Source organism: Marinobacter segnicrescens (assembly GCF_900111555.1).
GTDB classification, from domain to species: Bacteria; Pseudomonadota; Gammaproteobacteria; order Pseudomonadales; family Oleiphilaceae; genus Marinobacter; species Marinobacter segnicrescens.
In genome coordinates this window covers 1-57,671 of sequence record NZ_FOHZ01000009.1, presented here as the reverse complement: position 1 = coordinate 57,671, position 57,671 = coordinate 1, and the positions used below count along the sequence as shown (strand labels likewise).

At 60.4% G+C, this 57,671-nt stretch carries 49 protein-coding genes (1 of these 49 running past the window's edge); 24 read left to right on the top strand and 25 right to left on the bottom strand.

Features of this window, described 5'->3' with window-relative positions:
- Positions 1–197 carry the final stretch of a methyl-accepting chemotaxis protein gene (locus BM036_RS10660; RefSeq protein ID WP_091851595.1) on the top strand. The gene continues 1,375 nt to the left of window position 1, outside the view, so the window shows 197 of its 1,572 coding nt (coding positions 1,376–1,572); the start codon falls outside the window, past its left edge; its stop codon occupies positions 195–197.
- 240 nt (positions 198–437) lie between these two features.
- Complete coding sequence (locus BM036_RS10655) at positions 438–1,811, top strand: sodium-dependent transporter (protein WP_091851592.1); 1,374 nt, start codon at positions 438–440, stop codon at positions 1,809–1,811.
- A 555-nt stretch (positions 1,812–2,366) separates the two neighbouring features.
- Here the strand turns inward: BM036_RS10655 and BM036_RS10650 are convergent.
- The 5 genes from BM036_RS10650 to BM036_RS10630 form a co-directional block, all read right to left on the bottom strand.
- A complete protein-coding gene (locus BM036_RS10650; protein WP_091851589.1) occupies positions 2,367–4,229 on the bottom strand; it encodes a HAMP domain-containing methyl-accepting chemotaxis protein in 1,863 nt (620 codons plus the stop codon).
- A gap of 282 nt (positions 4,230–4,511) precedes the next feature.
- On the bottom strand, positions 4,512–5,822 hold the full coding sequence (locus BM036_RS10645) for a TRAP transporter large permease (protein WP_091851586.1): 1,311 nt from the start codon (positions 5,820–5,822) through the stop codon (positions 4,512–4,514).
- Positions 5,819–6,373, bottom strand: a complete 555-nt coding sequence (locus BM036_RS10640) for a TRAP transporter small permease subunit (protein WP_091851584.1) — start codon at positions 6,371–6,373, stop codon at positions 5,819–5,821. The genes BM036_RS10645 and BM036_RS10640 overlap by 4 nt, the downstream gene beginning before the upstream one ends.
- An 82-nt stretch (positions 6,374–6,455) precedes the next feature.
- Positions 6,456–7,496: a TRAP transporter substrate-binding protein DctP gene (gene dctP / locus BM036_RS10635; protein ID WP_091851581.1), complete on the bottom strand. Its 1,041-nt coding sequence runs from the start codon at positions 7,494–7,496 to the stop codon at positions 6,456–6,458.
- A gap of 248 nt (positions 7,497–7,744) precedes the next feature.
- Positions 7,745–9,211 carry an amidase family protein gene (locus BM036_RS10630; RefSeq protein ID WP_091851578.1) on the bottom strand — a complete coding sequence of 489 codons (1,467 nt, stop codon included), beginning with the start codon at positions 9,209–9,211 and terminating at the stop codon, positions 7,745–7,747.
- A gap of 103 nt (positions 9,212–9,314) precedes the next feature.
- Here BM036_RS10630 and BM036_RS10625 point away from each other — a divergent pair, with 103 nt between their 5' ends.
- A complete protein-coding gene (locus BM036_RS10625) occupies positions 9,315–10,055 on the top strand; it encodes an enoyl-CoA hydratase-related protein (protein WP_091851576.1) in 741 nt (246 codons plus the stop codon).
- Positions 10,056–10,126: 71 nt separating this feature from the next.
- Here the strand turns inward: BM036_RS10625 and BM036_RS10620 are convergent, their stop codons facing one another.
- From BM036_RS10620 to BM036_RS10600, 5 genes are all read right to left on the bottom strand, one after another.
- Entirely contained in the window at positions 10,127–10,894 is a 768-nt protein-coding gene (locus BM036_RS10620; protein WP_245742573.1) for a class II aldolase/adducin family protein, read from the bottom strand.
- Positions 10,895–11,097: 203 nt separating this feature from the next.
- Positions 11,098–12,240 (bottom strand): acyl-CoA dehydrogenase family protein, encoded by a 1,143-nt coding sequence (locus tag BM036_RS10615; protein WP_091851573.1) that lies wholly within the window; start codon positions 12,238–12,240, stop codon positions 11,098–11,100.
- Between the two features lie 10 nt (positions 12,241–12,250).
- The gene (locus tag BM036_RS10610; protein WP_091851570.1) at positions 12,251–13,447 is read right to left on the bottom strand and encodes an acyl-CoA dehydrogenase family protein; all 1,197 of its coding nucleotides are present in this window, start codon (positions 13,445–13,447) and stop codon (positions 12,251–12,253) included.
- A gap of 415 nt (positions 13,448–13,862) precedes the next feature.
- Positions 13,863–15,032 carry an acyl-CoA dehydrogenase gene (locus BM036_RS10605; RefSeq protein ID WP_091851567.1) on the bottom strand — a complete coding sequence of 390 codons (1,170 nt, stop codon included), beginning with the start codon at positions 15,030–15,032 and terminating at the stop codon, positions 13,863–13,865.
- A 108-nt stretch (positions 15,033–15,140) separates the two neighbouring features.
- A complete protein-coding gene (locus BM036_RS10600) occupies positions 15,141–16,346 on the bottom strand; it encodes a 3-oxoadipyl-CoA thiolase (protein ID WP_091851565.1) in 1,206 nt (401 codons plus the stop codon).
- Positions 16,347–16,601: 255 nt separating this feature from the next.
- Between BM036_RS10600 and BM036_RS10595 the strand changes: the two genes are divergently transcribed.
- A complete protein-coding gene (locus BM036_RS10595; protein WP_091851562.1) occupies positions 16,602–17,933 on the top strand; it encodes a hypothetical protein in 1,332 nt (443 codons plus the stop codon).
- A 6-nt stretch (positions 17,934–17,939) separates the two neighbouring features.
- Here the strand turns inward: BM036_RS10595 and BM036_RS10590 are convergent, their stop codons facing one another.
- Positions 17,940–19,262, bottom strand: a complete 1,323-nt coding sequence (locus BM036_RS10590; protein ID WP_091851560.1) for a lipopolysaccharide biosynthesis protein — start codon at positions 19,260–19,262, stop codon at positions 17,940–17,942.
- 351 nt (positions 19,263–19,613) lie between these two features.
- Here BM036_RS10590 and BM036_RS10585 point away from each other — a divergent pair, with 351 nt between their 5' ends.
- Positions 19,614–20,150 (top strand): DUF6795 domain-containing protein, encoded by a 537-nt coding sequence (locus tag BM036_RS10585; RefSeq protein ID WP_245742572.1) that lies wholly within the window; start codon positions 19,614–19,616, stop codon positions 20,148–20,150.
- A gap of 2 nt (positions 20,151–20,152) precedes the next feature.
- Complete coding sequence (locus BM036_RS10580; protein ID WP_091851557.1) at positions 20,153–21,322, top strand: lipase family protein; 1,170 nt, start codon at positions 20,153–20,155, stop codon at positions 21,320–21,322.
- Positions 21,323–21,367: 45 nt separating this feature from the next.
- Here BM036_RS10580 and BM036_RS10575 read toward each other — a convergent pair whose 3' ends face one another.
- On the bottom strand, positions 21,368–22,279 hold the full coding sequence (locus BM036_RS10575) for a LysR family transcriptional regulator (RefSeq protein ID WP_091851554.1): 912 nt from the start codon (positions 22,277–22,279) through the stop codon (positions 21,368–21,370).
- Positions 22,280–22,424: 145 nt separating this feature from the next.
- On the opposite strand from BM036_RS10575, the gene BM036_RS10570 reads away from it, so the two are divergent.
- The 9 genes from BM036_RS10570 (at position 22,425) to BM036_RS10530 (ending at position 31,775) form a co-directional block, all read left to right on the top strand.
- On the top strand, positions 22,425–23,930 hold the full coding sequence (locus BM036_RS10570; RefSeq protein ID WP_091851551.1) for a CoA-acylating methylmalonate-semialdehyde dehydrogenase: 1,506 nt from the start codon (positions 22,425–22,427) through the stop codon (positions 23,928–23,930).
- 16 nt (positions 23,931–23,946) lie between these two features.
- Entirely contained in the window at positions 23,947–24,720 is a 774-nt protein-coding gene (locus tag BM036_RS10565; protein ID WP_091851548.1) for an enoyl-CoA hydratase, read from the top strand.
- 42 nt (positions 24,721–24,762) lie between these two features.
- Positions 24,763–25,656, top strand: a complete 894-nt coding sequence (gene mmsB / locus BM036_RS10560; protein ID WP_091851545.1) for a 3-hydroxyisobutyrate dehydrogenase — start codon at positions 24,763–24,765, stop codon at positions 25,654–25,656.
- On the top strand, positions 25,653–26,705 hold the full coding sequence (locus BM036_RS10555) for an enoyl-CoA hydratase/isomerase family protein (protein WP_091851542.1): 1,053 nt from the start codon (positions 25,653–25,655) through the stop codon (positions 26,703–26,705). The genes mmsB and BM036_RS10555 overlap by 4 nt, the downstream gene beginning before the upstream one ends.
- A gap of 68 nt (positions 26,706–26,773) precedes the next feature.
- Positions 26,774–27,922, top strand: a complete 1,149-nt coding sequence (locus BM036_RS10550; protein ID WP_091851539.1) for an acyl-CoA dehydrogenase — start codon at positions 26,774–26,776, stop codon at positions 27,920–27,922.
- 193 nt (positions 27,923–28,115) lie between these two features.
- On the top strand, positions 28,116–28,931 hold the full coding sequence (locus tag BM036_RS10545; protein ID WP_091851536.1) for an enoyl-CoA hydratase/isomerase family protein: 816 nt from the start codon (positions 28,116–28,118) through the stop codon (positions 28,929–28,931).
- Complete coding sequence (locus BM036_RS10540; protein WP_091851533.1) at positions 28,928–29,815, top strand: SDR family oxidoreductase; 888 nt, start codon at positions 28,928–28,930, stop codon at positions 29,813–29,815. The genes BM036_RS10545 and BM036_RS10540 overlap by 4 nt, the downstream gene beginning before the upstream one ends.
- 29 nt (positions 29,816–29,844) lie before the next feature.
- Positions 29,845–30,669 carry a crotonase/enoyl-CoA hydratase family protein gene (locus BM036_RS10535; RefSeq protein ID WP_091851529.1) on the top strand — a complete coding sequence of 275 codons (825 nt, stop codon included), beginning with the start codon at positions 29,845–29,847 and terminating at the stop codon, positions 30,667–30,669.
- Between the two features lie 290 nt (positions 30,670–30,959).
- The gene (locus BM036_RS10530) at positions 30,960–31,775 is read left to right on the top strand and encodes a hypothetical protein (protein ID WP_091851525.1); all 816 of its coding nucleotides are present in this window, start codon (positions 30,960–30,962) and stop codon (positions 31,773–31,775) included.
- Positions 31,776–32,024: 249 nt separating this feature from the next.
- Here the strand turns inward: BM036_RS10530 and BM036_RS10525 are convergent, their stop codons facing one another.
- From BM036_RS10525 to BM036_RS10505, 5 genes are all read right to left on the bottom strand, one after another.
- Positions 32,025–33,203, bottom strand: coding sequence for an acetyl-CoA C-acyltransferase (locus BM036_RS10525; RefSeq protein WP_245742585.1), 1,179 nt, complete (start codon positions 33,201–33,203; stop codon positions 32,025–32,027).
- Complete coding sequence (locus tag BM036_RS10520; protein WP_091851522.1) at positions 33,194–33,727, bottom strand: TRAP transporter small permease; 534 nt, start codon at positions 33,725–33,727, stop codon at positions 33,194–33,196. Before BM036_RS10520 ends, BM036_RS10525 begins: the two co-directional genes overlap by 10 nt.
- Positions 33,728–33,736: 9 nt before the next feature.
- The gene (locus BM036_RS10515; protein WP_091851519.1) at positions 33,737–35,050 is read right to left on the bottom strand and encodes a TRAP transporter large permease; all 1,314 of its coding nucleotides are present in this window, start codon (positions 35,048–35,050) and stop codon (positions 33,737–33,739) included.
- A gap of 72 nt (positions 35,051–35,122) precedes the next feature.
- Positions 35,123–36,220 (bottom strand): type 2 periplasmic-binding domain-containing protein, encoded by a 1,098-nt coding sequence (locus tag BM036_RS10510; protein WP_091851516.1) that lies wholly within the window; start codon positions 36,218–36,220, stop codon positions 35,123–35,125.
- A 126-nt stretch (positions 36,221–36,346) separates the two neighbouring features.
- A complete protein-coding gene (locus BM036_RS10505; RefSeq protein ID WP_218144803.1) occupies positions 36,347–37,420 on the bottom strand; it encodes a phosphotransferase family protein in 1,074 nt (357 codons plus the stop codon).
- Positions 37,421–37,779: 359 nt separating this feature from the next.
- On the opposite strand from BM036_RS10505, the gene BM036_RS10500 reads away from it, so the two are divergent.
- Genes BM036_RS10500 through BM036_RS10475 form a run of 6 tightly spaced genes read left to right on the top strand, consistent with a single transcriptional unit; the run spans position 37,780 to position 44,400 of the window.
- Positions 37,780–38,592, top strand: a complete 813-nt coding sequence (locus tag BM036_RS10500; RefSeq protein ID WP_091851513.1) for an ABC transporter ATP-binding protein — start codon at positions 37,780–37,782, stop codon at positions 38,590–38,592.
- Positions 38,592–39,470 carry a branched-chain amino acid ABC transporter permease gene (locus BM036_RS10495; RefSeq protein WP_091851510.1) on the top strand — a complete coding sequence of 293 codons (879 nt, stop codon included), beginning with the start codon at positions 38,592–38,594 and terminating at the stop codon, positions 39,468–39,470. The genes BM036_RS10500 and BM036_RS10495 overlap by 1 nt, the downstream gene beginning before the upstream one ends.
- A gap of 1 nt (position 39,471) precedes the next feature.
- Positions 39,472–40,515 carry a branched-chain amino acid ABC transporter permease gene (locus BM036_RS10490; protein ID WP_091851507.1) on the top strand — a complete coding sequence of 348 codons (1,044 nt, stop codon included), beginning with the start codon at positions 39,472–39,474 and terminating at the stop codon, positions 40,513–40,515.
- Between the two features lie 60 nt (positions 40,516–40,575).
- Positions 40,576–41,784: an ABC transporter substrate-binding protein gene (locus BM036_RS10485; protein ID WP_091851504.1), complete on the top strand. Its 1,209-nt coding sequence runs from the start codon at positions 40,576–40,578 to the stop codon at positions 41,782–41,784.
- 7 nt (positions 41,785–41,791) lie between these two features.
- Positions 41,792–42,601 carry an ABC transporter ATP-binding protein gene (locus BM036_RS10480; protein WP_091851502.1) on the top strand — a complete coding sequence of 270 codons (810 nt, stop codon included), beginning with the start codon at positions 41,792–41,794 and terminating at the stop codon, positions 42,599–42,601.
- The gene (locus BM036_RS10475; RefSeq protein ID WP_091851498.1) at positions 42,598–44,400 is read left to right on the top strand and encodes an AMP-dependent synthetase/ligase; all 1,803 of its coding nucleotides are present in this window, start codon (positions 42,598–42,600) and stop codon (positions 44,398–44,400) included. The genes BM036_RS10480 and BM036_RS10475 overlap by 4 nt, the downstream gene beginning before the upstream one ends.
- A 305-nt stretch (positions 44,401–44,705) precedes the next feature.
- Here BM036_RS10475 and BM036_RS10470 read toward each other — a convergent pair whose 3' ends face one another.
- The 4 genes from BM036_RS10470 to BM036_RS10455 all read right to left on the bottom strand — a co-directional run bounded on the left by BM036_RS10470 (position 44,706) and on the right by BM036_RS10455 (position 48,949).
- Complete coding sequence (locus tag BM036_RS10470) at positions 44,706–46,301, bottom strand: class I adenylate-forming enzyme family protein (RefSeq protein ID WP_091851495.1); 1,596 nt, start codon at positions 46,299–46,301, stop codon at positions 44,706–44,708.
- 43 nt (positions 46,302–46,344) lie between these two features.
- The gene (locus tag BM036_RS10465; protein ID WP_091851491.1) at positions 46,345–46,770 is read right to left on the bottom strand and encodes a MaoC family dehydratase; all 426 of its coding nucleotides are present in this window, start codon (positions 46,768–46,770) and stop codon (positions 46,345–46,347) included.
- Between the two features lie 5 nt (positions 46,771–46,775).
- Entirely contained in the window at positions 46,776–47,231 is a 456-nt protein-coding gene (locus tag BM036_RS10460) for a MaoC family dehydratase N-terminal domain-containing protein (RefSeq protein ID WP_091851488.1), read from the bottom strand.
- Positions 47,232–47,311: 80 nt separating this feature from the next.
- A complete protein-coding gene (locus tag BM036_RS10455; RefSeq protein ID WP_091851485.1) occupies positions 47,312–48,949 on the bottom strand; it encodes a long-chain-fatty-acid--CoA ligase in 1,638 nt (545 codons plus the stop codon).
- A 254-nt stretch (positions 48,950–49,203) separates the two neighbouring features.
- Here BM036_RS10455 and BM036_RS10450 point away from each other — a divergent pair, with 254 nt between their 5' ends.
- Together BM036_RS10450 and BM036_RS10445 are read left to right on the top strand one after the other, a co-directional pair.
- Positions 49,204–50,364, top strand: coding sequence for a C4-dicarboxylate TRAP transporter substrate-binding protein (locus BM036_RS10450; RefSeq protein WP_091851482.1), 1,161 nt, complete (start codon positions 49,204–49,206; stop codon positions 50,362–50,364).
- Positions 50,365–50,444: 80 nt separating this feature from the next.
- A complete protein-coding gene (locus BM036_RS10445) occupies positions 50,445–52,064 on the top strand; it encodes a class I adenylate-forming enzyme family protein (protein WP_091851479.1) in 1,620 nt (539 codons plus the stop codon).
- Positions 52,065–52,119: 55 nt separating this feature from the next.
- Here BM036_RS10445 and BM036_RS10440 read toward each other — a convergent pair whose 3' ends face one another.
- From BM036_RS10440 to BM036_RS10425, 4 genes are all read right to left on the bottom strand, one after another.
- Positions 52,120–53,277, bottom strand: coding sequence for a C4-dicarboxylate TRAP transporter substrate-binding protein (locus tag BM036_RS10440; RefSeq protein ID WP_091851476.1), 1,158 nt, complete (start codon positions 53,275–53,277; stop codon positions 52,120–52,122).
- A gap of 39 nt (positions 53,278–53,316) precedes the next feature.
- The gene (locus BM036_RS10435) at positions 53,317–54,873 is read right to left on the bottom strand and encodes a long-chain-fatty-acid--CoA ligase (protein WP_091851474.1); all 1,557 of its coding nucleotides are present in this window, start codon (positions 54,871–54,873) and stop codon (positions 53,317–53,319) included.
- 38 nt (positions 54,874–54,911) lie between these two features.
- Positions 54,912–56,063 carry a C4-dicarboxylate TRAP transporter substrate-binding protein gene (locus BM036_RS10430; protein ID WP_091851471.1) on the bottom strand — a complete coding sequence of 384 codons (1,152 nt, stop codon included), beginning with the start codon at positions 56,061–56,063 and terminating at the stop codon, positions 54,912–54,914.
- A gap of 283 nt (positions 56,064–56,346) precedes the next feature.
- Positions 56,347–57,285: an NAD(P)H-dependent flavin oxidoreductase gene (locus BM036_RS10425; RefSeq protein ID WP_091851831.1), complete on the bottom strand. Its 939-nt coding sequence runs from the start codon at positions 57,283–57,285 to the stop codon at positions 56,347–56,349.
- Between the two features lie 162 nt (positions 57,286–57,447).
- Here BM036_RS10425 and BM036_RS10420 point away from each other — a divergent pair.
- On the top strand, positions 57,448–57,671 hold a 224-nt coding region (locus BM036_RS10420; protein ID WP_143066596.1), incomplete at its 3' end, for an acyl-CoA dehydrogenase family protein.

Genomic DNA, 57,671 nt, shown 5'->3' with positions numbered 1-57,671 from the left:
GCTTCATGACCATGTCGGCGGCCTTCGAGGAACAGAGCCAGGTGTCCGACGAGATCAACCGCCAGGTCGTCAGTATTGCAGAACTGGCCGATTCATCCACCGAAAAGGCAGAGGGCGCCAAGAGTGCCAGCAACGAGGTCAGTCGTCAGGCCAGTGGTCTGAGTGACCTGGTGGCCCGCTTTGTCAGCCGTCAGTAAGTAAACTCCATCCAGAACGGGCCGGTTAGATGCCGGCCCTGTCCTCGCTTTTTACGGTCCTTCCCAATAACTGATCACGATCTCGCCATTCCCGCTGGCATCGGCGGCGCCAGACTGGCAAAATTCGCCGCCAATTGCTGGTAACAGGCAGGGGATGCCCGAAACAGTCAGGGAAAACCATGACCAGTGACCTATTCCGATCTTTCAACAAGTTCCACTGAACGATGACAGGGTTTCACTATGTCTGACACTAACCTGGCCAGCCGCGGTAACTGGTCTTCCCGCATGGCCTTTATCCTGGCTGCTGCGGGCTCTGCCGTAGGTCTGGGCAATATCTGGAAATTCCCCTACATGACCGGGGAAAACGGCGGCGGTGCCTTTGTACTGATCTACCTCGCCTGTATCGCCATCATCGGTATCCCCATCATGATGGCGGAAGTGTTTGTAGGCCGTAATGGCCGCCGCAACCCGGTTGCCAGCATGCGCCTGGTGGCCGAGCGTAACCTCAGCAACCCGGCCTGGCGTATCTCCGCGATCATTGGTGTGCTGGCGGCATTTATCATTCTCTCCTTCTACTCCGTGATTGGCGGCTGGTCGGCCTCCTACGTCATGCACTCGGCCGTTGGCGACTTTGCCGGCCAGGATGCCGAAGCCGTAGGTGCCATCTTCGGCGACCTGCTGGCGAGTCCGGGCATCCTGCTGTTCTGGCATACGGTGTTCATGGGCCTGATCATCTTCGTGGTTTCCCGTGGCCTGAAGTCCGGCCTGGAACGTGCCGCCAAGACCCTGATGCCGGCGCTGTTCATTCTGTTGCTGTTGGTCGTCGCCTATGCAACGACTACCGGTCATTTTGGGCAGGCCCTGGACTTCCTGTTTACCCCGGACTTCAGCAAAGTCACCTGGGACACCGCCCTGCAGGCCCTCGGCCAGGCGTTTTTCACCATGAGTCTGGGTATGGCCATCATGATGGCCTACGGTTCCTATCTGGGTAAGGATATTTCCATCGGCCGTGCTGCAGTAGGCGTGGGGATCATGGATACCCTGGTAGCCCTGCTGGCGGGCCTGGCGATCTTCCCGTTTGTATTCGCCAACGGTCTGGAAGCCGGCCAGGGTCCGGGTCTGATCTTCGTTACCCTGCCGCTGGCCTTTGGTCAAATGCCCCTGGGTGTGGTGTTTGCAACAGCCTTCTTCATTTTGTTGCTGTTCGCCGCCTGGACATCCGGTATCTCCCTGCTTGAACCGGTTACTGAATGGGTCGAAGAAAAGTTCGCCATGTCCCGCACCGGTGCGGCCATTCTGTCCGGCGTTGCCTGCTGGCTGCTGGGCATCGCATCCATCCTGTCCCTGAACATCTGGTCCGATGTCTACCTGCTGGGCATGTTCGATCGCTTTGCGGAAACTGGCATCCTGGATCTGCTGGACTTCGTTACTGCGAACATCATGCTGCCGCTGTCCGGTCTGCTGACGGCACTGTTCGTTGGCTGGTGTGTGGCGAAGGAATCCCTGCAGGATGACATGGCCATGTCCGACGGCCTGTTCAACCTGTGGCGTAACCTGCTGCGTTATGTAACGCCGATAGCAGTACTCGCAGTCTTCATCTACAACCTGATGTAAAAAAGCAGGCAAGCAATAAGCCTGAAAAGCCGGAGGCCCGGCACCCCCTTCCGAAACAGTCAGAGAACAGGGTTCTCGTTTCGGAAGGGGGTGCCGGGCCTCCGGCGTTTTGCACCAGACACAGGAGCCCACCTGCAAGTCGATAACGGGTGCTTCCTGATGGATCGGGTCCGGGTAGTGTCCTTCGAAACGAAAAACTTCGTTTTCCTGACTGTTTCGAAGGACACTACCCGGACCCTCTGGCGGGAATAGTCAGGAGGTGTTCGGCGGTACAGCGGCTTCGCGGCCCTTTCTTCGAAACGAAAACCCTGTTTTCTGACTGTTTCGAAGAAAGGTCCCCGAAGCCTCTGGCGGGAAGACGCGGGTCGGCCTTGGTCAGGCTAGGCAAGAGGATGGGAAGTCTCCGGGTAACCACTTTCGAAACAGTCAGAGAACACGGTTCTCGTTTCGAAAGTGGTTACCCAGAGGCTTCTGCACGGAGTTCGGTCTTGGGTGCTCGGGCACAAAAAAGCCGCGGGTCCATTCTTGGACCCACGGCTCTCCAAGTCTTGGCCGTTAAAGGCGGAAGCGCGCGACCTGACTACTCAGATCCTCGCCCAACCGGGCCAGCTCATTACTGGAACTGGAAATCTGCTCGGCTGCCGTGGCGGACTGATCACTCACATCGCGAATCTGGGTGACGTTCTGGTTGATATCCTCAGCCACCGAGGTCTGCTGTTCAGCCGCCGTTGCTATCTGGCTGTTGTACTGGCTGATATTGCCGACCGCTGCCGCAATCTCGCGAATGGTCTCACCAGTGGTGCGGGCGCTGTCCAGCGTCTGTCCGGCCAGGGTGGTGCCCCTTTCCATGGTGGTTACCGAATCCTCGGTGCTGTTCACCAGGTTGGAAATTAGCGTTTCAATCTCGGATGCAGAGCTCTGGGTACGCTGGGCCAGGGAGCGGACCTCATCAGCGACAACCGCGAATCCACGCCCTTGCTCGCCCGCCCGGGCAGCCTCGATGGCGGCGTTCAGTGCCAGCAGGTTGGTTTGCTCGGCCACCGACTTGATCACATCCAGCACCGTGCCGATATTCTCGCTGTCCTTCTGGAGTCCCCGCAGACGCTCGGCTACCTGTTCAACCTGGGTATTCAGTTCGCTGACGTAGGAAAGGGTTTCCTCTACCGCTGATTCACCAGCGGCGGCCTTTTCGTTCGCGGTATTGGCAGCGCTGAAGGCGTCTTCGGCACTGCGGGCCACGTCATTAACGGTCGCCACCATTTCATTCATTGCCGTGGCTACCTGGTCGGTCTGGTCCCGCTGCTGGGTGACGCCCTGACTGGTCTCAGCGGTCACTGTGGAAAGCTCCTCGGCGGAGGACGCTATATTGGTAGCGCTGGCATTGATGTGTCTTACCAGCTCCCTCAGGCTCGTGACCATGGTGCCGAGGGCAGACAGCAGCTGTCCCAGCTCGTCACCCCGATCACTGGTAACGGTCTCCTGCAGGTCGCCATCGGCCACACGGGTCGCCAGGGCGACGGCCTGGTGGATCGGGCGGGTGATGCTGCGGGTCAGGATCCAGGCGATGAGTGCACCGAGTATAACGATGACCAGCACCACGGCAATAATGACCATGGATGCTGTTTCACGCTCGTCTTCCATCTTCTGTTGTTGTGTTTCCTGGAGTTCCACGGCTGTTGCCAGGGTATCCCGTGCCGTTCCCACCATTTGCTCCTGCAGGGACTGGGTCTGGTTCTCGGCTTCCACGACCTTGTTGAACACCTCGATGTAGCGAACCAGCAGGTCCTTCAGGGCACTTTTGACGTTTTTATCCAGGAACGACGAATCAATGGTACGGACCGCCCGCTCACCGGAGGCACGGAATCTTTCCACGGCTTCCTGCTCGTTCTCCACCAGGAAGTTACCTTCGTTTCGACGCATCTGCTGGATGGCCGCGTTGGTGGCATAAAGGCTGTCTTCGGAGGCAAAGCCGCCGGTTACTCCGCGTACGGCCAGTTCAAGCTCTTCAAGGCGCTCATCCCGTAATGCGCGTACTTGCACCAGGTCCTGTAGCTGTTGCTCGTAGGCGTGTACACCCTGGCGGATTTGATCGATACGGTCATGGTCTTCGGGCACAACCAGCCTGTCTTTCAGGGCTTCAGCCCGATCTGATGCCTGGCGGGTATTGGCGATTGCTTCTTCGACATAGCTCTGCTCACCACGGATCAGGAAGTTTTTCTCATCCTGCCGTGCCTGTAGCAGGTCGGCTTCAATGGCCGAGGCATCCGCAACAATCGCTGCCCGGTCACCAAATTGCGCGAGGGCGACGTAACCGGTAGCGCCAACCAGCATGGTGAGGAGGATCAGTACAGCGAACCCCGAAGCCATTTTCATGCCCAGGGAGAGTTTGAGTTTGGAAGGGTTTTGCAGCAGACGCATGTACGGCTCCAGCCAGTATTCTTGCAGGTGAAACGAATGATGATGGTGTTATCGGCTGTCTGGGTTATTTTTTTAGGTTGGGACAGCCACTTGGCCTGTGAACTTGTGCAAAATCCGGCGTTTTGTTCGCGGCAGAGTCAATCCAGGCGCCAGTTAAAGCCAGAGGGGGCCGGGTCTCAAGACGAGTTTGGTAGGTTTTGGTAACGATTTGCTAACCGCTGGCCGTAAAAAAACGCCGGCCCCTTTGCGGGTGCCGGCGTTATCGTCATCACGGGTTACCCGTCAGAACAGCAGTTCGGGCAGGTAGGTGACAATTTCGGGGAAGATCATCAGTAGCACAAGGCCGATAATCTCGACGATCACGAAGGGGATAACCGATTTGTAGATATCCTTCATGGTGATCTCTGGTGGAACAATGCCCTTCAGGTAGAACAGGTTGAAGCCGAAGGGTGGCGTCATGTAGCCGATTTCCATGTTGATCACGAACAGGATGCCGAACCAGATCGGGTCAAACCCGAGGGATTCCACGATCGGCAGGAATACCGGCAGGGTGATCAGCATGATACCTACGGGGTCCAGCACCATGCCCAGTATGAAGGTGATCAGCATCATGGCAATGATAATGCCCCAGGGGCCGCCCGGAATCTGGGTGATGAAGCCCTCGATCATGCTCTGGGCGCCCATACTCTGATAGGCGGCGCTGAAGGCGTGGGCAGCGAACAGTATCCACATGATCATGCCGGACAGCTTGAAGGTGCGGATCGAGGCTTCCTTGAGCAGCGCGTAATCCAGCTTGCGATAGACGGCCGCCGCGATCAGGGAACCAAGTACACCCATGGCGGCTGCCTCGGTGGGCGTGGTAATGCCGCCCATGATGGAGCCCAGCACCATCACCACGATCAGGATAGGCAGGGCGACGGAGCGAAGCGAAATCAGCTTCTCCCGCAGGGTTCCGCGTTCTTCGGGAGGCAATGCCGGCGCCAGGTGGGGCTGGAGGTTACTGCGAATCAGGATGTACGCGGCCGTCAGCACCATCAGCAGGATGCCCGGAAGAATACCGGCGGCAAACATCTTGCCCACAGAGACACCACTGATCAGGGCGTAGAGGATCATCATGATGCTGGGAGGAATCAAGATGCCCCAGCCACCGCCGGTGTTGATAACACCGAGGCACATGCTCCGGTCATAGCCCCGGGCCAGCATGGCCGGGAGGGCGATGGTGCCCATGGCCACGACGGCGGCGCCGCTGATACCGACCATGGCGGCAAAGATGGCGCAGATGGCCAGGGTGCCGATAGCCAGGCCGCCGCGCAAGCCGCCGAACCACAGGTGCATGGCACGGTACAGGTCCTTGGCGACTCCGGTGCGCTCAAGAATCATCGCCATATAGACGAACAGTGGGATGGCCACCAGGGTGAAGCTGCCCATGGTGCTCCAGATCTGTGAAGCCACCATGTAGAAGGAGTCAAAGCCCCAGGTGAAATACAGGAAGACGACCGACACGCCACCCAGTACAAATGCCAGCGGCAAGCCCAGGAAAACGAATAGCAGGAGCGAGCCGAAAAACAGCAGGGTCAGGATTTCAGTACTCACAGTTGCTCTCCCTTGGGATCATGCTCGGGATGGTCCTCGGGCCGGTAGTAGCTCAGGTTGCACGCGATGGCGATGTCTTCCAGCAGTTTGACGATCCCCTGCAGCACCAGCAGGGCAGTGCCGATGGGGATACAGGCCTTCACCGGCCAGATGGGCGGGTTCCAGGCAGAATAGGAGGTTTCCCAGTTGCTGATGGACTCCTGGGCCATGTCGACGCCGAAGTACAGCAATGCAAGGGTGAAGATAAAGAACAGGATAGACGTGAACACATCAATGGCGGCCTGCATGCGGGGACCGAACAGGCTGTAGATCAGGTCGACATTGACGTGGCCGCGGTGGGCCAGGAGATATCCGCCGGAGAGCACCGCATAGGCACCGAACAGCAGCTGGGTCAGCTCGTTGGTCCAGACGGTGGGGGCGTTGAACGCATATCGCAGGAAGACTTCCAGCAATATGAACAGGAACATGGCGAAAACCAGGAAGGACACGGCCACGCCGATGGCCTTGTTCATTCTGGTGACGCCTTTCATGAATGCGCTGATGGCACGCATGGCATCCTCCGGGAGGAATCTGATGGCTTGCAATAAAAAGCCGGGGGCCCGTTAAGGAAGCCCCCGGCCGGTTCGGTCTGGCTTACAGGTAGCCGAGGTCGCTCAGGAAGCTCTTGAGCATGGACAGGGCTTCGGCAGCCTTGTCACTACGCTTGCCTTCCTCGTCCCACATGGCCTGACCCACCTGGACCAGGTGGTCCTGCACGTCCTGGGGCAGGGTGTTCACTTCAACACCCTCCTCAGCGATAGCCTTGGCCAGGGTGATGCGCTCCTTGTACAGGTACTCATTGGTGCGGTACCAGAACTGCTCCTGGAGCACGTCCTTGACCAGCTGCTGCAGGTCTGCCGGCAACTTGTCCATGGCCTTCTGGCTGACGATGATAACGTCAGTACCAGCAATGTTCAGGGCTGGCTGAACGTGGTACTTGGCGATCTCGTACAGGGCCATGGAGTAAGCACCCTGGGCAGCACCCCAGTGGGCGCCGTCAACAATGCCGGAGTCCAGCGCGGTGTACAGTTCGCCGCCCGGGATATAGGAAGCAGCAGCACCGGCTTCGGTCAGGAACTTCTGCAGGGCACCGGAAGAACGGATCTTCAGGCTCTTGAAGTCCTCCAGGCTTTCAATCGGCTCCTTGACGACCATTTCGGTGGGGTAGACCTTGTCGGTGGCCCAGTAAACGCCGTGCTGGGCAGCTTCTTCGCGCAGCATTTCCTCAAAGCCCAGGGCCTGGTGGAAATAGGCGGCTTCCCAGACGTTCCGGAATGCGAAGGGCAGACCGGAAGCGATGCCCGCCAGGGTCATCTTGTCAGAGGCGTAGGACGGAGAGATGGTACCCATCTCAAGGATGCCACGGCTGACCGCGTTGAAGGTCTCCTGGGCCTTGAACAGGGAGCCGGCTTCGAACAGCTGAAGCTTCAGGCGACCATCAGAGCGCTCTTCCAGCTGCTCTTTCAGACGGCCCAGGCTGTCCTTGTAGGAGCTGGAGGCACCCGGCCAGTGGGATTGAACTTTCCAGGTAAAGGTTTCCTGGGCGGCGGCGGGCGTTACAGCAAGGGCGGCAGAGACGCCCAGGGTAAGTGCCGAGGCAAATACCGTGAGTTTTTTGCGAACGTTGTTAAGCATTACTTCTTAACCTCTTTGTTGTTTTCCTGTGGGGACATCCTGTCGTTGATTTCATCAGGCGAAACTTATGACTGCAGAACGGATCCGCGTTTCCCAAATTTATCGCATTCGAGCGAGCGTTTGCAATACCAGTCGTCGGGCCATTGGTCGCAACCGGGCCATGGACGGCAAGGTCCGGCGTTGCGAAATGTGCGCCGGACCCAGTTGAAAAAGATAGTTTATGCAAGGGATTTTTTCCTGCCGATCAGTCAGATCGGATCCTGGGATTCCTTCAGCTGTGGCCAGGGCAGCCCTTCTGGGAAGAGCCGAGCCTGGGCCTGGCGAGCTACCTCTATAAGGGTCTTCTCGCTCCAGGCGGGGCCGATAATCTGGACCGCCCGGGGCAGGCCGTCGTCGCCGAAGCCTACCGGGAAGCTGATGGCAGGCAGTCCCACTACCATCGCCACGCCGGCCCACACGGTGACATCCAGGTATGGCTCCTCCTTCCCATTAATGGTCAGGGTGCGTGCCATAGCCGAGGTCTCCTGGTCATGGGGGAACGGCAGGGTGTTGGTCACCGGGCAGATCATCAGATCATGGTCCTCGAAGAACCGGGCCCAGGTCCGTTGCAGTTGTGCCCGCTCCTCGTCTTTCTGCAGCCATTCGCCATGGCTTTGCAGGGCTCCCCGGGCAAAGCGGTGGGAGTAGTCATCGCCTTCTTCCCCGGCCAGTTTCGCCAGGCGATCGCGAACCTTCGGAGGCAGGCCCTGGCTCATGACGCCACCGAGCAGGTGGTAGTAGAGGCGATGGCTTTTCTCCAGGGTCAGTCCTTCCGGCTGGGCGTCCTCAAGGCGGGCGCCAAGGGATTTGAGTTGGTCGCAGAAACCGACCAGGCCGCTCAGTACTTCGTTGTCCACCGGCGCCCAGTCGTCATTGAGCCAGGTGGCGAAGCGGTATTCCTCCAGGGGTTTCTTGCTGGCCGGGGGCAGGTTCACCTGCCAGGGGGCCATGTCATCGTCGGGACCGGACAGCAGGTCCAGTTCTGCCTCCAGGTCATCCAGGTGCCGGGCCAGTGGACCGCCCACGCCCATGTCCCGCTTGGCGACACTGCCGGGAGTGCCCGGCACATGGCCGCGCATGGGGACCAGGCCAGACGTGGTTTTCAGGCCATAGATGCCGCAGAACGCGGCCGGTGTGCGGATGGAGCCGCCAATGTCGCTGCCCAGCTCCAGTGGTGTCAGGCCTGCGGCCAGGGCCGCTGCCGCACCACCGGACGAGCCGCCCGGGGTCAGGTCGGTGTTCCAGGGGTTATTCGTGGTGCCGTAGATCTCATTGAAGGACTGCAGGTCACCAGCGAACTCCGGCACATTGGTCTTGCCGAAGATAATGGCACCGGCATCGAGCAGCCGCTGGACTGCAACGGCGGTGCGGGGAGAAACATGATCCTGGTAACCCTTGTGGCCGGCGGTGGTAGGCCAGCCTTCGAGCTCCCAGGTTTCCTTGATGGTCATCGGTACGCCATGGAGCGGTCCCAGGTCACGGCCATCCTCGGCAGCCTTGTCAGCAGTACGCGCCTGCTCCCTGGCCTGCTCTTCCTTCAATACCACAACGGCATTCAGGGCCGGGTTGTATCGACGGGTGCGTTCCAGGAAGTGGTCCAGCACCTGTTCGCTGGTGTATTCGCGGGCCTTGATGCCCCGGGCCAACGCAAAGGCGGATAGTTTATGGAAGTCCATGGTATCTCCATTGTGGTTGTTTTCGTGTGGGAGTCACGAACATAGAATATCCGGTCGTTTTGTGAAACAGTATTTCGAAATTTTGATGCCGCCTGGAGGTTCCATGATCAAGACTGAAAAGAAGAACGGCTTTGTTCACCTGCTGATTTCCCGCCCGGAGAAGAAAAACGCCCTGACCCGGGATATGTATTCTGCCCTGGCTGAAGGCGTGGAGAAGGCGGCGGCGGATGAATCCGTCAACGCCATTGTGATCAGCGGTGATGGTGGTGTGTTTACCGCGGGCAATGACCTGGATGACTTCCGTGCCCGCGCCACGGATACCAACCCCAAGCCGTCCGCCGGCCTGGCTTTTATTGAAACCCTGATGAACTGTGACACACCGGTTCTGATTGCTGCCGAGGGGCTGGCCATCGGCATCGGAACCACCATGCTGCTGCATGTAGACGGGGTCTACGCGGGTGAGTCTACCCGCTTCAAGACCGCGTTTGTGGACCTTGGCCTGGTGCCGGAGGCGGCTTCAACCGTGACCATGCCTCTCCACCTGGGTGCCCGCAAGGCGGCGGACCTGTTGTTGATGGGGGATGTGCTGAGCGCTGCCGAAGCGGCCGAGATCGGCCTTGTCAGTCGCACAGTGGCTGACGGTAAAGCCCTGGATGAAGCCTTCGCCGTGGCCGAAAAGCTTGCCGGCAAGCCCCGTGAGGCCCTCAGGGCGAGCAAGCGACTGATGAAAGCGCCGTGGAAGGCCATGACCAAGGATGCGCTGGAGCGCGAGCGTGAGGTCTTCTCGGAGCGACTGCGCTCAGACGATTGCCATGCAGCACTGGCTCGTATGGGAAAGAAGTAAGCCTGCAGACAGGAAAAGGGGTAGCAGGTGGCTACCCCTTTATGCGCCTGCCAGTGGGGCGGGCAGGTTGATCAGACCGCGTAACCCGGGTTCTTGCTGTCCAGCAGACGGATCAGCGCCGGCCAGGTCAGGGCCGCAGCCTTGCCCAGTGACTGGGATTGTTCCCGGGTGGTCTCGATGGCTTGCTGTGAAGGCAGGCAATAGGGCGCCGGTGTGCGCACCTGGATTTCACAGGCTTTCATCAGGAAGTAAAGATAGGTAAAGCATTCCGGTACGGAGCCACCGGCGGTCAGGATGCCGTGGTTGCGCAGCATCAGCATGTTCTTTTCACCGATGTCCCGGATCAGTCGCTCCCGCTCGTCCAGGTTCAGGGCAACACCTTCATAGTCGTGGTAGGCCAGGTGATCCAGGCACAGCATGGCGGTCTGGCTCAGGGGCAGCAGGCCCTCCTTGTGAGCGGATACGGCAACACTGTCTGCCGCGTGCACGTGCATCACCGCGTGGGCATCGTCACGACCCATGTGGACGGCGCTGTGAATGGTGAAGCCCGCCGGGTTGACCCGGTCGATACCGCCCGCTTCCACCACCTGGCCTTCCTTGTCCACCTTTACCAGCGATGACGCGGTGATTTCGTGGAACAGCAGGCCATATGGATTGATCAGGAAGTGGTGGTCCGGACCCGGTACCCGCGCAGACAGGTGGGTAAACACCAGGTCTTCCCAGCCATACAGGGCGACCAGGCGATAGGCGGCAGCCAGCTCGGTGCGGACTTTCCATTCGGCTTTCTTCAGCTCGTCGGTATCCATCGTGTTGGTACCGGTGATGTTGGATGCATTCATACTGCGTGATCCTCTTGTTGTTGGACATCGGGAGTCTCGGGCTCCCTGTGTTCTGGGGGTGAATGACAGTGTAGCTCGTTAATGGGATAGGGAGATACCGCTTGGTGTCTCCCACAAAAAAGGGGCGGCCTTTGTGGGGCCGCCCCGAACGCTCTCCAACTGGAGGAGAGACCCGACAGGTTCTTTTACTTCCTTTTACCGGCTCAGCTGGCCTGCAGCAGGGACGCGTAACGCTCCAGATGGAAGTCGTCATCGCCCAGCTGGTGGCCGATCATGACCAGGCGCTTGGCATAGTGCGCGAAGCTGTATTCCCAGGTCATGCCGATACCGCCGTGGGACTGGATGCCCTTCTCGGAGATAAACTGGCCGGCACGGTTAATGACGTTCTTGGCGGCGGCCAGGGTACGACGGCGCTCGTCGCTCTGCTCGGCATCCGCGTAGCTGGCGGCCAGGATGGCCATGGAGCGGGCCTGCTCCAGCTCGGACATCATGTCGACCATGCGGTGCTGCAGGACCTGGAATTTGCCGATGGGCACTCCGAACTGCTTACGCTGCTTCAGGTACTCCAGGGTCAGCTCGTTGGCTTCTTCCATGCAGCCCACGGCTTCGGCGCAGAGGGCGGCGATGGCGCGGCCGGTCTGGTATTCGATAACGTCAGCTGCCTTGCCTTCCTCGCCCAGCAGGGCGTCAGCGCCTACCTGCACGTTGTTCAGGACGACGTCGCAGCCCTTGGCACCGTCAACGGTGGGGTAGGTGCGACGCTCAACGCCTTCGGCGTTCGGGTCGATGGCGAACAGGCTGATACCGTCGGCATCGTTCACATCACCGGAAGTGCGGGCAGACACGATGATCAGGTCGGCACAGTGACCACCGATCACAACGGCCTTGCGCCCGCTGAGGGTGTAGCCGTCGCCGGATTTCTCGGCCTTGCTGGCTACCTCGTTCTGGTTGTAGAACGCTTGCGGCTCCTGCAGGCCAACCGCCACTTTCAGTTCACCGCTGGCCACGCCGGCCAGGTACTTCTCTTTCTGCTCGTCGTTACCCGCCTGGCTCAGGATGCCGCCACCCAGAACCACGGACTGCAGGTATGGCTCCAGGCACAGGCCACGGCCCAGTTCGGTCATAACGGACTGGATTTCGACACCGCCGCCGCCAAAGCCGCCCAGCTCCTCAGGGAAGGGAACGGCTGTCAGGCCCAGCTCGCCGAGCTGTTTCCAGAAATCTTCGCTGAAGCCCAGCTCGGTTTCGCTGAATTCCAGGCGCTTTTCAAAGCTGTACTCACCGCGGACCAGGCGCGCCACGGTGTCCTGCAACATCTGTTGCTCTTCGCTCAGAGTGAAGTCCATGGTCGCCTCCTTATAGTCCCAGAATCATTTTGGATACGATGTTCTTCTGGATCTCGTTGGATCCGCCGAAAATCGACAGTTTGCGGTTGTTGAAGTACTGAGAAGACAGCGGGGCCGCGTTCTCGTCAGACAGGAAGTCGCCTTCGTAGTCGTAGCTCATTTCTTCTTCAACAAACGGAATTGCGTAGGGACCAAGGGCGCGACGGGCCAGGTCATTGATGGCCTGGCGAATTTCGGTGCCCTTGACCTTCAGCATGGAACTCTCGGCACCCGGAACACCACCGCCCTCTACGGCCGCGATGATGCGCAGGTTGCTGATAGAAGCCGCCATCAGGTCGATTTCAACCTGGGCAATGCGCTGGCTGAAGGTGGGGTCTTCCAGCAGCGGCTTGCCGTTCTTCAGGCGGCGGCTGGCCAGCTGTTTGAGGTGGGACAGGGCCGCCTTGGACAGGCCGATGCCAGCCAGGCCGGTACGCTCATAGGTGAGCAGGTACTTGGCGTAGGTCCAGCCCTTGTCTTCTTCACCTACCAGGTTCTCGACCGGCACTTTCACGTCTTCGAAGAAGACTTCGTTGACTTCGTGCTCGCCGTCCAGGGTGATGATCGGACGTACGGTGATGCCCGGGGTGTTCATGTCGATCAGCAGGAAGGAGATGCCTTCCTGGGCCTTCACCTCGGTGTTGGTCCGCACCAGGCAGAAAATCATGTTGGCGTGCTGGCCCAGGGTGGTCCAGGTCTTCTGGCCGTTGACGATATAGTGGTCGCCGTCACGGACCGCGCGGGTCTTCAGGGAGGCCAGGTCGGAGCCGGCGCCAGGCTCGGAGTAACCCTGACACCACCAGTCTTCACCGGACAGGATGCGGGGCAGGTACTGTTGTTTCTGCTCTTCGTTGCCGAACTTGATGATAACCGGGGCTACCATGTTCACGCCGAAGGGAATGGAGCGGGGTACGCCGTAGGCGCAGGACTCTTCGTCCCAAATGTGCTTCTGAACCGGGGTCCACTTCACACCGCCGTACTCTTCCGGCCAGTGGGTGGCGTACCAGCCCTGTTCGCTGAGAATCTTTTGCCAGCGCTGGTGGTCTTCCTTGGTCAGGCGACGGAAGCCCTTGACCTTGGCAGCGATATCAGCCGGCAGTTTTTCGTCCAGAAAAGCGCGCACTTCGTCGCGGAAGGCAAGCTCTTCAGCCGTGTAGTTCATGTTCATGAATCAACCTCTCGGTTCGTTCTAGCGAAAACATATACCGCATAGCAGAATATACCTATGATGGAGGAACGCCATTGACGTGTCAATTCCCCGGGCGCTGAACGGCGCCGGAGTACGCGTAACTCCAGTGTGCCTGTGGAGCCTGGTGAGGGAGGGTCCAGTGATACGGACCCGCAGGCCGAGGTCGTTTTTGTAGGAGTGGGTCCGCTTGGTGAAACAGGTTGATCAAAAGTGATCAGAAAGATATGCGGCAAGGTCGCTGCCGGCAGGCGGAGGTCACTGAAACAGGCGGTCCCATTCTAGTGGATTGAGGCGCATATTGCTCGCCTGAGACTTAAATGGGGCATTATGGCGACCCTGAAACAAAAAAACAGGACCCGAAGGCCCTGTTTTGTGAACGCTACTGCACCTGGTGTTACTTGAACGCCTGCAGTCCGGTCTGGCCACGGCCCAGGATCAGGGCGTGAACGTCGTGGGTGCCCTCGTAGGTGTTGACGGCCTCCAGGTTCATTACGTGGCGGATGACGTGGTATTCGTCAGAGATACCGTTGCCGCCATGCATGTCACGGGATACCCGGGCAATGTCCAGGGCCTTGCCGCAGTTGTTGCGCTTGAGCAGGGAGACCGCATCCGGTGTGGCTTCGCCCGCGTCCATCATGCGACCCAGTTGGAGCACGGCCTGCAGGCCCAGGGTGATCTCGGTCTGCATGTCTACCAGCTTCTTCTGGATCAGCTGATTGGCGGCCAGGGGCTTGCCAAACTGCTGACGCTCGAGGGTGTAGGTGCGGGCGGCGTGCCAGCAAAACTCGGCGGCGCCCAGGGAGCCCCAGCTGATGCCGTAGCGGGCCTTGGTCAGGCAGCTCAGCGGGCCTTTCAGGCCTTCCACGTCCAGCTTGTTCTCTTCCGGTACGAAGACCTCGTCCATGAAGATGGAGCCGGTTTCAGACGCGCGCAGGGAGAACTTGCCTTCGATCTTCGGGGTATCCAGGCCCTTGGCGCCTTCGCGCTCAATAATGAAGCCGGTGACCTTGCCGTCCAGCTTGCCCCAGACTACGCATACGTCTGCAATCGGCGCGTTGGTGATCCAGGTCTTGGAGCCGCTCAGAAGGTAGCCGCCGTCCACTTTCTTGGCACGGGTTTCCATGCCGCCGGGATCGGAACCGTGGTTGGGCTCGGTCAGACCGAAGCAGCCAACCCATTCGCCGGAGGCCAGCTTGGGAAGGATGCGCTTCTTGGTCTCTTCCCGGGCGTAGGAGAAGATCGGGTACATGACCAGGGAAGACTGCACGCTCAGGGCGGAGCGGTAGGCGGAGTCCACACGCTCCACTTCACGGGCGATCAGGCCATAGCAGACATGGTTCAGGCCCGGGCCGCCGTATTCTTCCGGCAGGGTTGCGCCGAGCATGCCCAGTTCGCCCATCTGGTTGAAGATGCTGCGGTCGAATTTCTCGTGACGGTTGGCCTCGGTGATGCCGGGCATCAGGCGCTGGTCACAAAAGCTGCGGATGCTGTCCCGAACCTGGCGTTCGGTTTCGTCAAGCTGCTTGTCAAACTGAAGCAGGTCGTCCCAGGGAGCGGAAGCCATAGTGTGTCTCCTGAAGTACTGGCGGGCGGTGTCGGCATTCGGCACCGCCCTGTTGGGGGTTTGGTGTAGGCGGCAGGGCCGGAGCCCGGCCGCCCTTATGGTTGGGGATCAGTCCTGGTACCGCTCGATAACGGCGGCGATCCCCTGGCCAACGCCAATGCACATGCTGATCAGGGCGTAGCGGCCTTCCATGCGCTCCAGCTGACGGGTCGCCGTCAGCGCGATCCGCGCACCGGAAGCACCCAGCGGGTGGCCTACCGCAATGGCGCCACCGTTGGGGTTCAGGCGCGGGTCGGTCTGGTCGATGCCCAGCTTGGTGGTGCAGCCGAGTACCTGGGCAGCGAATGCCTCGTTGATTTCGATCACGTCCATATCGTTGATGGACAGGCCGGCGCGGGCCAGGGCCTTCTCGCATGCGGGTACCGGGCCATAACCCATCACCCGGGGCTCAACGCCGGCAATGGCGGCAGACACAATGCGACCGCGGGGCTTGATGCCGGCCTTTTCGCCCGCTTCCAGGGAGCCGATGATCAGCGCAGCGGCACCGTCGTTGACACCAGAAGCGTTGCCGGCGGTGACCACGCCGCCTTCAAACAGCGGGCGCAGGTTAGACAGGGCGGCCAGGTCAGACTGCGGGCGCGGGTGCTCGTCCTGGTCCACGGTAACCGGCGGCTTCTTGCGTCCCTGGGGTACTTCAATGCCGAGGATTTCCTCGTCATAGAAGCCCAGCTTGCGAGCCGCTTCATAGCGGGCCTGGCTCTGGGCTGCGAACTCGTCAACCTTGTCACGGGTAAGGCCCAGGTCCCTGGCGATGTTGTCAGCGGTCTGCGGCATGGTGTCGTTGCCGAATTCTGCTTCTACCCGCGGGTTGGGGAAGCGGGCACCGATGGTGCTGTCGAACATGCGGAAGTCACGGGAGTAGGGCGCTTCGCTCTTGGCCATAACGAAGGGCGCACGGCTCATGCTCTCGGAGCCGCCGGCGATAAACAGCTCGCCTTCGCCACAGCGTACAGCACGGGCCGCATCGATAATGGCTGCAAGACCGGAACCGCACAGGCGGTTAACCGTCAGGCCACCAGTTTCAACCGGCAGGCCCGCCATGAGGCCCGCGTGGCGTGCTATGTTACGGGCATCTTCGCCAGCCTGGTTGGTGCAGCCGGCGATCACGTCTTCGTAAGCGCTGCGCTCGAATCCGTTGCGCTCGATAACGGCCTTGATAACGCTGGCCAGCAGGTCGTCCGGGCGTACCTTGGCCAGGGCGCCGGCGTGGCGTCCGAAGGGGGTTCTCAAGCCGTCGTAGATATAGGCGCTCATGTTCTCTCCTGTGCTGATAATCCGCCTGGGAAGTTAACCTTCCGGGCGGTGAATAAGGAATCCAGTTTGTGCCGCCCTATGATAACGGAAAATGCCAGGCGCTTGTCTTGGCAAAAATGATGATGTAGTTTCATCAAGCGAAACTGAATTTTATCCAAACTTCAGGGTGGCTAAAGATTAATCCGGCCGATGGGCAATTGCAAGCTGTCAGGGCCGCACACACCGCCACCCGATTTCCGGGGAAGTCCGCCTTCTATGAGCCGTTACCTGCTGTCGCTGGCCGTTGTCATCGAACTGCTGGCGCTGATGACGTCCGCACGTGCCTTGAGTATAGCTGCCGGCTGCCTGTTTATCGGCTATTTCACCCTGTTTATGGGGCGTATCACCCTGTATTCCCGCTCCCTGTTGTTGATCACCCTCGCCATTGTCGCCGCCCTGGCGGCCACCGGTAAACTGACGGGCGCCGGTCTCCTGGATGCCGCAGCTTCCGCCGGTTTCTATGGTGCCTTTCTGGGCAGCCTCGGCATGATGCAGTGCCTGGTGCGGCGGTTCGAGGTGCTTCGCCGTATCCATGACGTACTGCTGGGTGGGCCGCCGTTTCTGCTGTACCCCAAATACGCCGTTACCACCCTGAGCATCGCCTCGGTGCTCAATTTTGGCGTGATGAATCTGCTGTGCGGAACGCTCACCTCCACGCTTGATGAACGCAACATTCAGGGGGAGTCCCGCCTGAACTGGATTCGCAGTGTACTGATCAGCGCCCTGCGGGGCTTCTCCCTGGTCCCGCTGGTGGCTCCCACCAGCGTGGCTGTCGCCATTATCACCCGGGAGGTTCCGGACATTTCCTGGTCCGGCCTGCTGCCCTATGGCATAGCCGCAGCGGCCTTGCTAATCGGCGTCGGCTGGGTGCTGGAACAGGGCCGGTTCCGCAAGATCAGCGAGGAGCGGGTAAAGCTGGAAGGCTGGCCCCAGGGTACCCGCACGCTGGTCGTGGTCGTGTCGCTGATTCTCGGCTGCATGGCCTTGCTGGTTTACACCGCCGGGTTCAATGTTTCCCGGGCGGCGATGATCGCGGTACCGTCGGTGACGATCCTCTATATGCTCTGGAAGGAGCGTGATCCGCTGGCGGTGTTCCGGGAGGCTACCCAGAACGTCGCGGGTATGAGTAACGAGATGGCGATCTTTGCCTCGTCTGCCTGCCTGGGTGTGGCCCTGATGACCCTGGTGCCGGATGACCTCATCTCCGGCGTTGCGGCCCGGGAGGCCGGAGTCTACCTGGTGGCGGTGGCGGGCATGTTGTTGCTGCCACTATTATCGGCCATCGGTGTCATTCCTATCACCTCACTGAGTATTGTGGGTGGCCTGTTGCCTCAGCTGGAAGCCGCCGGTATGGCCATCATGCCGATCGCGGTGGCGCTGATTATCGGCTTCTCCCTGGCCATGATGCTTTCCCCGATGGGCCCGGCGGTCAGCTTGCTGGCCCGGTTCGGGCGGGTCTCCCAGCTGAAGGTGGCCTTTGGCTGGAATGGCTTGTTTGTAGCGGCCGCGTTGCCCCTTCTGTTGTTGTTCCTGGCACTGCTGGTCTGAGCGTAGTCAGGTGCTTGCCGTCAGTGTGTCCTGGTTGCGGATTTCACTGTTCAACGCCCGGAATACGAATACCACGGTCAGCACCCGGTGCACGGATAACAGAATACTGTAGGCCCAGAGCGTCGCCTCAATGGGCCAGCCCAGCAGCCAGCCCGGCGCGAACGCCAGCAGGATAAACAGCGCCCGCTGGATATTGATAAACAGGAATACCCGCTCCCGCCCCATTACCGAGAACACCCGAACCACCGGCGAGGTGGCAAACTGGCTCAGCAGGAACAGCGACAGAATGGCCGCGTACTGCCCGGCCGCTCCCCATTGCTCGCCGAACACCAGGGTGAACAGTGGCTCGCCGAACAACGCCAGTACGGCCACCGGTGCAATGGAAAGCACTGTGAGCGTTCGAATCACCGACCAGGTGATCCTGCGGATCTTCCGGGGATGCTTCTTGCCGATCGCGGACATCTCCGCGTAATAGGCCTTGCTCATGTTGTCGCCAATCAGCGCCATGGGCAATGAGATCGCCATAATGGCCAGGCCCAGCTGGCCGGTGGTGCCGGCGTCGTAGATTAATGCGGTCAGCAATACCGGTGCCTGTATTGAAAAGGCCAGCAGCACCTGTGAAGGCATTCGCCAGGTGGGAAACCGGCGATACAGCGAAGCGGTTTTTTTCAGGCGGGACCAGCTGACGTAGCGCCAATTTTGCCGGAGATCCGTGCGAAAGCGACGAAACAGTGAGCCAGTGCCTGCGCTTTGGGTCACCACCTGGCCCACAAGTAGCCCCACAGAGGTAAATCCGGCCAGTCCCAGCCCCAGTTTTGCCAGAGCGCCGCCGATACTCTGGGTGATCTGCGAGCGGGCTATGGGCTTGTAGGTGCGCCGGCGGGACGCCCAGAGCGTGGCCGTCTCGTAGCCGGCAGTACCCAGCATTCCCAGTCCCAGCAACCACCACCAGGGCACGAGCGCCTCCATGGAAAAGGGCGCAAGCAGGGTCTCGCCAAACAGCCCGAGGGCCAGGGTGACCAGGCTGGTGGTCACAAGCATCAGCAGGCCGGACAACACCAGCAGGTTCATGGCCAGGCCATCCCGCCGCGGCAACGGAATGGCCATCACATAGCGGAAGGTAAGAAACGGCACCAGCAGGAAAATCAGCGAGGTAAATACCGACAGCACGCCATAGTCATCCGGCGTGTAGATGCGGGTCAGCAGCGGTACCACCAGCAAGGCGATGGCCTTGGCTGCGCCGCTGCCCAGTGCCATGGTTACCATGCCCCGGAAGACCTGCCCCGCAGAGCCTTCAAACATCCGCTGTACCGGGTTGAGTAGTTTCATTCCCTGAAGATCACCGTGAATAAACGCGTAGATGGTAGTGGTCGGCCCGACAGCTCCCTGGGCGGCGCCAGCTCAGCGATCCGGGCCTGAAAAAACAGCCTCCGCACGTCGCTGGACTGTACGAGTCTAGGGAAATCCATCAGACCCTGCCATGACAGACAGGACAGAATTTGTGACCTGGTGCCATTGACCCCGGGTCCCCACGGCGGGATGATTTTGTCAGGACGGAATTCGGCTATTCAGGGAAGAAGCAATCTGGCCGGCGGCGCTCAACACGGCGTCCGTACCCTTTGTGATCTTACTTCCCTGTAAATGCCCTCCTTCCTGAAACCCACCCGACCGGGAGTTGATATGACGTCCGTTGGTCGTTTTCTGGTGTTGTCTGTTGTCGGCTTGTTTCTGGTGAGCAGCGAGGTTAGCGCGGGGATGTTTGGATTTGGGAAGAAAACAGAGGTTCATCTTTCGCCTGAGGTGAAGGGGTCGATTACTCGGAACGGTGAACCAGTGCCGGGGGCAGAGGTCTATCGCACGCTCGACTACGACAAAGAGTACTTCGAGCAAACCTTCACTGACAAAGAGGGACGATTCGGGTTTCCAGAAACGAATGTTCGCTCCGGTCTCCCCAGTAAGCTCATGGATGAAACTCGTGTCCGCCAGGTTATAGGGGCGGTCGTTGATGGGAAAAAATACCTGCTTTGGTACCACACGCCTGGAGGTATTAACGAGCGGACCGCAGTCACAAGGAGGTTACGTAACCTCCACTGTGATCTTACTACACCCGAAAAGGAGCTATTGTTCCGAAATCTTGAAAAACCTGACTTTCCGCATGCTGCGTTCAGTATTTGTCGCTGGAACGACGGTCTGGAAATGGATGAACTAGAGGATTAAAAATGAAGCCAGTATCACCAAGGATGGCCTCTGAATTTGCAGAGCTGGTATACCAAGTCCGGCAGCCTAATGTGCGAGGAGACTATCGTCTTGAAACGAGAGGACTTTCCCTTTCGCGGTCATTCGATATCAACCTGTCAACAGGGCCGGTAGTCGGCCAAAGTGGCGGGATATTCGGTTTCTTTCAGCGAGCTTCCGGATTCGCAATGGTTGCGGATGGCAAGCATGAGTACGAAGGACACCATGTAATTGCAGTTCGGGGAACAAAAACCACGCATGACTGGCTAACCAATGGCAATGTTGGACTTTCGCCAAGTACGGGCGGGGCGCTGGTCCACGCTGGCTTTAACGAGACCTTTGAAAGTATGAAACCCGGGCTGGAAGCATTGCTGACGCCCCGTTTGAGCCGCGGCACTGTGGCTGGCATTCACTGCATCGGCCACAGTCTGGGAGGCGCGTTGGCGTCGCTTGTGTCTGACTGGGTTCACAAGCGTTACCGCCGCGATGCCAACCTGTATACCTTTGGCGCGCCCCGGGTGGGAATGAAAGGGTTCGCCACCAAATCCAGCTTTGAGGTTAATAAACTGTATCGCTGTACGCATGGTGCCGATCCCGTGCCGGCGGTACCTCTCTGGCCCTTCATGCATGCGCCGGTCAACGGGATCGAATACCGGCTCGACCGAAGTGATGGCCTGAGCCCCTCGGCCCATGGCATGGGTGAAGATGATATCCCTGGCTATCGCAATACCGCCAAAAAAGGTAATTGGGACCAACTCCATCAGAATTCCATGGAGTACCTCAACAATCCGGTCAGGTTGGATTATAAAAGGCGCCACGAGGCCCACTTCTCCACATACTGGGCTGAAAGACTCTCGTCGGCTCTTGTGACGCTGCTGAAAGATGCCGGCTACTATTCGGCTGTGCTCGCCCAGGCGGCCATTAGCACGTCTTTAACCTTCTATGATCTCCTTGCTCATACCCTGGAAGACATTGCAAAAGCCTCGAAAAAATTTGCCGAGCAAACCCGCGGCCTGCTCGGGCACATGCTGGCCTTTGCCAGGGTGGCGGTAACGACAGTGGTTGACCTGAGCTTCCAGTTCATACGTTGGGTGTTTGACCGGACAGCAGGGGCGTTATACGACGCTGTGAGGCAGGCGGTCGAGCGCACGTGAGGGCACGTCTGATTGACGGCGGCCTTGTGATTCCTTTAACGGCCGTTATAAGGGCGCAGTTGGGGCGGGGGTGGCCATCAGCCGCCCCCGATTCTCCTCCGCCCGTTCCCGCAGAAAATCCCAGGTTACCCGCATCCGCGCAATATGCCGTAGCTCTTCCGGCATCAGCATCCAGAAGGTCCGGATAAAGCGGATCTGGTCCGGCAGGACCACCTGTAGCCTGTCGTCGATGTCGGCGGAAAAAGAGGGCAGTATGCCGATACCGGCGCCGGTGGCGATGGCTTCCTGCTGGGCCAGGACGCTGGTGCTGCGTATATTGACCTCGCCGGAACTGGCAATCTCGTCCAGGAACAGCAACTCACGGCTGAACACCATGTCGTCCACATAACTGACGAATTTGTGCCTGCCGAGCTGGCTGCGATTGGTGATGGGACCGTGCGCTTCCAGGTAGTCCCTGCTGGCGTACAGCCTCAGCACATAGTCGGTGAGCTTGGTGACAATAAAGGGGCCGCGCTCCGGTCGCTCCAGGGTGATAACGATGTCTGCCTCGTGGCGTGACAGGCGCAGGGCCCGGGGCATGGCCAGCAGGTCAAGGTGCAGGTGGGGGTAGCGGCGGGTAAGGTGGCCCAGTTCCCGTCCCAGCATGATGGTGCCGTAGCCCTCGGTGGCGCCGATGCGCACCTGGCCAGATAGCTGCTCGTCCGCTTCGGGCAGGCTCTGTTCGATGCGGACGCTGGCGCTCTCCATCTGCTCCACCTGTGGAAGCAGCCTCCGGCCCGCTTCGGTGAGGCTGTAGCCGGTCTGCTCACGGATGAACAGGGTCATGCCCAGGCTCTTTTCCAGGGCGTGGATGCGCCGTGACACGGTGGTGTGGTCCACACCCATGCGCCTGGCGGCCGCCGTCAACTTGCCGGCACGGCTCAGTTCCAGGAAGAACTTCAGGTTATCCCAGTCCATAAGCGCTCCGATCTGGTGGTTTAATAGACGGCTTGTGCATATTTGCAGAACAGGGTTGCACCGAGCGCCATTGTAGCTAATAAAAATGCACTGCTACTATCCGGTAATCACACATCAACACAAGAAAAACACCGGAGAGATCCCCATGAGTACACAGGTACCCACCGTCAAGCTGCTGATTGACGGCGAATTTGTCGAATCAAAGACCACCGAATGGCGGGACGTGACCAATCCAGCCACCCAGGAAGTGCTGGCGAAGGTTCCCTTTGCGACGGCCGATGAGCTGGAAGCAGCAGTCAGTGCCGCCCGGGAAGCCTTCAAGACCTGGCGCAAGACCTCCCTTGGCGCTCGTTCCCGTATCTTCCTCAAGTACCAGCAACTGATCCGTGAGAACATGAAAGAGCTGGCGGCCATTCTCACCGCCGAGCAGGGCAAGACCCTGCCGGATGCGGAAGGCGACGTGTTCCGGGGCCTGGAAGTGGTGGAGCATGCGGCCAGTGTGGGCACCCTGCAGATGGGTGAGTACGCCAACAATGTGGCTGGCGATGTGGACACCTACACCCTGCGCCAGCCCATTGGGGTCTGTGCCGGTATTACCCCCTTTAATTTCCCGGCCATGATTCCCCTGTGGATGTTCCCCATGGCGATTGCTACCGGCAACACCTTCGTACTCAAGCCCTCCGAGCGTGATCCCATGGTGACCATGCGCCTGGTGGAACTGGCGGTCGAAGCGGGTGTTCCCAAGGGCGTGCTGAACGTGGTCCACGGTGGGCCGGATATGGTTAACGGTGTTTGTGATCATCCGGATATCAAGGCCGTGTCCTTCGTTGGCTCCACGCCTGTTGGTACCCATGTCTACAACCGTGCTTCCCAGGCGGGTAAGCGGGTGCAGTGCATGATGGGCGCCAAGAACCACGCCGTGGTGATGCCCGACGCCAACAAGGAACAGACCCTCAACGCGCTGGTAGGCTCCTGCTTTGGTGCCGCCGGGCAGCGCTGCATGGCCGTCACCGCCCTGGTACTGGTGGGCGAGGCCCGCAACTGGTTGCCGGAGCTGGCCCGTCGGGCCGAGAAGCTGAACGTGAACGCAGGCACCGAAGAGGGTACTGATGTAGGCCCGCTGATCACGCCCCAGGCGCTGGAACGGGTGAAAGGCCTGGTCCAGCAGGGTGTCAGCGAAGGCGCCAAGCTGGTTCTCGATGGCCGTGATCCGAACGTACGGGGCTACGAGAAGGGCAACTTTATCGGGCCAACCATCTTCTCAGGCGTTACCCCTGAAATGACCATCTACAAGGAAGAAATCTTCGGTCCGGTATTGTGCGTGCTGGAGGCGGAAACCCTGGATGAGGCCATTGACCTGGTCAACGCCAACCCCAATGGCAACGGTACCGCTATCTTCACCCGCTCCGGCGCTGCGGCCCATCGCTTCCAGGAGCATATCGATGTGGGTCAGGTCGGCATCAACGTGCCCATTCCGGTGCCCGTGCCCTACTTCTCCTTCACCGGTTCCCGGGGTTCCAAGCTGGGCGACCTGGGCCCCTATGGCAAGCAGGTCGTGCAGTTCTACACCCAGACCAAGACCGTGACCTCCCGCTGGTTCGACGAAGACGAGCAGGTCGGTTCTGTGAACACCACCATCAACCTGCGATAAGGCAAGGAGATACGACGTGGCATACGAAACGATTCTCACCGAGGTAAAAGGCCGGGTTGGTGTCATCACCCTGAACCGCCCCAAGGCCCTGAACGCCCTGAACAGCCAGCTGATCGAGGAGCTGAACCTCGCGCTGGACGATTACGAGCGCAACCCGGATATCGGCTGCATCGTGCTGACCGGTTCCGAGAAGGCCTTTGCCGCCGGTGCTGACATCAAGGAGATGTCGGTGCTGGAATATCCCCAGATCTACCTGGATGACTTCTTTGCCCAGGCGGATCGTATTGGCCAGCGGCGCAAGCCACTGATTGCTGCGGTGGCAGGCTATGCCCTGGGTGGCGGCTGTGAGCTGGCGCTGATGTGCGACTTTATCTATGCCGGCGATAACGCCCGCTTTGGTCAGCCGGAGATTAACCTGGGCGTGCTGCCGGGCATCGGCGGTACCCAACGCCTGACCCGGGCCCTGGGCAAGGCCAAGGCCATGGAGATGTGCCTCACCGGTCGCCAGATGGATGCGAAGGAAGCGGAAACCGCTGGCCTGGTCGCCCAGGTGTTCCCGGTGGGCCAGCTGCTGGAGGAAACCCTGAAGGCTGCCAACACCATTGCCGAGAAATCCCTGCCCAGCACCATGATGACCAAGGAAGCGATCAACCGGGTGTTCGAAACCAGCCTGGCGGAAGGTGTGCGCTTCGAACGGCGGATCTTCCACGCCATCTTTGCGACCCACGACCAGAAGGAAGGCATGAACGCCTTCGTGGAGAAGCGCAAGCCGGACTTCAAACACCAATAGGCCAGCAACGCCCCGCACAAGAACAACATTGGAGGCACAACCATGAAAATCGGATTCATCGGCCTGGGCAATATGGGTGCGCCCATGGCCAGCAACCTGCTGAAGGCGGGTCACGAACTGACGGTATTTGATCTGATGCAGGACGCTGTCGACAAGGCAGTGTCCGAAGGCGCTACCGCCGCGGCTGACATCCCCACCGTGGCCCGCAGCGGCGCCGAGCTGATTATCACCATGCTGCCGGCGGCCCGCCATGTGAAAGGGGTTTACCTGGACGAAGACGGGCTGCTGGCCCATGTTCCCAAAGGTGTTCACCTGATCGACAGCTCTACCATTGACCCCATGACCGCACGGGACGTTGCCGCAAAGGCGGCTGCCCAGGGCAACCCCATGCTGGATGCACCGGTCTCCGGTGGCACCGGTGGCGCCCAGGCGGGCACCTTGACATTCATGGTGGGCGGCGAGGACCAGGAGTTTGCCTTCGCCCGACCGGTGCTGGAAAACATGGGCAGGAACATTGTCCATTGTGGCGCCGCCGGTAACGGACAGGTGGCCAAGATGGCCAACAACATGCTGCTGGGCATCTCCATGATCGGCGCAGCCGAGGCCATGAGCCTGGGCGTATCCATGGGTATGGACCCGGAAGTGCTGGCGGGGGTCATCAACACCTCAAGCGGCCGCTGCTGGAGCACTGATACCTATAACCCCTACCCGGGAGTGATCGAAACCGCACCGTCCAACCGTGGCTATACCGGTGGTTTTGGTATGGATCTGATGATCAAGGATCTGGGGCTGGCCACCGAGGCGGCCAAGGCCACCGGCCAGCCGGTGGTGATGGGCGGCCTGGCGCAGCAACTATACCAGTCCATGAGTTTTGAAGGGCATGGCCACCTGGACTTCTCGGCCATCATCAAGCGATACATGAAGGATGAGGAATGAGTGACAACCAGCCAGAAGTGATTGTCGAGGTTCGGGGTCGTTACGGCTACCTGACCCTGAACCGGCCCAAGGGCCTGAATGCCCTGACCCTGGGCATGGTGCAGGCGATACACCGGCAGCTGGACAGCTGGGCCGGTGACGATGCCGTCGAGGCGGTGGTGTTTCTCGGTGCCGGCGACAAGGCATTCTGCGCCGGCGGCGATATCCGGGCGCTGTACGACAGCTACCAGTCCGGCGACACCCTGCACCGTGTGTTCTTCGAGGAGGAATACTCCCTCGACCAGGCCATCCACCAGTATCCCAAACCGGTGCTGTCCGTCATGAACGGGATCGTTATGGGCGGTGGCATGGGTGTGGCGCAGGGCGCCAGCCTGCGTATCGTCAGTGATCGGGCGAAGCTGGCCATGCCCGAGACAGGCATCGGCTACTTCCCGGACGTGGGAGCGACCTATTTTCTGGGGCGGCTGCCTGGCCGGCTCGGGGAGTACCTGGCGGTCACCGGAACGCAGCTTAACGCTGCCGATGCGATCTACGCCGGACTTGCGGATCTCTACATACCGGAAGGCGCGCTGGAAAACCTGGGCAGCGCCCTGGCCGGCGCGGTTGCTGGCAGTGATGAGGCTGTGAAAGCCGGCTTGGGCGACCTGCAGGGTGACCCCGGTAAATCCCGGCTGGCCACGTTGCAACCCGCTATCGATGAACACTTTGCCAAAGCCGACCTCAAGGCGGTGCGTGACTCCCTTCGCCAGGAGCAGCGCCCGGAGTTTGCCGACTGGGCCAGGGACACCCTGAAAGCTATCGAAGGACGCTCACCCATCGGTATGGCCGTGGCCCTGGAGCTGGTGCGTCGCGGTCGGGACCTGTCCCTGCCACAGGCGTTCGAACTGGAGCTCGCGCTGGATTACCTCTGGTTCGACAAGGGCGATATTGTCGAGGGTATCCGTGCCCTGATCGTCGACAAGGACAAGTCGCCGCAATGGCGTGTGCCCAGCATCGACGACCTGAAACCGGAGCAGGTTTCCGTCTTTTTCGACGAGGTCAGAGGCTGACGTTTGTGACAGTGTCTGGTTACATCTGACCACTGACCATTGCAGAGTACAAAAAAGAGAACACCACCATGCAGGATATCGAATTCAACGAAGACCAGCGGATGATCCGCGACATGGCCCGCCAGTTTGCCCAGAGTGAACTGGCCCCGCGGGCGGCGGAGTGGGACAAGTCCGGTTACATTGACGACGCCGTGATTCGGCAGATGGGCGAACTTGGCCTGCTGGGCATGGTCGTGCCGGAAGAGTGGGGCGGCAGCTTCGTGGATTATGTGGCTTATTCCCTGGCTGTAGAGGAAGTGGCGGCGGGCTGCTGTGCCACCAGTACCCTGATGAGTGTCCACAATTCCGTAGGTTGTGCCCCGGTGCTCAACTATGGAACCGAGGAGCAGAAAAAACAGTGGCTGCCGTCCCTGGCCAGTGGTGAGACCATCGGCTGCTTCTGCCTGACTGAGCCCCAGGCCGGTTCCGAAGCCCATGCCCTGAAGACCCGGGCCGAGCTGAAGGACGGTGAATGGGTGCTGAACGGTGCCAAGCAGTTCATCACCAATGGCAAGCGGGCTGGTCTTGCCGTGGTCTTCGCGGTGACCGACCCGGATCAGGGCAAGCGAGGCCTGTCTGCCTTCCTGGTGCCCACCGACAGCCCCGGCTTTAAAGTGGACCGGATGGAGCACAAGCTGGGTATTCGTGGCTCTGATACCTGCGCCATTACCCTGGACGACTGCCGTATTCCCGAGGCGAACCTCCTGGGACAGCGGGGCAAGGGCCTGTCCATTGCCCTGTCCAATCTGGAAGGGGGGCGTATCGGTATTGCGGCCCAGGCAGTGGGCGTGGCCCGCGCCGCCTTCGAAGCGGCCCTGAAATACGCCCGTGAGCGGCAGCAGTTCGGTGTACCACTGACCGAGCACCAGAGCATCGCCAACATGCTGGCGGATATGCACACGCGCCTTAATGCAGCCCGGTTGCTGGTGGTCCACGCTGCCCGCCTCAAAACCGCCGGCCAGCCCTGCCTGTCGGAAGCCTCCCAGGCCAAGCTGTTTGCCAGCGAACTGGCCGAAGAGGTTTGCTCCCACGCCATTCAGATTCACGGTGGCTATGGGTACCTGGAAGACTACACCGTCGAGCGGCTGTACCGGGATGCCCGCATCACCCAGATCTACGAAGGCACCAGTGAGGTGCAACGCCTGCTGATTGCCCGGGAACTCAAGAACCTGCTCTGACCGCAAGTGTCCCGTCGGGACACTAGTCGTCCAGCCTCATGGATGAGGCGGTTTTCCTGCCTTTTTCATCCTGACATGACGGTTCGTCTGTTCCGACGATGTATAAGCATGCTCACCAAATGATCATGACATAACTGTCCTTTTACCCGTTGCCTGCCCTGTGTTGCAGCACCCGTTGGCGAGGAACCCGACCATGTCTGATCTACCCCCATCCCTGAAAATCGAAGAGTCCGGCGGCGTCGCCCGGCTGACCCTGGCGCGGCCAGATGCCCTGAATGCACTGGATCGTCCTCTGATTCAGGCGTTGCGAAGCTATTTCAATGAACTCTATTACCGCCGTGATATCCGGGTGGTGGTAATGGCAGCGGAAGGCCGGGCCTTCTGCGCCGGGCTGGACCTCAAGGAACAGGCCCAGACGCCTATTAACCCGAGGGTCGGCGGTGCGCTGGATGAGCAGCGGGCCGTGCGGGACATCATGGTGGCCATGCGCCGCTGCCCGCAGCCGATCATCAGCATTGTCCAGGGTTCCGCCAGTGGTGGTGGCTTTGCCATCGCCCTGGCCAGCGATATTCGTCTGCTGACGCCCGATGCCCGCATGAACGCGGCATTTATCAAGCTGGGCCTCAGTGGCTGTGATGTGGGCGTGAGCTACTTCCTGCCCCGCATGGTGGGGGCCTCCGTTGCTGCCGAATACCTGCTGACCGGCCGATTTATTGACGCGGAGCGGGCCAGGGAGCTGGGTCTTACCAGCCTGGTGGCCCCCCTGGAGCAGCTCCATGACCACGCTGAAGGTTTGGTCGCCGACATGCTGCGGGCCACCCCCCTGGGGCTGAGGCTGACCAAGGAGGCCCTGGGGCTGGCAATCGATGCCCAGAGCCTGGAGGCCGTCGTCGCCCTGGAAGACCGCAACCAGATCTTGTGTATCCAGGACGATGACTTCCGTGAGGGTGTGAGTGCCTTCCTCGAGAAACGTGAACCCCGATATTCCGCTGACGGAGAACAATCATGAAAGCAGAAGAACTGATGTACCGCGAAGGCCTCCTGAACGGGGAGCGTATCCTGGTGACCGGTGGTGGCACTGGTCTGGGCAAGGAAATGGCGGAGGCCTGCCTGATCCTGGGGGCGCACGTTTATATCTGCGGCCGTCGTGGCAGCGTGCTGGAAGAAACCGCCAACGAGCTGATGGGTCGGCACGGTGGCAAGGTGACTCCCATTCCCTGTGATATCCGCAGTCCCGAGGCCATTGATGACATGGTCCAGCAGATCTGGGATGACGGCGGGGCACTGACCGGCCTGGTCAACAATGCGGCCGGCAACTTCGTCAGCCGTACCGAGGACCTTTCCCACCGGGCCTTTGACGCCGTCGCCAATATCGTATTCCGGGGCAGCTTCCTGGTCACCCAGAGCTGCGGCAAGCGCTGGCTGGCGGAGGGCAAGCCGGCGTCGGTGGTGTCCATTGTCACCACCTGGGTCTGGAACGGCTCACCGTTTGTGGTGCCTTCGGCGATGTCCAAGGCCGGCATTAATGCCATGACCCAGTCACTTGCGGTAGAGTGGGGCAACCGGGGCATCCGCCTGAATGCCATCGCTCCGGGCCTGTTCCCCACCGAGGGCATGAGCAAGCGGCTGGGGCCGCTGGGCAAGATGGACCTGGGCGACAGCCCCATGGGCCGGCCTGGCCGCTATCCCGAACTGGCCAACCTCGCCGTGTTCCTGCTGGGGCCGGGCGCCGAATACGTGAACGGTCAGACCATTGCAATCGATGGTGGCCAGTACCAGGCCGACGGTGCCAATTTCTCAGCCCTGTCGGCATGGGGCGATGACGAGTGGCGCCGGGCCCGGGAAGCCATTACCGAAGTCAACAACCAGGACAAGGCCAAGCGCTCTACCTGAGCCGGCCTGCTGTTATTGAGGAACTCACTATGTCCGAAACCGTACAGGTCATTCGTACCGAATACGAAGGTGTGGTGGAGGTTCGCCTGAACCGCCCTGACAAGATGAACGCGCTGGACACCGGCATGTTCACAAACCTGGCCAACGTTGGTGAGGAACTGAAGAAGGATCCCACCCTGCGGGCGGTGGTGATCAGCGGTGAAGGTCGTTGTTTCTGTGCCGGCCTGGATATGGGGAATTTCTCGAAAATGGCCGAGGGTGGTGGTGCCGGTGTGGGCGGCAATGGCCTTGAGCCACGCACCCACGGTGACTCCAACCTGGCCCAGTACGTGGCCATGGTGTGGCGGGAGTTGCCGGTGCCGGTGATTGCGGCCGTGCACGGTGTCTGCTTCGGTGGCGGGCTGCAGATCGCCCTGGGGGCAGATGTACGCTTCGCCACCCCGGACTCCCAGTGGGCCGTCATGGAAATCAAATGGGGCCTGGTGCCGGATATGGGCGGCATGGTGTTGCTCAATGAGCTGGTACGCGCCGATGTGTTCCGGGAACTGTGCTATACCGGCCGTGTGTTGAGTGGCCAGGAGGCCGGCGAGCTGGGTATGGTGACCCATATCGGTGGTAATCCCAGGGAAGAAGCCCTGGCCATGGCCCAGACCATCGCCGGCAAGAGCCCGGACGCCATCCGTGCCATGAAGCGTATGCTCAACAATGCCATCACACCGAAGGAACAGGCCGCTCGCATTCTGCTGGAGGAGTCCCGGGAGCAGGACCGGATCATCGGCAGCCCTAACCAGGTCGAGGCGGTCTACGCCAATCTGGAAAAGCGGGCACCGAAGTTTGCTGATCCGAAGCTATAATCATTGCCCTCGTCGCCCCCTGACTGACAGGATTAGCAAAGAGTACCCCCTCTCCCTCGATGGGAGAGGGTTGGGTAGAGGGTTGGGTAGAGGGTGGAGCGGCGAATCCCGGGGCGTCCCGGTAACCTCTTGATAACCTGCTGCCCAGGCGTACCGCCTCAGTCGCTCGAACTGTGCACTCGGTTCCTCAGCCAAGTTGACGAAATCAGCCAAAAGGGGTTTCATACCATCTCCGGACCAGGGAGTCTGGACGGAGTATCAAGGATTCAATCCACACAGGGACGACAGGGATGTTATATCAGGACCCCATCCGGATAGTGGGCCCGCTGGGCCGTATCTATTCCTTCACCCGGCATTACCACGGCGATGATTGCTTCGAAGGCCCCCGCCTGGCCTTCCACCATGACCGCGCCTACGCCCGCGACCATTTGCTACGCCTGAGCCGGTCAGTCACCGGCGACCCCTTCAATTACCGTCTGCTCGACGTCTGGCAACTGGTCTTCCAGAAGCCCTGGACCCGCCCGCGCAATCTCAGTGAACTGGTTTCCGACCTGACGGACAAGATCCATCGGGGTGAGCTGTTTGTTTATCTCGAGCCTAACCTGGAGCGGAATATTCCGAGTCTTTTAAAAGACGGTCCGCCAGAAGGGGAGGCGGAATTTTTGGATATCGGTGTCCTGAACGGACCGGGCCTCCCGATGGATCGACCCAGGGTCTCGGGCCCCGGGCCGGTCAACAGGCCCGGCACTTGGGGAGAGGACTACGCGAGTGGGCTAACGGACACCGTGTCGGCAATCTCATCGGACATTTCCGCCGAGCAGACCGAGCTATACCGGAACACCTCGGGGTGGGGCAACGTCATGTACCCCGTGTTCAAACCAGTGGAAAACTTCGGAAGCTTCATAGGTAACACCGTAGGCCTGGTGTCTGCGTTGTCGCCCAAGGGCATGAACCCGAAAGTCGCCGAGTACTGGCAGGGGATCGGCGAGAGTTTCCGAGCCCTGGGTAGCAAGGTGGTAGATGCGGTGGGCGGTGACGGCCGTGCTGCTGAGCGAAGCCTACCTCCAGGCCGGGGAACGCGCAGTAATCGACGAGTATATCCTTGATAATATTAACGCAATGGCTCCCGCGGAGTTGGTTCATGCATTTGCCATGCTCTCAGACTCAACGGTTGGTAACCGGGAAAGAATTATTCGGGATTTTACGCAATCTCCGAATACTGCTATCCGAGAAGCTGCGGCAAGTTATCTGAGTTAACTTCACGATGTCTTCCGGTCAGTTTCGGAAAACCGGTGCAAGACCTCCCGATCGCCGGGACGTCTTGCACCGCTGCAAAGCTCAGGGACAACGAAGGTTTAGATACGCTCCACCGCAATAGCCGTAGCCTCACCCCCACCAATACACAGTGACGCCACACCCCGCTTCAGATCATAGGTTTCCAGGGCGCCCAGCAAGGTCACGATAATACGCGCTCCGGATGCTCCCAATGGGTGACCCAGCGCGCAGGCGCCGCCGTGGACGTTGACCTTGTCGTGGGGAATGTCCAGTTCCTTCATGGCTGCAAGCGGAACCACCGCGAAGGCTTCGTTGATTTCAAACAGATCCACATCCGACACGTTCCAGCCGGTTTTTTCCATCAGTTGCCCAATGGCACCCACCGGTGCGGTGGTGAACCATTCCGGGGCCCGGGCGTGGCTGCTGTGACCGCGAATGGCGGCGAGTGGTTTCAGGCCCCGTCTCTCAGCTTCTGACTGCCTCATCAGCACCAGGGCGGCGCCACCATCGGAAATGGAGGAGGCGTTGGCCGCGGTTACCGTACCATCCTTGCGGAAAGCGGGTTTGAGTGTGGGGATTTTCTCGGGCCGGGCCTTGCCCGGTTGCTCGTCGGTGTCCACGGTGCCCCGGCCAGCATCCACGGCGACGATTTCGTTGCGGAAATGGCCTTTCTCGATGGCCTTCAGGGCCCGGTCCAGGGAGGCCAGGGCGTACTCGTCCTGCTGCTCCCGGGTGAAGCTGTAGTGGTCCGCGCAGGACTCGGCGAAGGTGCCCATCAGCCGGCCCTTTTCGTAGGCGTCTTCCAGGCCGTCGAAGAACATGTGGTCCAGCATCTCGGCGTGGCCCAGGCGCGCACCGTTGCGCATCTTCGGTACCAGGTAGGGAGCATTGGTCATGCTTTCCATACCGCCGGCGGCGATGATGTTGGCGCTGCCCACGGCAATCAGATCATGGGCCAGCATGGCCGCCTTCATGCCGGAGCCGCACACCTTGCTGATGGTGGTGCAGGGGGTGGACAGATCCAGCCCGGCGCCCAGGGCGGCCTGGCGTGCAGGGGCCTGGCCCAGGCCGGCAGGCAGCACGTTGCCCATCATGACTTCACTAACATCCTTGCTGCCCAGCGAGGAACGTTCAATGGCGGCCTTGAGTGCCATTGCGCCCAGGTCGGTGCCGGACAGGTTTTTCAGGTCGCCCTGAAAGCCCCCCATGGGGGTGCGGGCCATACTGGTAATTACAATCGGATCATTGCTCACGGTGATTCACCCTTGTCTTCCGTCTTCTGATTCAGTGTATCGCGGCCTGTCGCGGTAACCCAGAGCAGGCGGAACATCTCCAGCAGCATGAGCCCGAACGCCAGCGGCACCATAAGGATTACCGGCCATATGGGCCAGTGGGTCGAGCTGATCTGGAATTGCCGTCCGCTCTCTGCCGACTTCCAGGCGAACTCGGTGACGTACCACATCACCACCAGGAAAATGATGATCTCCACCAGCAGCACGAGGGACGCCAGAATGCGGTGAACGAGGGGCGGCAACTTGGCCTGCAACATATCGAACTTCGGGAACATGCCGTCCCGGTGGGCCAGGGGAATGGCCCAGAAAACCAGTAGCGGGAAGGCCACACGCTCAATCAGGTTATAACCGCCGGGTATCAGGTCTACGTTGAAAACGTAGCGCCCTAGAACGCTCAGCACGGTCATGATCATAATCGCGAACAGGCAGAAGCCGGCCCCGACCGAGGCCAGGCCACCTTCCAGTTTGCCGAGTCTTTGCCAGAATCCCATAAAACCTCCTTAGCGCATCTGTGCCGGTAGCCAGGTCACGACGGACGGGAACACCAGCAGCAAGGCCGTCACGATCACCCCTGCTGCCACGGCGAAGATGGTGGCGCCACGGAAAACCTGTGAGGCCGGGTGGTTGGCTGCACTGGCTGCCGCGAAACTGGCCAGGCCCACTGGTGGTGTTAGCAGGCCCAGGGCAATCATGGTCGAGGCACTGACCCCGAACCACAACAGGTCGATATTGGCAGCTTGCAGCAATGGCAGGATGATGGGAACCAGCAGCACGATAACGGCGGCGGACTCCAGGAACATGCCGGCAAGGAAGAAAACGGCCAGCAGAATCACTGCCACCAGGCCCGGGTTTGCCAGCACCGGTTCCATAACGGCAATCAGTTCATTTGGCAGTCGCGAGAAGGTGAGGAAGCGGGCGAAGATCTTGGCACCCAATACCAGCATCATCAGCGCGGCAGTTATCTTCACAGACTCGGACAGGGCCAGGAAGATATCCTGGCGGCTGACGCGGCGCATGGCGATCATGCCCACCATGGCCGTGAAGGCGCCAATGGCGCCGGCTTCGGCGACGGTAATGATGCCGCCGTAGATGCCGCCGAACACCACCACCATCAGGGTAACCACGAACAGGAATGCATTGCGGCTCTTGCGGCGGCTGTCCGCCGGCTCCGGCTCGTCGGGCACGGTGCCGTCTGCCTGGGCGTCGTGGCGGGTTTCGCCGAACACCTTCAGACATACCACGTAGATCAGAATGCACAGCACGGCGGGTCCGATGGCACCAATGAAAAGATGACCAATGGGTACCGACGTGAGTGAGCCATAGATAATCATGATCAGGCTCGGCGGAACGATGGCCGACAGCGATCCCGCAACGGCGGCGATACTCAGGGAAAATCGGCGGGTATAACCCAGTTTTTCCAGTTCCGGGGAGGCTACCGCGGCCAGTGAAGCAGAGCTGGCTGCGCCGGAACCGGACACGGCGCCAAGCAGCGACCCGGTAACAATGGTCGCGACGCCCAGGGGAAAGCGCCGATAACCGGACATGCGATGGCCGACCTGGAACAGATCATTAATGATGCCGCCTCGCAACAGCATCTGCGCCATTAACAGATACAGCGGGACGATCGAAAGGGAATAAATAGAGGCGGTGTAGAAGGTGTCGGGGCCTATGATACCCCCCAATGGGCCGGTGCCAATGTACAGGGCAATGCCGACAATGCCGGCCCCAAACAGCACGGTAGCAACGTTCTGACCCAGGGTCAGAAAGATGGCAAACCAGGCAATGACAATCCAGATAGCAGTCGTTGCAGACACAGCAAGTCACCCGCAGGGTTTGGGAAAAGGCGGTACGGCGATGGCCGGGCCATCACCGCACCCTTGACCAGGTCAGTTGAGTTGGAGGTATTCTGCAGCGCCTTCGGGGATCTTCCCGCCGCGCTCGATGATCAGCTCTGCCCACTGCCGGGCGGCTGCCTTGGCAGGGTGACCATTCCCCTCAAGCTGTTCGATCCAGCGGATCCAGGTCTGACTGGCTGCGTTGGACATATGGGCCTGCATGTCCTCGGAGAGCTCACTGACTTCCACGAAGGTGGTGCCGTCTGCGCTGGTGTTCTCACGAACGGTCACTTCCCGCTTGTCGATGTAGCGGGCGTTCTCCATGGCGACTTCCCTTGCAATGCGATCCCAGGTCTCGCGCTGTTCCTGGGTGAGCCCCTGCCAGGTTTCTTCGGTCATCGACAGATAACTTTCCCAGTGACCCATGGAAATGCCGGTGATGGCGTATTCAAGCAGGTCCTCAAAGGAATAGGACGGCCAGTCGGCCACTGACAGGATGGTGCCTTCCACTGTGTTCCGCGACAGCGCCTCATAGGAGTCGGCGCTGGTCATGGTAACCGGTGTTGCGCCCAGCTCTTCCAGCAGGATGGTATGCAGCGGGGAGCCGGCGCGGATGGGCAGTCCCTTGATGTCGGAAGGCTCTTTCAGTTCGATACCGGTGGTGGCCAGTGAGTAGGCGGAAGTGGCACCTACCGGCCAGCCCCGGATGCCTTTATCACCCAGTTCATATTCATAGAAGGACTTGCCGTCTTTCAGTTCCTGGTCGGAGTCCATCAGCTCCAGCAGTGCATCGGTGACCAGCTCTGATGTGGTTTCCAGTGTGGGCAGTTGCGTTACATCGGACAGCGGGAAGCGGCCTTCATGGTAGGGCGCCAGCAGCGGGGCGGCTACGTGGATAATGCCGTCCTGCAGGCCGCCCAGTTCCTGGCCGGGTGTTACCAGTGAGCCGGAGTAATAGGCTTCGAAGTCAATGCCGATATCGGCTGCCTCAATCGCCTCCATGAACGGGTCCATGTGCTCACCGGCCCAGAAATGCTGCTGGCCGATACCCGATGAAATTCGCAGGGTTTCGGCACTGGCTGCGCCAGCCAGTGCCACTGAGCCGGCGAGCAGGCCGGCGGCGGTTATTCTGACAAGATTGCTGCTCATTACGATCCTCCTGTGACCCCGGTCAGGACCACCTGCTGTTGCGTGTTGTATTTGTTGTGTGCGGCTTCCGTGCTTCCCCGGCCGTTCGGGCCGGGGGCAAGTGACTCCGTTAAAACAGGTACAGCGTCAGCTCGACAGGCGATCGCCTGACAATAACTCTGCGCCCCGGCGGCCCAGGGCAACGGCGAGGGCGCCAACAGTGGCGGCATTCTCCGAGGCGGCGTTACCGGACTCGGCGCGCTTGGCGATGCCCTGGAAGATCACGGCCCAGCGGAACAGGGCGAAGGCATGGTGGAAGGTGGTCAGCCCGTTACTGAATCCGGCCGCCGCCAGGTAGGTCTCTTCAAATTGCTGGCGTTCGGGAATGCCCAGGGCTTTCAAGTCGGCGCCCATCAGGCCGCCGTACTCTTCCGGTGTGATGTGCCACATGGCGGTAGCATGGGCCAGGTCCGCCAGCGGGTGGCCCAGGGTGGACAGCTCCCAGTCAAGAACGCCGACGATTCGCGGCTCGCTGGGATGCAGCATCAGGTTGCCGATGCGGTAGTCGCCGTGCACCAGGGTGGAGGTTTCATCACCGTCGTCGTTTTCCGCCAGCCATTTTGCGAGCTGGTCTATCTCCGGGATTTCCCGGGTCTTGGACAGTTCCCACTGCTTGGTCCAGCGGTGGATCTGGCGGGTGAAGAAGGGTCCGGTGCGGCCGTAATCCTCCAGGCCCTTTTCAGCCAGGTTCACCCGGTGCAGGTTGGCCAGCACCTGGGCCTTGTGTTTGTAGATGGCGGACCGTGCTTCCGGCGTGTGATCGGGCAGGGTGCTTTCATGGAACACCTGACCATCCAGGCGCTCCATCAGGTAGAAGGGGGCGCCCAGCACAGACTTGTCCTGTTCCAGTCGCACCATCTCGGGCACCGGTACCCCGGAGCCGGCCAGGGCATCCATGATGCGGTATTCCCGGTCTACCCGGTGGGCGCCGGGCAGCAATTCGCCGTTGGGTGCCTTGCGCAGAACCAGTCTGCGCTCACCAACCGTCACGAAATAGGTGGGGTTGGACTGGCCGCCGGAGATGGGTGTGATCTCGACCTGTCCGGCGTCCAGATTGGCCATGCCCGGGACCTGGTTGTTCAGGTAGTCAACCAGGGCCCCTGGCTCGAAATCGGTTTTGCGGTCAGACTGGCTGGCTTGCGTGTTACTGCGGTCACTCATTGGCAAGGCCCTTGTGGTACGGGTGTCGGCGCTTCTCCCCGGCCCGGGTGCAAAGGGCTGCGGGGAACGCTGGCGACGGCGGATGATTGTTTTCTGGGGTTGGGTCGACAATAGGCCACCCTGTGTGCCCCCCAATCGTCGCAATAGACGATTTTGTCCTTCTCTCTTATGCGCTTCAGTTCCGGGATCGACTTCTCAACGCCACTATCTGAAATATCGTCGGAATGGACGATTTCTTCCATGTAACGCCCCCGCAATCTACCGGAAAGATAAAAACAACAACGATAGGCCCGCTCCTGGTATTGGTCCGCCCGGTTGAACAACCGGAAGGTGGATGCGGGTCAGTACATGGAGGCATTGTGAACATACTGGAAATCAGCCAGCTGTCGCTGTCTTTTGGAGGCGTGCATGCCCTGCAGGACGTCAGCTTCCACGTACCGAAAGACACCATCACGACCGTGATCGGTCCCAACGGTGCTGGCAAGACCTCGCTGTTCAACTGTATCTCCGGTTTCTACAAACCCCAGCAGGGTGAAATCCGTTACCAGGGTGCCCCCCTCAGGGGTATCAAACCCCCGAAGCGGGCGGCCCTCGGCCTGGCCCGTACCTTCCAGAATATTGCCCTGTTCCGGGGTATGACCGTGCTGGATAACATCAAGCTTGGCGCCCACGTCCATATGAAAACCGGCCTGTTGGGATCACTGGCTTATTATGGCCGCGCCCGCCGGGAGGAAATGGAAATCCGCGAAGAGGTGGAGCGGCGCATTATCGACTTCCTCGAGATTGACCATATCCGGCGCCAGCCAGTGGCCAGCCTGCCCTATGGCCTGCAGAAGCGCGTCGAACTGGCCCGGGCCCTGGCCATGCGGCCGAAGGTGCTCATGCTGGACGAGCCGGTCGCAGGCATGAACCGGGAAGAAAAAGAGGATATGGCGCGTTTTATCCTGGATATCCGGGAAGAGTGGGACGTTACCGTGCTGATGGTGGAGCACGACATGGGCATGGTGATGGATATCTCGGACCATATCGCCGTGCTGAACTTCGGCCAGGTCATCGCCGAAGGCAAGCCGCAAGACGTCCAGCAGAACCCGGACGTGATCAAGGCCTACTTGGGCAACAGCGACATTGATGACCTGCGCAAGCGGCTCAACCCGGACCGGGAGGCCGCCTGATGGACTGGCTGTTTTTCGGTGAGATCAGCCTGGCCGGCCTGGCCATGGGCGGGCTCTATGCCCTGATCGCCCTGGGGTTCGTTATCATTTACAAGGCGACGCGAGTCATCAACTTCGCCATCGGCGAAATCATGATGTTTGCTGCCTACCTGTTCCTGGCCTTTGCCGGTGGCATGGAAATATCCCCCTGGGTGGCGGTGCCACTGGCGGTCCTTGGCGGTGCGCTGCTCGGCGGTGTGATCGAGAAAACCATGATCCGGCCTATGCTGGGGGAGTCCCCGATTTCCGTGGTCATGGTCACCATCGGTATCGCCAGTATCCTGGTGGGGCTGGTGGAGCTGATCTGGACGGCCGATCCCCAGTTGCTGCCCTCCTTCCTGCCCCGTGAACCGGTGTTCATCGGCGAACTCTACCTGGCCCCCAAGATCGCCTATGGCTTCCTGATCGGCATGGCCATGTTGATCCTTTATTTGCTGTATTTCCGCTTCTCCCGGGGCGGCGTGGCGCTCCGGGCTACGGCCTCAGACCAGGCGGCGGCCTATTCCATGGGTATCAATGTGCGCCGGGTGTTCAACCTGGCCTGGGTATTTGGTTCCCTGGCGGCCTCCCTGGCAGGCATCCTGGTGGCGGCTACCGGGGGTCTGAGTCCGCAGTTCGGGATTATCGGCCTGAGTGTGCTGGTGGTGGTTATCGTCGGCGGTCTCGACAGCATCCTCGGCGCATTGATCGCCGGGGTGTTTATCGGCTGGCTGGAAACCGTGGCCGGCGCCTACCTGGGCGGGGAGTACCGCATGCCGGCGACCTTTGCGGTACTTGCGGTGATCCTGGTGTTCAAACCTTATGGCCTCTTCGGCACTCACGAGATAGAACGGGTATAAAATGCGCATCGGCGACGCCAAACAGACGTATCTGGCCGACGAGGCCATCTGGACGAGCAGTACCCAGAAAATCTGGTTTGCCCTTCTGCTGGCCGTATTATTGGCCTTCCCCTTCATGGCCAGTTCCTATCTGTTGTATCTGGGATGCCTGGTGGGCATCGCCGTCATCAGCACCACTGGCCTGAATATCCTGACCGGTTACACCGGGCTGATATCCCTTGGACAGGCGGGCTTTATGGGGGTGGGCGCCTATACCGTGGCCTGGCTTTCCCTGAATACCGGGTTGCCTTTCCCCGTCACCCTGCTGGCGGCCGGGCTGCTGGCGGCAGCGGTGGGCGTACTGGTGGGCCTGCCATCCCTGCGCGTGAAAGGTCTGTACCTGGCCATTGCCACCCTGGCGGCCAGTGTGTTCCTGCACTTTATCTTTGCCGAGTGGGAGCCGGTGACGGGCGGTATGGAAGGCCTTAGCCTGGAACCGGCCCATCTGTTCGGGCTGGAGTTTCGCAGTGACTTCGCCATGTACTTCATCATCGTGCCGCTGGCGGTCCTGGCGCTGTTCGGAGCAAAGAACCTGTTTCGCACCCGGGTCGGGCGGGCGTTTATTGCTATCCGTGACCGGGACATTTCGGCGGAAATCCTGGGTATCCCACTGCTCAAGTACAAGCTGATGTCCTTTGCCCTGAGTTCCTTCTATGCGGGCATCGCCGGTGGCCTGTTCGCCTATTTCTACCGGGTGGTGACCCCGGAGAGCTTCCCCTTGTCCATGTCGATTTTCTACCTCGCAGCGGTGATCGTCGGCGGTATGGGGAACTTGCTGGGGGGCGTACTGGGTGCGGCCTTCATGACCCTGGTACCGGAAGCACTGAAACTGCTGACGGCGGTGATGACCCCCATCTGGCCCAATGCGCCCGTGTTCATGTCGCCCATGCTGGAGATTATTTTCGGTGCCCTGATTGTAGGTTTCCTGATATTCGAGCCCCACGGGCTGGCGGAGATCTGGCGGCGCGTACGCCGGTTCTTCCACCTGTGGCCATTCCGTAGCTGAACACCGCTACGGCCATTACAGACCCGACAACACCAACAACAAGAAGCAAGGAGAAGACCCATGTTCAACCAACTGATGCAAAAGGGTCGCCGGCTGGCCGGTATTGGCAGCGTGGTGGCCGCTCTGGGACTGGCCGCACCGGTCATGGCCCAGGACAAGGACCCCATCGTATTCGGCGGCTCCATTCCGCTGTCCGGGGTGTTTGCCTTTGCCGGTATTCACCTCCACGCCGGCCTGACTGACTACACCAACTGGCTTAACGATCAAGGCGGTATCAACGGCCATCCGGTGGAGTATGTGATGGAAGACACGGCCTACGAGGTGGATCGTTCCGTGGCGGCCTTCAAGAAGATTTCCGGTAACGAGAACCTGGCCACCTACTATGGTGACAGCACCGGTTTCATGAAGGCCATTGCAGCCGAAGTGAACGAAATGAACTCCGTGCTTATGAGCGGTGCTTCGTTCGCCACGGCCCTGACCAACAACGAGCAATACCCCTATCAATTTATTCCGGGGCCCAACTACAGCCAGATGTTCGGCATTATCCTGGAGTACATTGCCAGCCAGGGTGAAGAGGGGGATATGCCCACCGTAGCGTTCGTCTACAGCGATACCGAGTTCGGCAAGGACCCCATTGAAAACGGCAAGGCCCGGGCCGCCGAGCTGGGCATCGAAGTAGTTGAGGAGATCGTCACCAAGCCCGGCAGTGTGGATGTCTCCGCCGAAGTGCTGAAGATGCGCCGCGCCCGCCCGGACTATGTGGTGTTCCACGGCTATGTGCTGTCGCCCATCAACGAGTTCATGGTGCAGATGCGCCAGATGGGCCTGGACACCCAGTTCATGGGTACTTTCTGGTCGTCTGACAAGCTGATCATCGACAAGATGGGTGAGGATGCCGACGGCTACATGGGTGTCATGCCCTACAACTACTACGACAGTGAAGAAGGCGGACCCATGCTGGATGCGCTTCGTGCCCAGGCCGAGAAGAGTGACCCCGAAGCGGGCTACCGTCCGACCGGTTACATGCAGGGCTGGTTCAATGCCATGGTCTGGACCGAGGTGGTCAAGCGCACCCTGGACGCCGGCAAGGAGCTGACCGGGGACAATATGGCGGAAGCCCTGGCCTCCATCAAGGACTGGGACACTGGCGGCATCATTGGTATCCCGGTGACTGTAAAGGATATGTCTTTCCCGGTTGGCCGTATCTGGCGAGTGAATGCCAGCGAAGGGCGTTACGAGCCGGTATCTGACTGGATTCACCTCGACTGAGGCTGCTATGGACGCCGTTCTGGAAGTCGACAATATCGAGGTGGTCTACAACAAGACGGTGCAGGTCCTCCGGGGCCTGTCCCTGAGGGTTCCCCGCGGTGCCATTGTGGCACTGCTGGGGTCCAACGGCGCTGGCAAGTCCACCACCCTGAAGAGTGTTTCCGGACTGCTGTCCCTCGAGGATGGTGAAGTCACAGCCGGGGACATTCGCTTTAACGGGCAGAGCCTGAAGGGCCGCCCCCCGGAGAAAATGGTGCGGGACGGGCTGTTCCACGTCATGGAAGGCCGGCGGGTGTTCGAGGACCTGACCGTGGAGGAAAACCTGGTGGCGGCCACCTACGCCCTGACCGGTCGTGGTCAGGGCGTAGGCGGGGGTCAGGAAATGGTCTACGACTATTTTCCCCGTCTGAAGGAACGCCGGCGGCAGCTGGCGGGTTACCTTTCCGGTGGTGAGCAGCAGATGCTCGCCCTGGGCAGGGCGCTGATTGCCCGGCCTGAACTCATCATGCTGGACGAGCCATCCCTGGGCCTGGCGCCCCTGCTGGTGGAGGAAATCTTCGAGATTGTCGCCCGTATCAACCGGGAGCAGGGCACGGCCATTCTGCTGGTAGAGCAAAACGCCGCAGTGTCACTGGCCATAGCCTCCTACGGTTACATCATGGAGAACGGCAAGATCGTAATTGATGGACCGGCCGACAAACTCACCGACAACGAGGATGTCAGGGAATTCTACCTGGGCGTTGGTGGCAAGGAAGGCGAAGCCCGCAGTTACCGGGATATCAAGCACTACAAGCGTCGCAAACGGTGGCTTTCATGACAGCGCCTGCACTACCTGAACTGACCCTGCCGCAGATGCTGCGGGAGCATGCTCGCCAGCGGCCCCATGACCTGGCCCTGCGCCAGAAAGATTTTGGTATCTGGCAGGCCATTGACTGGCAGACCTACTATCGCCGGGCCTGGCAGTTTGGCCTGGGGCTACGGTCACTGGGGCTCGAACCCGGTGGCCACGTAGCCATCATTTCCGAAAACCGTGAGGAATGGGTCATCGCCCAGATGGGCATAGGCCTGGTCCGGGGCATCTGTGTCGGGGTCTATCCCACCAGCCCCTGGAACGAAGTGGCCTATGTGCTGGAGCACAGCGATTCCACCATGGTGATCTGTGAGGACCAGGAACAGACCGACAAGATCCTGGAAGCCTGGTCCCAGCTGCCTCACCTGAAGCACAACATTGTTATCGACATGAAGGGTCTGCGCCACTATCCGGACCCTCCCACGTTCTTTGGGGATGTGGAGGCCATGGGCGCCGCCTACGAACGTGATCATCCGGGCATCGTCGACGAGCTGTTGGACGGCCAGCAAATGGATGAGACCGCGCTGATGATCTACACCTCGGGCTCTACCGGCCGGCCCAAGGGCGCCATGATTTCCTGGCGTAACCTGCATGCGGCCGCTCCGGGACTGATCGAGTTGCTGGATATCGGCGAACACGACACCAGCCTTTCCTACCTGCCCCTGTGCCATGTTGCGGAACAGGCCTTTACCAATATCGGGCCGCTGTACGTTGGCAGCACGGTGAGTTTCGGTGAGAGCCTGCGCACCGTGCAGGAGGACCTGCGGGAAATTGCGCCCACCTTCTTCCTGGGGGTGCCCCGGATCTGGGAAAAGCTGCACTCGTCCATCTATATCAAGATCCAGGAAACCGGTCGTCTGCGCCGGTCCCTGTTCAACCGGGCCATGGCCGCCTGCGCACCCCTGGCCACAAGGCCGAAAGCGCAGTGGAGCCTGTCAGACAAGGCCCGCTATGGCCTCTGGTACTGGCTGGTATTCCGGGCATTACAGAACTATGTGGGCCTGCGCCGCTGCCACATCGCCATGACCGGTGCCGCGCCCATATCTTCAGGTATCCTGGAGTTCTTCCGCACCATCGGCGTGCCGCTGGTGGAAGTCTATGGTCAGACGGAAAGTACCGGTGTAGCGACCGCCCAACCGGTTGACGATATCCAGCTGGGTACCGTAGGCAAGGCGGTGAAGGGCGTCGAGGTCAAGCTCGGCGACTTCAACGAGATCCTCCTGCGTGGCGACAGTATGTTCCAGGGTTACTACAAGAACGACGAAGCCACCGCGACGACCCTGAAGGATGGCTGGCTGCATACTGGCGATGTCGGGGAGTGGCAGGGTGAACACCTGCGCATCGTGGATCGCCTGAAGGACATCATGATCACCGCCGGGGGCAAGAACCTGTCACCCACGGAGATCGAAAACACCATCAAGGCGAGCCCCTATATCAAGGAGTGCATCGTCATTGGCGAGGCCCGCAAGTACGTGTCTGCGCTGATCCAGATCGACTTCGACACGGTGGCCAAGTGGGCCGAGCAGGAGCGGGTGGCCTACACGACTTTCCGCAGCTTGTCCGAGCATGAGCAGGTCAACGCGCTGATCCAGCAGGAAGTCAACAAGGGTAACGACAAGTTGCCCCAGGTTGCGCAAATCAAGCGCTTTTCACTGCTGACCAAGGAGCTGGACCACGATGATGACGAAGTGACGGCCACCATGAAGGTGCGGCGCAGCAAGATCTATGAGAAGTACACGGAGGTTATTGAGTCGCTGTATGCGTGAGGGAATCTGACCTTATTCGCTTGCCTGCTTCCCCCTCTCCCTGACCCTCTCCCGCCAGGGGAGAGGGTGAATTTCCTGCCAGCCTGCTCCATAAATACCGGATTCTGAATAGTCGTTTTGTCAGGTGATCACCGCTGTTCGGGGGGCTGTGGCCGGGGGGCTTTCGGAACAGCGCCAGGGAAGGCGCGGTGCAAGGGGGGCCAGGACGGCCCCTGAATTGCAGTGGAGAAAGCCCCCCGGCCGCAGACCGGACTCCAGAACCCTAAGCTCCTCCGACCGCAGGCCTTACTCCATAACGCGAAATCTCAGGCAATCCGCTCCTTCAACCCAGCCTTCACCAGTTTGCCATTGGCATTGCGAGGCAAAGGCTCGTCCTGGATGGTCACGTAGTCTGGTGTCTTGTAGTCCGCCAGGTTCTCCCGGCAGAACTGGCGGATATCGTCTTCGCTCAGTTCCTGGCCGTCCACCTGGGTGACGAACACATGGATTTTCTCCCCCAGTACCTCATCCGGATGGGGAATCACCGCGCACTCCACCACCGCCGGGTGACTGATGATCAGGTTCTCCAGTTCCACACTGTAGATGTTGTAGCCACCCCGGTTGATCATGTCCTTCTTGCGGTCGAATATCCGCACAAAGCCCTGCTCGTCCATGGAGCCAATATCCCCCGATTTCCAGTGACCGGCCGTGAACTCCCGGGCGTTGGCTTCCGGGTTGTTCCAGTAGCCCGGTGACACCATGGGCCCACTGATCCACAACTCGCCGGATTCCCCCGGCGCCACCTCGCGGCCGTGGTCGTCCATGATGCGGATATCACCGCAGGGCACAGGCTGCCCCACGCTGTCAGCATGCTCGCCGGCGTCGCCCAGGGGCAGGCAGGTGGACGGGGAGGTGGTCTCGGTGGCGCCGTAGGCGTTGATCAGCTCCAGGTCTGGTAGCTGCTCCCGTAATTGGGCAATGGTGCTTTCCGGCATGGGCGCGCCACCAAAGCCGCCGATGCGGAAGGCGCTCAGGTCATGGTCACGGAAGTTGGTGCGCAGCAGGCACAGGTTGTACATGGCCGGCACCATGATGGTGTGGGTCACTTTCTCCTTCGCCAGCAGCCTCACCGCTTCCACCGCATCAAAGGCCGGGATGACCACGATGGCACCGGCCACGTGGGTCATGGTGAGCATGTTGGCCACCAGCCCGGTGACATGGCTGCCCGGCGCCACCAGCAAGGTGCGCTCGCCGTCCCCGAGGGCCATGGTGTGCTGGAAGTGCATCACCGAGTGGATGATGTTGAAGTGAGTGAGAATCACGCCCTTGGGCTTGCCGGTGGTGCCGGAGGTGTAGAGGATTACTGCCGGTTCTTCCTCCTTGATGGAGGGCAGGGGTAGCCTGGTTCCGGTATCCTTCAGCAGGTTCTCGAAAGGCTCGCTATGCTCATCGCCGCCACCAATGGCAAAGCGATGTTTCAGGCCGGGCAGCTCATCGGGTGCAGGCAGTTTGCGGCCCTGTTCGCCGGCAAAGACGATCGCCCTGGCGTCGGAATGCTCCAGCATGTAACGCAGCCCGGGCCCCTGTTCGCGAATGTTCAGGGGCATGACAATGGCCCCTGCCCGCAGAACGCCCAGTACCGTCAGGACCAGCTCGGTACTGTTGCCGATCAGCAGGCCGACCCGGTCACCGGGCTCGACACCCCGGTGCCGGAGCTGGGCAGCCATGGCCTCGGCCCGGTCGGCCACCTCCCGGTAACTCAACCGTTGCCCTTCACAAACGATACAGTCTGCCTCCGGTGCCCGTTCCACCGATGCCAGGAACGAATCCAGCACACTGGCCGGACGCTCCTGATAGCAGCGTACAACACGGTCACCGAAATGGTGCTCATGGCGGATGGCAAAGTTCGGGGTGGTGCTCATCGGGGTAAATCTCCGGTATTTGTAGGTCGGTAGCAGAATAGCGTTATGGATCCAGGCGGACTACGGCATCACCAACCACCTTGGTTTCGCCATGCTGATTGACCACGCTGAGTTCGAGCCGTGCCCGCTGCTCGCCGGCTTCCTCGAAGCGTTCCGTGATGCGCCCGCTGCAGCTCAGCTCATCGTGAACGTGTGATATCGCCACAAAGCGCATGCCGAAACTGACCAGGGCGTCCTGGGGCAGCCAGTTGGTGAGCATGCGGCCCAGGTAGGCGGAGGCCAGCATGCCATGGGCGAAGACATCGTCCATGCCATGATAGCGGGCGAAGTCCAGGTCAACGTGAATGGGGTTATGGTCGCCGGAGGCGCCGGCATATAACGCCAGGGTCAGTCGCGAAATGGGTGGCGTGGACAGGGGGGGGATCTCGTCCCCCACCTTGATGGATGTGGTGTCGACATCAGGGCGCATAGGTCTTACCTGTGGCGGATAATAATGATGGAACGAAGGTCGGCGAGCCTGTCTGGTTCCTGCCTGCCGGTGTCCCGGTAAACGGCGGTCTCGCGCACCACGAACTCCATGGCACCGGCCTTTTTTTGATAGATGTCGGTAATCCGGGAGTCAAAGGTCAGCCGGTCGCCTGCGCAGGCCACCTGGTAGTAATCGAAGTGTTGCTCGCCGTGCAGTACCTTTCCCAGCTCGATGCCCAGCGTGTCCATATAGTCGTAGGGGTTGTCCCGTTCCATATCCAGACAGAACAGGAAGGTGGGAGGTACCGGCAGCGACCGCCAGCCGGCCGCCCTTGCAGCGTCTTCCTCCAGGTAAACCGGGTTGGTCTCGCCAATGGCCCTGGCAAAGAAGCGCAGTCGGCCGGCTTCAACCAGTTGGGTATGGACCGGCAACCGGAAGCCGATAAAGCTCGGGTCGATCATGGTAAGTACCTTGCATGGGAAGTAACTTGCATGGAGAGCCCTGAAAACCCCGCCAGCCCTGAGGCTGGCGGGGTATGTGCTCAGCCGGTGGTGACCGGCTTGAAGTCGCCGTACTCTTCCCGGAGCTTGGTCTTCAGCAGCTTGCCGGTGGCCGTATGGGGCAGTTCATCTACAAACAGGATGTCATCTGGCAGCCACCACTTGGCCACGTGTTCCTCAAGGAAGGACATCAGCTCGTCCTTGCCGATGGTGGCGTTATCCTTGAGCACTGCAATCAGCAGGGGCCGCTCCTGCCACTTGGGATGGGCGATACCGATAACCGCGGCTTCCGCCACCTCCGGGTGGGAGACCGCAGCGTTTTCCAGCTCGATGGAGGATATCCACTCCCCGCCGGACTTGATCACGTCCTTGGAACGGTCCACCAGCTGCAGGAAACCGTCCGGGTCGATGGTGCCGATATCGCCAGTGGGGAAGAAGCCCTCGCTGTCCAGTTTGCTGCCCCCTTCCTGGCGGAAGTAGCCGCTGGCAATCCACGGGCCTTTCACATAGAAGTGACCGGAGGTCTTGCCATCCCAGGGCAGGCGTTCGCCATCATCATTGACAATCTTGATTTCCACGCCCCAGATGCCACGGCCGGCCTTGGTCTTGAGTTTCGCCATGTCCTCATCGCTGAGGCTGTCATGCTTGGGCAGCGGTTTGTTGATAACGCCCAGCGGACTGGTCTCGGTCATGCCCCAGCCCTGAACCATGTCGATACCGGACTTGCGGAAACGTTCGATCATGGCAATCGGGGGTGCGGAGCCGCCCACACCCACGCCGGTCAGGCTCAGGTTATCCAGGCTGGCCCCCTGGGTGGAATCCAGGTACTGGAACAGCATCAGCCAGACCGTGGGCACCGCCATGGAGAAGGTGACATTTTCTTCCTTCATCAACTGATAGACGCTCGCGCCGTCCAGGTGCTGGCCGGGCAGGACCATCTTGGCACCGACCATGGGTGCGGAATAGGGCACGCCCCAGGCGTTGGCATGGAACATGGGCACGATCAGCAACATCGTGGTCCGGCTGCTGATTTCAAAGGCGTCCGGTGCGACCTGCATCAGGGAGTGCAGAACGGTGGAGCGATGTCCGTAGAGAACCCCTTTGGGGTTGCCGGTGGTACCGGAGGTGTAGCACAGGGATGAAGCCGTACGCTCGTCGAACTCCGGCCATTCGTAGTCGTCGCTGGCCGCTTCCATCAGCTCTTCATAGCAATAGAGGTTGGGCAGGTCGATGTCCGGCATGTGCTCCCGGTCCGTCATGGCCACGAAGGCCTCTACCGTCTCCAGCTGCGGCGCCAGCTGCTTTACCATGTCGGCAAAGGTGATGTCGAAGAACAGCACCTTGTCTTCGGCGTGGTTGATGATATAGGTCAGCTGTTCCGGAAACAGGCGCGGGTTAACCGTATGCAGGATGGCACCGCTGCCGGAAACACCGAAGTAGAGTTCATAGTGGCGGTAGGTGTTCCAGGCCAGTGTGCCTACCCGGTCCTGAAAATCCACGCCCAGGGTCTTGAGGGCGTTGGCCATTTGCTTGGAGCGATTGCGCAGTTCCCGGTAGTTGGTGCGGTGCATCGGACCTTCCACGGTCTTGGTGACGATCTCGGTTTCCGGGTGGAAGGTCGCTGCGTGCTCGATCAGTGATGAAATGAGCAGGGGCTTGTCTTGCATCAGTGCTTGCATGGAGCTCTCCTGAGTTCCTGAAGTTGTTGTGGTTGTCGCAGGATGTGAGCATCAGTGTCTCGCAACGTGAAAACAGCGACCTCGTCTGATTCGACGATTTGGGGCGCTGGTCCCCCCTTGAACTCGTCGGAACGGACGAGGCCCTTCCCCGGGGGGATTATTACGCTGGATGATGGCTGGAATCGCCTGGCCATTTCCCGACAGCAAGTCCACAACAATAAGCGCACCCGGAGCTGGTGCACAAAGGAGCTGTAATGCGTTATCTGACCATACCCCGACTTACCCGCCTTGCCCTGCCCCTGGCTATCGCCGGAACATTGATGGCCACCGCGGCAGACGCCCGCTCAATTCGCTACGCCACGGGCTATGCGGCCCAGTCCATCGGCGCCGTAGCGGGTGATGCCTTTGCTGAGGCGCTTGACGATTACTCCGGCGGCGAACTGACCGCAAAGGTCTATCCCCAGTCCCTGCTTAGCTTCTCGGAGACCCCCTCTGGTGTACGTGACGGGCTTGCAGACAGTGGCCTGGTGTTGACGCCGTATTTCCCGGCGGAGTTTCCGAGCACCAACCTGGCAGCGGAAATCTCCATGCTGCTGGAGCTGACCGGTGCGCCGGCGGAAACCGCTGGCCTGGCCTATGCCGGGGCCATGTCCGAGTACCTTTTCAACCACTGCCCGGAATGTACCGACGAGTTTGATGCCCAGAACCAGGTGTTCATTGGTGGGGGCGGCACGTCCCCCTATTTCCTGCTGTGTAACAAGCCGGTTCGTACCATGGAGGAGCTGCAGGGCAAGCGCATGCGGATTGGCGGTGCCCAGTGGTCCCGCTGGGTGGAGAGCATGGGAGCTTCCCCGGTATCCGTGCCCCAGCATGAAACCTACGAGGCCCTTAGCCAGGGTGTGGTGGACTGTTCTGTCCACTCTGCGCCAGAGCTGACCATCGTGAAGCTGATGGAGGTGGTGTCAGACCTGACGACCGGGGCGCCGGGTGGCGTGTTTGCCGGTGTGGCCAACACCGTCAATAAGGACACCTGGAGCAGCCTGGGCGAAGACGAAAGGCGCGCAGTGCTGCATGCGTCTGCGGTGCTTTCGGCGGAGCTGAGCTGGGGCTATGCCGAGGCTGCCCAGGAGAACATGAAGACCGCGGACGAACTGGACAGTATCGAGATACACGAAGCCAGCGATGACATGAAAGCCCGGACCCGTGAGTTTATCCAGCAGGACCTGGATGCCATGGCCGCCACCTACGCGGATAAGTACGACATCGGCAATGCCGGCGAGATGATTGAGACCTTCAAGCCGATCCTGGAAAAGTGGGTGTCGCTGGTGGATGGCGTCGATAGTGGTGAAGCACTGGCCGACCTGTATTGGGAGGAAGTCTTCTCCAAGGTGGACGTAAGCCGCTACGGGCAGTAACCCTACGACAACAACAAGAAACAATGGCAGCCTGGCTGGGTTGAGTCATCATCAGGCTGCCAGAACAGGAGTGTTGAATCATGATCCTGCACAAACCTGAACTGATCGAGGAATATACCGGCAAGGGATACTGGGCCAACAAAACGCTGCTGGAACGCTTCGCCGCCAACTGCGCCGCCCACCCGGACCGTGAGGCAGTGGTGGACCCCCCGAACCGGGACGAGCTGGTGGGTACGCCCGCCCAGCGCCTGACCTGGGCCGAGTTTGGCGAGGCGGTGGATGCCACGGCAGCGGAACTGTCCCGTCGCGGATTTGGCAAGGACGACGTACTGGTGGCTCAGCTGCCCAACGTATGGGAACTGGCCATGCTGTACCTGGCTGCGGCAAAGGCCGGTGGCTTGCTTTCCGCGCTGCCCATGCAATGGCGACGCAAGGATGTGGGTTATGTGAAAGACATGACCGGGGCCCGGTTCTATGCCTCGGCCGAGAGCTTCCACGGCTTTGACTACCAGGCCCTGGGCCAGGAGCTGGGTTTCGACCATTACATCGGCCTTAAAGAGCTGACCGATATTGCCCGCACCAAGCCCGGCCAGGTACCTGAAGTGCCGGTAGACGCCAACGACATCTTTACGCTGTGCTGGACTTCCGGCACCGAGGCAGACCCCAAGGGCTGCCCCATGAGCCATAACAACTGGGAGTACCTGATCAGCCTGGTATTCACCACCTGTGGCCTGCAAAAGGGCGATCGCATCCTGTGTGTGGCGCCCCTGGTGAATATGACTGCGGTGGGGGTGAACTACGTACCCTGGCTGGCGGCGGCGGGGACCCTGGTGCTGCACCATCCCATTACGCCGGAGATCCTGCTGCGCCAGCTGACCGAAGAGCGTATCCAGTACACCATCCTGGTGCCGGCAATGCTGAATATGATCGCCAAGCTGCCCAACGTGGACCAGCTGGACCTGTCCAGCGTGCGGACGATCACTACCGGTTCAGCGCCGCCCTCTGCCTGGTCCATGCAGGAGTTCAAGCGTCGCTGGGATATCGACATCGTCAATATCTGGGGCCAGAACGAGGGCACCAGCCTGGTAGCCGGCCCGGCTGATGTGCCTGACCTGGACATGCGGGTGGATCACCTCCCCTGGTGGGGCAAGAAGGGCGTCGAGTGGCCCTCCGGCATCTATGGTGTCGAGGTGAAGATCCTCGGCGACCGGGATGAGGAAATTACCGAGCCGGGCGGCATTGGCGAGCTGTGCTACCGCAGCCCCGGGTTGTTTGCCGGCTACTTCCAGCGCCCGGATATCACGGAGCGTTCATTTACTGACGACGGCTTCTTCCGTACCGGTGACCTGTTCATCGTGCAGGATGCCAACCACGTAGGCTTCTACGACCGCAAGAAAGACATGGTGATCCGCGGCGGCTTCAATATTTCCAGCGTGGAGGTAGAGAATGCGGTGCTGGGCTTCGACAAGGTGCAGGACGTGGCCGTCATACCCCAACCGGATGAGATCATGGGCGAGCGGGTCTGCATCTGTGTGGTACCTGCGGATGAGGACCATCCGCCGACCCTGGAGGAAATCAACGACTACCTGAAGGAACAGGGTATGAGTGTCTACAAGCTTCCCGAAAAGATGAAGTTGATTGATGCCATTCCCCGTAACCCGGTGGGCAAGATCCTGAAGAAGGAATTGCGGTCCGCGTAACGCAAAAGGGCCGGGAGTTGTCTCCCGGCCCTTTTGTTGCCGCTTCACCGTCGCTTTACATGCCGTACTGGTTTACATCCACCTTCGAGAAGACCTCATCCCAGTAGAGCTGCTGCAGCTCTTCCCCGGTTTCCACGTCCTGTACCATGTCGATCCAGCGTTTCAGGCTTTCCCTGAACTCGGCGATCATCTCGCCTGAGCGTTCGAGGTCATGGTTTTCCTGGTAGCGGGCAGCGATGGTTTCGGCATCCTGCTCGATGAACTGGCGGGTAGCTGCCTTCAGTTCATCGCCAGCCTCGTGCACGGTAATGTCTTCCTTGTCTTCAATCAGCTGCCGGTTTTCCTCATGCTCCTTCACGTAGAGGCGGGCCAGCTCAGCGATAATCGCAGCCGAACCGTAAAGCACGGCCTCACGGTTCTCTGCTGACAGGCCTTTCCAGGCGTCGGCATTCATATGGGTGGCAATGCCCCCGAAGATGCCCCCTGGCACACCGAGCGTGATGTCGCTGGTCACTTCAATGAAGTTGAAGTTGGTCAGGTCCGGCAGGTTGTGGGCGGTGCAGTCCAGTACGCCCTGGCCCAGGCCCTCATAAACCTCGTTGACCGCCATTGAGACCGGGGAGGCATTCATGGCCTGGGCCCAGCGGGCCCACTGGGGGCCACCAATACGGATACGCTTGCCTTCGATGTCCTCCATGGTCACAACGGGCTTGTTGCAGATCAGTGTGTAGGGCGTGCTGCCCGAGATGCCCAGGAACACCTGGTTGCTGTCGGTGTATTCCTCCAGGCATTCGGGGCAATCGTTAAACACGTACTCCGAGATGGCGCCGCCAAAGGCAAAGGTGGCTTCCCGGGCCGAGACGTCATCCAGTTCCAGCAGCATGGTCAGCTCCGTCAGCATGATGGTGCTGGGGAATTCGGTCTGGAAATAGGGTGTCAGTACCGCGCCGAAGTCCGCCATGCCGTCCCGCAGGCCCGGAGGGGTTTCCATGAAGCTCAGCAGGGACTGCATATAGGGTTTGACCGTCAGGTCACCGCCGCTGCGCTCGGTAATCGCATTGGCGAAGACCTCGATACTCTTGGAACCGATGGAATTGGGTGTGGCGCCGGAGGCAAAGCTCAGCTCGCGGGCTTCCACGTTGCCGGCGGCCAGCATACCGGTCAGTGCGGCACCGGCGATAAAGCCGGCAAGAGGGGTTTTCAGGTACGTCATGGGGTACTCCCTTTCATTGTTGTTGTAGTGTCTGGTGGCTCAGCTCACCTTGCGGTCCCGGTCGGACCAGTGCTCTTCCCTCAGCTTGTACTTGAGCAGCTTGCCCGCCGGAGACAGGGGCAGTTCGTCACGGATTTCCAGGCTACGGGGAATCTTGTAGTTGGCGATCAGGGTCTTGCAGTGGGCCATGACTTCATCCAGGGTCAGCTCGGCGTCGTCGTTGACCACTACCGTGGCGTGGACCCGCTCGCCCCAGTCCTCATCCGGCACGCCGATGACCGCACACTGGGCCACCTGGGGCATCTGCAGCAGGGCCTCCTCCACCTCGGCGGAATAGACGTTCTCGCCACCGGTAACAATCATGTCCTTGATGCGGTCCACTACATAGACAAAGCCGTCGTCATCCATGTAACCGGCGTCGCCGGTGTGCATCCAGCCGTTACGCAGGGCCTGGGCGGTCTGCTCAGGCTTGTTCCAGTAACCCTGCATGACCACCGGACCCCGGGCCACGATCTCGCCCCGGGTGCCATTGGGTACGGTATTGTCCTCGCCATCCACGATGCGGATTTCCACCATGGGCAGGGGCCGGCCGGCGGACATCATCTTGCCGCTTTCAAAGCCTTCGTCGGTATGCCAGTCCTTGGTGAGGATGGTGACCGTCGGGGACAGTTCGGTCATACCGTAGGCCTGCAGGAAGCCGGCTTTGGGCATGGCCTGCCGGGCCTTGTTGAGCAGCGTGCTGTCCATGGGGGAGGCACCGTACATCATGTGCTGCAGGCCGCTGAGGTCATAGTTGCTGAACTCCGGGTGGGCAAGCACCATTCTCAGCATGGTGGGCACCAGGAAGGTTTCGATCACGCCCTCGTTCTGAATGGCCTCCAGCACTGCCTTGGGTTCGAACATGGGAATGATCACGTTGGTGCTGTGGCGGGCGACCGCCTGCAGGATCAGGCCGGTGCCTGCAACGTGGAAGGTGGGGGCCGCATGCAGGGTTACGGAGCGGATTGGCATGTTGGCCACCGCCTGGGAGCCCAGTCCGTTACTGAACAGGTTCATGTGACTGAGCATGACGCCCTTGGGCTTGCCGGTGGTGCCACCGGTGTACATCACCGCCGCGAGGTCGTCCTTGCTGCGCAGGGTGTCTTCCATTTCGTCGTTGTCGCGGACCAGGTCCTCGAGATTATGGGTGCCGGCGGGGGTTTCCTTGTCGCCGGCGTAGATGACAGTGTTGAGGGATTTTGAACCCTCGGTCAGTGGGTTGATCATGGGGCTGAAGGTGTCGTCCACAACCAGGAACGTGCTTTCACAATCGTCCAGGGAATAGATGATCTCCGCCGGGCTCCAGCGGATGTTCACCGGGTTGATCACGCCTCCGGCCCAGAAGGTGGCATAGATGGCTTCGGCGTAGCGGTCCGAGTTAAGGCTCAGGATGGCTACCCGGTCGCCTTCTTTCAGTCCCAGCTTTTTCAGACCTGCGGCCAGCCGGGCGATGCGGGAGACAAATTCCCGGTAGGTGTGGCGGCGGCCCTGGCAGACAGTGGCTGTCTTGTCCGGTGCCTCGATCAGGGCTTTGTGCAGGGGTTGCGTCAGGTACATGTGTTCGGGTCTCCTTGATTCTTGTTGTCAGTGCTGGATCAGAAGCCGTGCCTGTCTACGTCGACCTTTGAGTAGACTTCGTCCCAGTAGAGCTCGGCCAGTGCCTCGGGGGAGTCGATGTCGTCGACCATGCCGGCCCACTTTTCGATGATGGGGCGGAAGTCCGCCAGCATCTTCTCGCCGTCAGCAATACCGTACCGTTCCTGGTAAGCGCTGGCGATCCGCTCCAGATCGGCCCGGATGAACTTTCGGTTGGCTTCGACCAGGCCCTCTGAAGGCGCATGGACGGTGATGTCTTCCAGCTCGCGGGCAGTCTCCAGGTTGTCCAGGCTGGCCTGCGCATAGGCCCAGGTTATGTCGGCGGAAGTCACTGCAGTGGCGTACATCACAGCCTCCCGCTGCTTTGTGTCCAGTGACTGCCAGAAGTCCCGGTTGATACTGTTGCTGGAGGTGCCGTAAACCCCGCCCGGGACGTCTGTGGTGATATGAGTGACCACCTCCATCATCTTGAAAATCGTCAGTTCCGGCGTGGACTGGATAGTGCAGTCCAGAACGCCCTGGCTGATGCCCTCATACATTTCATTCACAGACATGGACACCGGCGAGGCCTCCATGGCTTCGGCCCAGCGTGCCCAGTTGGCGCCGCCGTGGCGAAGGCGCTTGCCTTTGAGATCCTCGACGGTGGTCACGGGTTCATTGCACAGCAACATGTACCGGGTGCTCGCGCCGGCACCTGCGTAGACCTGGTTTTGTTGAGTGAACTCTTCGAGGCAGGAGTCGCAGTGATTGAACAGGTATTCCGCCATCGCGCCCCCGAACGCCATACCGGCCCGATGCTGTTCAAGGTCGGTAAACTCGAGCAGCATCGATGACTCACCCACCAGGTTGGCCCGTGGATATTCGGTGGATGAATAGGTCAGCAGCACGGCGCCGGCGTCCGCCATGCCATCCCGCAGGCCATCGGACATTTCCATGAAGTTGAGTAGCGTCTGGGGGTAAACCTTGCCGGTCAGGGTGCCGCCTGAATGTTCCTTCAATGCTTCCGCGTAACGGTCGGCGGCCTTTGAGCCGATGGAGTTGGGGGGGTAGCCGGTGGCGTACTTCAGTTCGGTGGCCTGGGCCTGGCCCAGCATGGCGGTTGTCAGTACCGCGGCTGAAACCATGGCGGACAGGTGTCGGGTTTTACGCATCGGGTCATCTCCTGGTGATTGCGGCAATCCGGGTGCCGCTTTTTGTTGTGGGATGGAGCGTCGAGCGTGGGCTTGGGTGCTGTTTTTTTATTGTCGTTGTCTTGGTTGAACAGCTCCCAACAAGCTAGGTCAGGACCGAGCAGTCAGCTATCGTCGGAACCGACGAATTGTTTGCCTTTGTCACGGCGGAACCTCGGGAGGCTATGGGGGAGCTGGCTCGGTGAAAGTAGGCAAGGGCACCGGTCGCCCCCGCTGCAGGGGGCGACCGGATGATGGGCCGGGATCAGCCAGCGAACTCATCGTTGCAGGCTTGCCTCATGGCTTCCCGGTATTCCGCAGTCAGGCGCTGGCACAGCTCCGCTGCGGACGGCTCATCTTCGATGGCACCGACACCATGGCCTGCGGACCAGACGTTCTTCCAGGCCTTGGCCTCGTTCTCCATATCGAGGCCGCCATGGGCTTCGTCGCTGGCGAGGTCCAGGCCCGCGGCTTCCACGCTCGGGCGCAGGAAGTTGGCATTAACACCTGAGACCTTGGGCGTGTAGACGATATCAGCAGCATGGGTATCGCGAACCATCGCCTTGTACTCTGGCTGCACCATGGATTCCCGGGTTGCCAGGAAGCGGGTGCCAAGATAGGCGAGGTCGGCTCCCATAAGCCGTGATGCAGCGATCTGGGCGCCGGTACTGATGCTGCCTGCCAGGATGACCGTGCCGTCAAACACCTGGCGGATTTCCTGTACCAGTGCAAACGGGCTCACGGTGCCGGCATGGCCACCAGCGCCTGCAGACACCGCGATAATGCCGTCCACACCGGCCTCAGCCGCCTTCTCCGCGTGGCGACGGTTGATCACATCATGGAACACCAGGCCGCCATAGGAATGCACCGCTTTCACCACTTCCGGTACTGCACCCAGTGAGGTAATCACCAGGGGGACCTTGTACTTGACCACCTGCTCCAGGTCGGCCTGCAACCGGGGATTGGAGCGATGGACAATCAGGTTGACCCCATAGGGCGCAGCATCCTTGCCTTCAAGTCGGCCTTCAATCTCCTCCAGCCACTCCACGAAGCCTTCGGTAGAGCGCTGGTTAAGGGCCGGGAAGGTGCCTACGACACCGTTGAGGCAGGTCTCTACCACCAGGTCCGGGCCGGATGTGAGGAACATGGGGGCAGCGATGGCCGGAACTTTGAGCCGGCCCTGGAAGGAAGCGGGAATAGCCATGATGAACATCTCCAGGTTTATTGTTTCAACGCGTTCGCCTGCATAGTGGCACGATTGCCGGCCCTGCCATTCGTCGATTCTGACGAGTTATTCCGGTGGACAGAACGAATAAGATAATCGGTCAAGAGTGTTTGCCCATAATAAAGACAAGGACCAGCAACCATGACCACTGCAAAGGCTACCCCCGGAGTTTCCGCCATGGAACGTGAAGACAGCACCCTGTTTCTTGATATGGTGCGGCGCATCCTTGAGCAGGAAGTGGCGCCCTTTTATGAGGACTGGGAGGAAGCCCACCAGGTTCCCAGGGAACTTTGGAACAAACTGGGCGAGGCCGGCCTGCTTGGCGTGGACCTTCCCGAGGAATATGGCGGCTCTGATGCAGGGCC

Bases quoted from the DNA above. Each gene is read 5' to 3' on its own strand.
- BM036_RS10655 (WP_091851592.1), top strand. From the start codon at position 438: ATGTCTGACACTAACCTGGCCAGCCGCGGTAACTGGTCTTCCCGCATG.
- BM036_RS10650 (WP_091851589.1), bottom strand. From the start codon at position 4,229: ATGCGTCTGCTGCAAAACCCTTCCAAACTCAAACTCTCCCTGGGCATG.
- BM036_RS10640 (WP_091851584.1), bottom strand. From the start codon at position 6,373: ATGCGTGCCATCAGCGCATTCATGAAAGGCGTCACCAGAATGAACAAG.
- dctP (WP_091851581.1), bottom strand. From the start codon at position 7,496: ATGCTTAACAACGTTCGCAAAAAACTCACGGTATTTGCCTCGGCACTT.
- BM036_RS10630 (WP_091851578.1), bottom strand. From the start codon at position 9,211: ATGGACTTCCATAAACTATCCGCCTTTGCGTTGGCCCGGGGCATCAAG.
- BM036_RS10625 (WP_091851576.1), top strand. From the start codon at position 9,315: ATGATCAAGACTGAAAAGAAGAACGGCTTTGTTCACCTGCTGATTTCC.
- BM036_RS10620 (WP_245742573.1), bottom strand. From the start codon at position 10,894: ATGAATGCATCCAACATCACCGGTACCAACACGATGGATACCGACGAG.
- BM036_RS10615 (WP_091851573.1), bottom strand. From the start codon at position 12,240: ATGGACTTCACTCTGAGCGAAGAGCAACAGATGTTGCAGGACACCGTG.
- BM036_RS10610 (WP_091851570.1), bottom strand. From the start codon at position 13,447: ATGAACATGAACTACACGGCTGAAGAGCTTGCCTTCCGCGACGAAGTG.
- BM036_RS10605 (WP_091851567.1), bottom strand. From the start codon at position 15,032: ATGGCTTCCGCTCCCTGGGACGACCTGCTTCAGTTTGACAAGCAGCTT.
- BM036_RS10600 (WP_091851565.1), bottom strand. From the start codon at position 16,346: ATGAGCGCCTATATCTACGACGGCTTGAGAACCCCCTTCGGACGCCAC.
- BM036_RS10595 (WP_091851562.1), top strand. From the start codon at position 16,602: ATGAGCCGTTACCTGCTGTCGCTGGCCGTTGTCATCGAACTGCTGGCG.
- BM036_RS10590 (WP_091851560.1), bottom strand. From the start codon at position 19,262: ATGAAACTACTCAACCCGGTACAGCGGATGTTTGAAGGCTCTGCGGGG.
- BM036_RS10585 (WP_245742572.1), top strand. From the start codon at position 19,614: ATGACGTCCGTTGGTCGTTTTCTGGTGTTGTCTGTTGTCGGCTTGTTT.
- BM036_RS10580 (WP_091851557.1), top strand. From the start codon at position 20,153: ATGAAGCCAGTATCACCAAGGATGGCCTCTGAATTTGCAGAGCTGGTA.
- BM036_RS10575 (WP_091851554.1), bottom strand. From the start codon at position 22,279: ATGGACTGGGATAACCTGAAGTTCTTCCTGGAACTGAGCCGTGCCGGC.
- BM036_RS10570 (WP_091851551.1), top strand. From the start codon at position 22,425: ATGAGTACACAGGTACCCACCGTCAAGCTGCTGATTGACGGCGAATTT.
- mmsB (WP_091851545.1), top strand. From the start codon at position 24,763: ATGAAAATCGGATTCATCGGCCTGGGCAATATGGGTGCGCCCATGGCC.
- BM036_RS10555 (WP_091851542.1), top strand. From the start codon at position 25,653: ATGAGTGACAACCAGCCAGAAGTGATTGTCGAGGTTCGGGGTCGTTAC.
- BM036_RS10550 (WP_091851539.1), top strand. From the start codon at position 26,774: ATGCAGGATATCGAATTCAACGAAGACCAGCGGATGATCCGCGACATG.
- BM036_RS10545 (WP_091851536.1), top strand. From the start codon at position 28,116: ATGTCTGATCTACCCCCATCCCTGAAAATCGAAGAGTCCGGCGGCGTC.
- BM036_RS10540 (WP_091851533.1), top strand. From the start codon at position 28,928: ATGAAAGCAGAAGAACTGATGTACCGCGAAGGCCTCCTGAACGGGGAG.
- BM036_RS10535 (WP_091851529.1), top strand. From the start codon at position 29,845: ATGTCCGAAACCGTACAGGTCATTCGTACCGAATACGAAGGTGTGGTG.
- BM036_RS10530 (WP_091851525.1), top strand. From the start codon at position 30,960: ATGTTATATCAGGACCCCATCCGGATAGTGGGCCCGCTGGGCCGTATC.
- BM036_RS10520 (WP_091851522.1), bottom strand. From the start codon at position 33,727: ATGGGATTCTGGCAAAGACTCGGCAAACTGGAAGGTGGCCTGGCCTCG.
- BM036_RS10510 (WP_091851516.1), bottom strand. From the start codon at position 36,220: ATGAGCAGCAATCTTGTCAGAATAACCGCCGCCGGCCTGCTCGCCGGC.
- BM036_RS10505 (WP_218144803.1), bottom strand. From the start codon at position 37,420: ATGAGTGACCGCAGTAACACGCAAGCCAGCCAGTCTGACCGCAAAACC.
- BM036_RS10495 (WP_091851510.1), top strand. From the start codon at position 38,592: ATGGACTGGCTGTTTTTCGGTGAGATCAGCCTGGCCGGCCTGGCCATG.
- BM036_RS10490 (WP_091851507.1), top strand. From the start codon at position 39,472: ATGCGCATCGGCGACGCCAAACAGACGTATCTGGCCGACGAGGCCATC.
- BM036_RS10485 (WP_091851504.1), top strand. From the start codon at position 40,576: ATGTTCAACCAACTGATGCAAAAGGGTCGCCGGCTGGCCGGTATTGGC.
- BM036_RS10480 (WP_091851502.1), top strand. From the start codon at position 41,792: ATGGACGCCGTTCTGGAAGTCGACAATATCGAGGTGGTCTACAACAAG.
- BM036_RS10475 (WP_091851498.1), top strand. From the start codon at position 42,598: ATGACAGCGCCTGCACTACCTGAACTGACCCTGCCGCAGATGCTGCGG.
- BM036_RS10470 (WP_091851495.1), bottom strand. From the start codon at position 46,301: ATGAGCACCACCCCGAACTTTGCCATCCGCCATGAGCACCATTTCGGT.
- BM036_RS10465 (WP_091851491.1), bottom strand. From the start codon at position 46,770: ATGCGCCCTGATGTCGACACCACATCCATCAAGGTGGGGGACGAGATC.
- BM036_RS10460 (WP_091851488.1), bottom strand. From the start codon at position 47,231: ATGATCGACCCGAGCTTTATCGGCTTCCGGTTGCCGGTCCATACCCAA.
- BM036_RS10455 (WP_091851485.1), bottom strand. From the start codon at position 48,949: ATGCAAGCACTGATGCAAGACAAGCCCCTGCTCATTTCATCACTGATC.
- BM036_RS10450 (WP_091851482.1), top strand. From the start codon at position 49,204: ATGCGTTATCTGACCATACCCCGACTTACCCGCCTTGCCCTGCCCCTG.
- BM036_RS10445 (WP_091851479.1), top strand. From the start codon at position 50,445: ATGATCCTGCACAAACCTGAACTGATCGAGGAATATACCGGCAAGGGA.
- BM036_RS10440 (WP_091851476.1), bottom strand. From the start codon at position 53,277: ATGACGTACCTGAAAACCCCTCTTGCCGGCTTTATCGCCGGTGCCGCA.
- BM036_RS10435 (WP_091851474.1), bottom strand. From the start codon at position 54,873: ATGTACCTGACGCAACCCCTGCACAAAGCCCTGATCGAGGCACCGGAC.
- BM036_RS10430 (WP_091851471.1), bottom strand. From the start codon at position 56,063: ATGCGTAAAACCCGACACCTGTCCGCCATGGTTTCAGCCGCGGTACTG.
- BM036_RS10425 (WP_091851831.1), bottom strand. From the start codon at position 57,285: ATGGCTATTCCCGCTTCCTTCCAGGGCCGGCTCAAAGTTCCGGCCATC.